The organism is Calothrix sp. CCY 0018 (genome assembly GCF_963920925.1).
GTDB lineage: Bacteria > Cyanobacteriota > Cyanobacteriia > Cyanobacteriales > Nostocaceae > Rivularia.
Window position 1 is genome coordinate 1 of the sequence record NZ_CAWUDI010000053.1, and the last position, 55194, is coordinate 55194.

43 protein-coding genes, 1 tRNA gene and 1 pseudogene are annotated in these 55194 nt (G+C 39.4%); 23 read left to right on the forward strand and 22 right to left on the reverse strand.

The genetic code is table 11. The annotated features are described in order from the left end of the window. Both ACM03V_RS28725 and ACM03V_RS28730 read left to right on the forward strand, forming a co-directional pair. Window positions 1-532: hypothetical protein (locus tag ACM03V_RS28725; RefSeq protein ID WP_414624221.1), on the forward strand; the 532-nt coding region annotated here is incomplete at its 5' end. A 62-nt stretch (window positions 533-594) separates the two neighbouring features. Next, window positions 595-665: transfer RNA gene (locus tag ACM03V_RS28730), tRNA-Gly, on the forward strand. A 112-nt stretch (window positions 666-777) separates the two neighbouring features. On the opposite strand, the gene pstB is transcribed toward ACM03V_RS28730, so the two are convergent. The 4 genes from pstB to pstS all read right to left on the reverse strand — a co-directional run bounded on the left by pstB (window position 778) and on the right by pstS (window position 4866). Then, window positions 778-1584, reverse strand: coding sequence for a phosphate ABC transporter ATP-binding protein PstB (gene pstB / locus ACM03V_RS28735; RefSeq protein WP_414624222.1), 807 nt, complete (start codon window positions 1582-1584; stop codon window positions 778-780). Window positions 1585-1742: 158 nt separating this feature from the next. Then, window positions 1743-2630, reverse strand: coding sequence for a phosphate ABC transporter permease PstA (pstA, locus tag ACM03V_RS28740; protein WP_414624223.1), 888 nt, complete (start codon window positions 2628-2630; stop codon window positions 1743-1745). Window positions 2631-2649: 19 nt separating this feature from the next. Next, a complete protein-coding gene (pstC, locus tag ACM03V_RS28745) occupies window positions 2650-3618 on the reverse strand; it encodes a phosphate ABC transporter permease subunit PstC (RefSeq protein ID WP_414624224.1) in 969 nt (322 codons plus the stop codon). A gap of 111 nt (window positions 3619-3729) precedes the next feature. Further along, the gene (gene pstS, locus ACM03V_RS28750; protein WP_414624225.1) at window positions 3730-4866 is read right to left on the reverse strand and encodes a phosphate ABC transporter substrate-binding protein PstS; all 1137 of its coding nucleotides are present in this window, start codon (window positions 4864-4866) and stop codon (window positions 3730-3732) included. 625 nt (window positions 4867-5491) lie between these two features. Between pstS and ACM03V_RS28755 the strand changes: the two genes are divergently transcribed. Both ACM03V_RS28755 and lspA read left to right on the forward strand, forming a co-directional pair. Further along, window positions 5492-6079: a biotin transporter BioY gene (locus tag ACM03V_RS28755; RefSeq protein WP_414624226.1), complete on the forward strand. Its 588-nt coding sequence runs from the start codon at window positions 5492-5494 to the stop codon at window positions 6077-6079. Between the two features lie 280 nt (window positions 6080-6359). After that, complete coding sequence (lspA, locus tag ACM03V_RS28760; protein WP_414624227.1) at window positions 6360-6839, forward strand: signal peptidase II; 480 nt, start codon at window positions 6360-6362, stop codon at window positions 6837-6839. Between the two features lie 189 nt (window positions 6840-7028). Here the strand turns inward: lspA and ACM03V_RS28765 are convergent, their stop codons facing one another. Further along, window positions 7029-8114, reverse strand: a complete 1086-nt coding sequence (locus tag ACM03V_RS28765; protein ID WP_414624228.1) for a hypothetical protein — start codon at window positions 8112-8114, stop codon at window positions 7029-7031. Window positions 8115-8563: 449 nt separating this feature from the next. Between ACM03V_RS28765 and ACM03V_RS28770 the strand changes: the two genes are divergently transcribed. Continuing rightward, on the forward strand, window positions 8564-10831 hold the full coding sequence (locus ACM03V_RS28770) for a transglycosylase domain-containing protein (RefSeq protein WP_414624229.1): 2268 nt from the start codon (window positions 8564-8566) through the stop codon (window positions 10829-10831). 230 nt (window positions 10832-11061) lie between these two features. Here the strand turns inward: ACM03V_RS28770 and ACM03V_RS28775 are convergent, their stop codons facing one another. Together ACM03V_RS28775 and ACM03V_RS28780 are read right to left on the reverse strand one after the other, a co-directional pair. Further along, window positions 11062-12480 carry a DUF4335 domain-containing protein gene (locus tag ACM03V_RS28775; RefSeq protein WP_414624230.1) on the reverse strand — a complete coding sequence of 473 codons (1419 nt, stop codon included), beginning with the start codon at window positions 12478-12480 and terminating at the stop codon, window positions 11062-11064. Beyond that, on the reverse strand, window positions 12477-13103 hold the full coding sequence (locus ACM03V_RS28780; protein WP_414624231.1) for a DUF3038 domain-containing protein: 627 nt from the start codon (window positions 13101-13103) through the stop codon (window positions 12477-12479). Before ACM03V_RS28780 ends, ACM03V_RS28775 begins: the two co-directional genes overlap by 4 nt. A 916-nt stretch (window positions 13104-14019) precedes the next feature. On the opposite strand from ACM03V_RS28780, the gene ACM03V_RS28785 reads away from it, so the two are divergent. The 6 genes from ACM03V_RS28785 (at window position 14020) to ACM03V_RS28810 (ending at window position 17590) form a co-directional block, all read left to right on the forward strand. Beyond that, window positions 14020-14538 (forward strand): adenine phosphoribosyltransferase, encoded by a 519-nt coding sequence (locus tag ACM03V_RS28785; RefSeq protein WP_414624232.1) that lies wholly within the window; start codon window positions 14020-14022, stop codon window positions 14536-14538. A gap of 112 nt (window positions 14539-14650) precedes the next feature. Beyond that, a complete protein-coding gene (locus tag ACM03V_RS28790; RefSeq protein WP_414624262.1) occupies window positions 14651-15700 on the forward strand; it encodes an ABC transporter permease in 1050 nt (349 codons plus the stop codon). A 159-nt stretch (window positions 15701-15859) separates the two neighbouring features. Then, a complete protein-coding gene (locus ACM03V_RS28795; protein WP_414624233.1) occupies window positions 15860-16144 on the forward strand; it encodes a hypothetical protein in 285 nt (94 codons plus the stop codon). A gap of 38 nt (window positions 16145-16182) precedes the next feature. Beyond that, window positions 16183-16587, forward strand: a complete 405-nt coding sequence (locus tag ACM03V_RS28800; RefSeq protein WP_414624234.1) for a helix-turn-helix domain-containing protein — start codon at window positions 16183-16185, stop codon at window positions 16585-16587. A 35-nt stretch (window positions 16588-16622) separates the two neighbouring features. Then, entirely contained in the window at window positions 16623-16835 is a 213-nt protein-coding gene (locus ACM03V_RS28805; RefSeq protein WP_414624235.1) for a hypothetical protein, read from the forward strand. Further along, window positions 16832-17590, forward strand: coding sequence for a nucleotidyl transferase AbiEii/AbiGii toxin family protein (locus ACM03V_RS28810; RefSeq protein WP_414624236.1), 759 nt, complete (start codon window positions 16832-16834; stop codon window positions 17588-17590). The genes ACM03V_RS28805 and ACM03V_RS28810 overlap by 4 nt, the downstream gene beginning before the upstream one ends. A 55-nt stretch (window positions 17591-17645) precedes the next feature. Here the strand turns inward: ACM03V_RS28810 and ACM03V_RS28815 are convergent, their stop codons facing one another. The 5 genes from ACM03V_RS28815 to ACM03V_RS28835 all read right to left on the reverse strand — a co-directional run bounded on the left by ACM03V_RS28815 (window position 17646) and on the right by ACM03V_RS28835 (window position 26678). Further along, window positions 17646-20081, reverse strand: coding sequence for a tetratricopeptide repeat protein (locus ACM03V_RS28815; protein WP_414624263.1), 2436 nt, complete (start codon window positions 20079-20081; stop codon window positions 17646-17648). Window positions 20082-20183: 102 nt separating this feature from the next. Further along, on the reverse strand, window positions 20184-20603 hold the full coding sequence (locus ACM03V_RS28820) for a hypothetical protein (protein ID WP_414624237.1): 420 nt from the start codon (window positions 20601-20603) through the stop codon (window positions 20184-20186). Between the two features lie 449 nt (window positions 20604-21052). Further along, window positions 21053-22555, reverse strand: a complete 1503-nt coding sequence (gene purF / locus ACM03V_RS28825; RefSeq protein WP_414624238.1) for an amidophosphoribosyltransferase — start codon at window positions 22553-22555, stop codon at window positions 21053-21055. 154 nt (window positions 22556-22709) lie between these two features. Further along, window positions 22710-25160 (reverse strand): phosphoribosylformylglycinamidine synthase subunit PurL, encoded by a 2451-nt coding sequence (gene purL / locus ACM03V_RS28830; RefSeq protein ID WP_414624239.1) that lies wholly within the window; start codon window positions 25158-25160, stop codon window positions 22710-22712. 318 nt (window positions 25161-25478) lie between these two features. Next, window positions 25479-26678 carry a HEAT repeat domain-containing protein gene (locus tag ACM03V_RS28835; RefSeq protein WP_414624240.1) on the reverse strand — a complete coding sequence of 400 codons (1200 nt, stop codon included), beginning with the start codon at window positions 26676-26678 and terminating at the stop codon, window positions 25479-25481. 359 nt (window positions 26679-27037) lie between these two features. On the opposite strand from ACM03V_RS28835, the gene ACM03V_RS28840 reads away from it, so the two are divergent. From ACM03V_RS28840 to ACM03V_RS28860, 5 genes are all read left to right on the forward strand, one after another. Beyond that, complete coding sequence (locus ACM03V_RS28840; RefSeq protein ID WP_414624241.1) at window positions 27038-28585, forward strand: ferredoxin--nitrite reductase; 1548 nt, start codon at window positions 27038-27040, stop codon at window positions 28583-28585. Between the two features lie 212 nt (window positions 28586-28797). Continuing rightward, window positions 28798-30345: an MFS transporter gene (locus ACM03V_RS28845; protein ID WP_414624242.1), complete on the forward strand. Its 1548-nt coding sequence runs from the start codon at window positions 28798-28800 to the stop codon at window positions 30343-30345. Window positions 30346-30826: 481 nt separating this feature from the next. Next, the gene (locus ACM03V_RS28850) at window positions 30827-33118 is read left to right on the forward strand and encodes a molybdopterin oxidoreductase family protein (RefSeq protein ID WP_414624243.1); all 2292 of its coding nucleotides are present in this window, start codon (window positions 30827-30829) and stop codon (window positions 33116-33118) included. A 452-nt stretch (window positions 33119-33570) separates the two neighbouring features. Continuing rightward, window positions 33571-34023 (forward strand): nitrate reductase associated protein, encoded by a 453-nt coding sequence (locus ACM03V_RS28855; RefSeq protein WP_414624244.1) that lies wholly within the window; start codon window positions 33571-33573, stop codon window positions 34021-34023. 46 nt (window positions 34024-34069) lie between these two features. Beyond that, window positions 34070-34675 carry a molybdenum cofactor guanylyltransferase gene (locus tag ACM03V_RS28860; protein ID WP_414624245.1) on the forward strand — a complete coding sequence of 202 codons (606 nt, stop codon included), beginning with the start codon at window positions 34070-34072 and terminating at the stop codon, window positions 34673-34675. A 17-nt stretch (window positions 34676-34692) separates the two neighbouring features. Here ACM03V_RS28860 and ACM03V_RS28865 read toward each other — a convergent pair whose 3' ends face one another. Then, a complete protein-coding gene (locus tag ACM03V_RS28865) occupies window positions 34693-35997 on the reverse strand; it encodes a glycosyltransferase (RefSeq protein ID WP_414624246.1) in 1305 nt (434 codons plus the stop codon). A gap of 154 nt (window positions 35998-36151) precedes the next feature. On the opposite strand from ACM03V_RS28865, the gene ACM03V_RS28870 reads away from it, so the two are divergent. After that, a complete protein-coding gene (locus ACM03V_RS28870) occupies window positions 36152-36802 on the forward strand; it encodes a TetR/AcrR family transcriptional regulator (RefSeq protein WP_414624247.1) in 651 nt (216 codons plus the stop codon). Window positions 36803-36849: 47 nt separating this feature from the next. Here the strand turns inward: ACM03V_RS28870 and ACM03V_RS28875 are convergent. The 4 genes and pseudogenes from ACM03V_RS28875 to ACM03V_RS28890 all read right to left on the reverse strand — a co-directional run bounded on the left by ACM03V_RS28875 (window position 36850) and on the right by ACM03V_RS28890 (window position 39459). Further along, window positions 36850-37194, reverse strand: a pseudogene (locus ACM03V_RS28875) (XisI protein). 474 nt (window positions 37195-37668) lie between these two features. Then, window positions 37669-37965: a hypothetical protein gene (locus ACM03V_RS28880; protein WP_414624248.1), complete on the reverse strand. Its 297-nt coding sequence runs from the start codon at window positions 37963-37965 to the stop codon at window positions 37669-37671. 109 nt (window positions 37966-38074) lie between these two features. Then, window positions 38075-38776, reverse strand: coding sequence for an HAD family hydrolase (locus ACM03V_RS28885; RefSeq protein WP_414624249.1), 702 nt, complete (start codon window positions 38774-38776; stop codon window positions 38075-38077). 146 nt (window positions 38777-38922) lie between these two features. Further along, window positions 38923-39459, reverse strand: coding sequence for an alpha/beta hydrolase (locus ACM03V_RS28890; protein ID WP_414624250.1), 537 nt, complete (start codon window positions 39457-39459; stop codon window positions 38923-38925). Between the two features lie 968 nt (window positions 39460-40427). On the opposite strand from ACM03V_RS28890, the gene ACM03V_RS28895 reads away from it, so the two are divergent. Beyond that, complete coding sequence (locus ACM03V_RS28895) at window positions 40428-41183, forward strand: hypothetical protein (protein WP_414624251.1); 756 nt, start codon at window positions 40428-40430, stop codon at window positions 41181-41183. A gap of 123 nt (window positions 41184-41306) precedes the next feature. On the opposite strand, the gene ACM03V_RS28900 is transcribed toward ACM03V_RS28895, so the two are convergent. After that, on the reverse strand, window positions 41307-42446 hold the full coding sequence (locus ACM03V_RS28900; RefSeq protein WP_414624252.1) for a quinone-dependent dihydroorotate dehydrogenase: 1140 nt from the start codon (window positions 42444-42446) through the stop codon (window positions 41307-41309). 114 nt (window positions 42447-42560) lie between these two features. Here ACM03V_RS28900 and ACM03V_RS28905 point away from each other — a divergent pair, with 114 nt between their 5' ends. The 3 genes from ACM03V_RS28905 to ACM03V_RS28915 all read left to right on the forward strand — a co-directional run bounded on the left by ACM03V_RS28905 (window position 42561) and on the right by ACM03V_RS28915 (window position 46866). Further along, window positions 42561-45422, forward strand: coding sequence for a GAF domain-containing protein (locus ACM03V_RS28905; RefSeq protein ID WP_414624253.1), 2862 nt, complete (start codon window positions 42561-42563; stop codon window positions 45420-45422). Window positions 45423-45588: 166 nt separating this feature from the next. Further along, the gene (locus tag ACM03V_RS28910; protein ID WP_414624254.1) at window positions 45589-45756 is read left to right on the forward strand and encodes a DUF2256 domain-containing protein; all 168 of its coding nucleotides are present in this window, start codon (window positions 45589-45591) and stop codon (window positions 45754-45756) included. A gap of 156 nt (window positions 45757-45912) precedes the next feature. Further along, window positions 45913-46866 (forward strand): isoaspartyl peptidase/L-asparaginase, encoded by a 954-nt coding sequence (locus ACM03V_RS28915; protein ID WP_414624255.1) that lies wholly within the window; start codon window positions 45913-45915, stop codon window positions 46864-46866. Between the two features lie 169 nt (window positions 46867-47035). Here the strand turns inward: ACM03V_RS28915 and glmU are convergent, their stop codons facing one another. The 3 genes from glmU to ACM03V_RS28930 form a co-directional block, all read right to left on the reverse strand. Then, the gene (glmU, locus tag ACM03V_RS28920) at window positions 47036-48388 is read right to left on the reverse strand and encodes a bifunctional UDP-N-acetylglucosamine diphosphorylase/glucosamine-1-phosphate N-acetyltransferase GlmU (protein WP_414624256.1); all 1353 of its coding nucleotides are present in this window, start codon (window positions 48386-48388) and stop codon (window positions 47036-47038) included. Between the two features lie 98 nt (window positions 48389-48486). Beyond that, window positions 48487-49713, reverse strand: a complete 1227-nt coding sequence (locus ACM03V_RS28925; RefSeq protein ID WP_414624257.1) for an HD domain-containing phosphohydrolase — start codon at window positions 49711-49713, stop codon at window positions 48487-48489. Between the two features lie 583 nt (window positions 49714-50296). Continuing rightward, the gene (locus ACM03V_RS28930) at window positions 50297-51208 is read right to left on the reverse strand and encodes a tRNA (5-methylaminomethyl-2-thiouridine)(34)-methyltransferase MnmD (RefSeq protein WP_414624258.1); all 912 of its coding nucleotides are present in this window, start codon (window positions 51206-51208) and stop codon (window positions 50297-50299) included. A 67-nt stretch (window positions 51209-51275) separates the two neighbouring features. On the opposite strand from ACM03V_RS28930, the gene ACM03V_RS28935 reads away from it, so the two are divergent. Further along, complete coding sequence (locus tag ACM03V_RS28935; RefSeq protein ID WP_414624259.1) at window positions 51276-52094, forward strand: sulfurtransferase; 819 nt, start codon at window positions 51276-51278, stop codon at window positions 52092-52094. A gap of 133 nt (window positions 52095-52227) precedes the next feature. Here ACM03V_RS28935 and ACM03V_RS28940 read toward each other — a convergent pair whose 3' ends face one another. Continuing rightward, window positions 52228-53826: a hypothetical protein gene (locus ACM03V_RS28940; RefSeq protein WP_414624260.1), complete on the reverse strand. Its 1599-nt coding sequence runs from the start codon at window positions 53824-53826 to the stop codon at window positions 52228-52230. 353 nt (window positions 53827-54179) lie between these two features. Here ACM03V_RS28940 and ACM03V_RS28945 point away from each other — a divergent pair. Next, window positions 54180-55194 (forward strand): FecR domain-containing protein (locus ACM03V_RS28945; protein WP_414624261.1); only part of this gene is annotated, 1015 nt, incomplete at its 3' end.

Here is a 55194-nt window from a genome sequence, read left to right on the forward strand (position 1 = left end):
AGCAGCCCAAGAATTAGCTGACAGACAAGCAGCCCAAGAATTAGCTGACAGACAACAGCAAAATCCTCTTGATGGCGAGAAAATAGCTGATGCTCCCACTGATGCACAAGGGAAAACCCCACCAGAACAGTTTCAAAAAGCTCCACAAACTCCAATTCAAAATCAACCAAACCAAAGCAGTGGAATATTAACAGCAGATTGGAATATAGAAACTGATACTTTTTTTGATGCTAAACCAGCAAATCTTGCAAAACCTGAAAAAAGAATTAGTAGTGATATCCCGCTTTCTCCTCCGCAAGATGGCAATTTTCAGCCAGGAAGTTTTTTGGTGTGGCTGATAATTGATAATCAAGGTAATGCATCAGTAATGAACATAGAAACCCCCGACTTAGCACGGAAAGAACAATATCGAAAATATGCCGAAGAAATTTTCAACGATCAGAAATTTATTCCGGCAACCGATAGTAACGGTAATAAACTCGATTTCAGTAATTTACCCATACGTGTAAATATCCAACAAAGTTCAAATTAAAGTTTTGAATGGCTTGATTTTTATCTACAGATGTAATATAATATTAGGGTTGGAAAAATTATGCGGGCGTAGTTTAGTGGTAAAACCTTAGCCTTCCAAGCTAATGATGCGGATTCGATTCCCGCCGCCCGCTTTTATCAGTTATTTCACAATAAAAAGCAAAAACAACTCCCAAGTTAAACTTAGGAGTTATCTTTTTATATTCGGCACAGTTGATGGCTACCCGTCACAGAAATATCTCGGATTTAACCAAATTTACCGCTGATATATTCTTTGGTATCTTGTTGTTCGGGATTTTGGAAAATTTTCTCAGTACGGTCATATTCTACTAAATAACCTGTACGACCTCCTGTTTCCCCAGTTTGAACGTTAAAAAAGCCTGTCATATCAGATACTCGCGATGCTTGCTGCATATTATGAGTAACGATAACAACTGTGAATTGCTCTTTAAGTTCTTTAATCAAATCTTCTACTTGTAAAGTAGAAATGGGATCGAGAGCAGAACAAGGTTCATCCATTAAAATTACATCGGGTTGAACTGCGATCGCGCGAGCAATACACAAACGCTGTTGTTGTCCACCAGATATGGATAAACCGCTTTGGTTTAATTTGTCTTTAACTTCAGTCCATAAAGCCGCACCTTTTAGGGAGCTTTCTACCAATTCATCCATGTTGCCTTTAAAGCCATTGATTCTGGCTCCAAAAGCGATATTTTCATAAATTGATTTGGGAAATGGATTTGGTTTTTGGAATACCATCCCAATTCTACGACGCACTTCTACAGGGTCAATTTTAGGAGCATATAAATTTTCCCCGTTGTACAAAACTTTTCCTTCTGCCCTAAATACGTCAATTAAATCGTTAAGACGGTTAAAGCATCTAAGTAAAGTACTTTTACCGCATCCAGAAGGACCGATAAAAGCCGTTACCTGATTTTTAGGGATATCCATATAGATATCTTTAAGTGCTAAAAATTTGCCGTAGTAAACGTTTAGTGCTTCTGTACGTAATACAGTTTGAGTATCTTGCACGGTGGAAATATGTGTAGTCATAATTACGTTAATTGTTTCTCGGAAAGCTTCAAAGTTGTTAAGTAACTCTTGTCAATGCCTTTTCTAATACCCGTCAATTATTTTGGGAAGTTTGTTATTTTGGGAAAAATTATACTGTATTCAATTGAACCCAAGTCTGACTTTCTCCATGCAATTAACTAGGATTTGCTGCGAGTTGTAAAGCGAGCAATAATACTAGCAATCAAAACCATTAGTACCAAAACTAAAGACGCAGCCCAAGCAACGGATTGCTGGTTTTGGTCGAAAGAAGTTGCAAAGTTATAAACCAAAACAGCAAGAGAAGCAGTTGGTTCGGTTAAGCCTCTGATCCAGTAGAAGGAGAATAAAGCCGTAAAAATTAGAGGTGCAGTTTCTCCAGCAGCACGAGCAATAGATAAGGTTACGCCAGTAATAATTGATGGTAAAGCCGCAGGTAACACTACTTGCAAAACTGTTTGATAGTTAGTTGCTCCTATTCCCACAGCAGCTTGCCGCAAATCATTAGAAACTAGTTGTAGAGCTTCGTCTGTAGTTCTAACAATAATTGGCAACATCAAAATTGAGAGAGCTACACCACCGGCGATCGCAGAATATCCGGTAACTTTACTTCCAACTAGAATACCGTAGGTAACAACACCAGCAATAATCGAAGGAACACCGCTCAAAACGTTGGTAGCGAAGCGAATCGAACGAGCTGTTTGTCCTTTGCTAAATTCTGTCAGATAAACTGCTGCTGCAACTCCAATCGGAACGCTAATTACAGCCCCAATTCCCACCATTATCAAAGTTCCGATAATGGCATTACCAAAACCACCACCTGTATCCAAAGGTGCTGGAGGCAATTTGTAAAATAACTCCAAGCTCAAGCTACTGAAACCTTTGATCAGCAAGTAAGAAAGCACCAGCCCCAAAGGCAACAAAGCTAAAAGCCCGCAAAGAAATATGACACCATTCATTACATTGTTAAATAGTGTCCTCTTAGAACTCGAAGAACCTTTTAAGCTACCGCGTGTAAACCCCTGTGGCTGCTCTGAAAAACTAGTCATGATTTAACACACCAATAAATTACAATCGCTGGACTCGCATTACTATTAACTCTGCCAAAATATTGACAATTAAAGTTAATACAAACAGCACAAAAGCCGCGTACATCAAAGCACTGATTTGCAAACCACCAGCTTCTGCGAACTGATTTGCGATTAAAGAAGCAATTGTATTGCTAGGTGCAAATAGGGAAGGACTAATTCTGTTGGAGTTACCAATTAACATGGTCACAGCCATTGTTTCTCCCATAGCACGACCAAGTGCTAGCATTACAGCGCTGACAATACCGGAAAACGCAGCTGGAATAATCACTTTCAAAAGTGTTTCCCAACGGGTACATCCGAGTCCATAAGCAGCTTCGCGCAAGCTTTTAGGTACGGAAGACAGCGCATCGCGAGAAATTGCTGTAATAATTGGCAAAGTCATAATTGCCAGAATAATTCCAGCAGGTAATAACCCAGGGCCACCAATTGCTCCCGATTCGGGAAGTCTAAAAAGCGGTATCCAGCCTAAAAACTGGTTAAGCGGTGTACCGATACTTCCTAAAAAAGGAATTAAAACGAAAATTCCCCACAAACCATAAACAACACTGGGAATCGCTGCTAGAAGTTCTACTAAGAAAACGAATACAGTTCTGACTTGCACAGGCAATATATTTTCGCTTAACAATACTGCTGTACCAATACCAATCGGTACGGCTATCAACAAACCGATAAAAGAACTAGCCAAAGTACCGTAAATTGACGGTAGTATTCCCAATTCAACTCTCGGAGGGTTGGGACTCCACTCGGTTGTGAATAAAAACCCCAGACCAAATTCCTGTAATGCTGGAAGTCCTTGAACTGCAACCTGAAAACCTATCCATAATAAGACCGCAGCAATACCAAAAGCAAAAATTCGCGTTATCCAAATAAAGCTACGATCGAGCGTTCTATCTGTTTCAGAGCGATTTTTACCGTCTGCTTGTCTATTCCGGGCTGGTGTACTCATAAAAAAAACTTTACCCATGTAATAGAGAAAATGTGGGAGCGAACCACATTATTCCTTAACTAAAATCAAATCTCGATCTAGGCAATTGAAAGATTTATTTTCAGCGATCAATCACTTTACAGCAATGTTGTACTCGGGGCTGATTGTGTCAGCAGCAGCAGCAACTTTCTCAACTACATTTGCAGGTAAAGGAACGAAACCTAGTTCAGAAGCAACTTTTTGACCTTCAGTCAAACCATATTCAACCATTGCTTCCACTGCTTTAGCTTCAGCAGGATTGTCATAGTTCTTGTAAGCCAAAAGCCAGGTGTAGGTAACGATAGGATAAGATTCATCTCCTTCTGGATCGCTAATAAAAGCACGGAGATTTTCTGGTAATTCAATAGCTCCCAAAGCTTTAGATGCAGCTTCATCGCTGGGTACAACGTATTGACCCGCTTTATTTTCCAAAGTCGCAGCACTTAAACCTTGATTTTTAGCGTAACCGTACTCTACATAACCTATAGAACCAGCAGTTTGCTTAATTTGAGCGGTAACACCTTCATTACCTTTAGCGCCAATTCCGGTAGGCCAAGATACAGTCTTACCTTCGCCAGGGCCGCTCTTCCACGCTGGGCTAACTTCGCTCAAGTGGCTTGTTAATACAGAAGTTGTACCGCTACCATCGGAACGATGTATAACTGTAATATTTTGGTCGGGAAGATTAACTCCAGGGTTAGCCGCAGCAATTGCGGGGTCATTCCACTTAGTAATCTTACCTAGTAAAATATCGGTATAAACCGCACGTGGTAACTTTAGATTGTCCACTCCAGGTAAGTTATAAGCAAATACAATACTACCAGCAGTCATAGGTAGTAATAATACGCCTCTTTGGACCTGAGCGATTTCATCATCCTTCATTGCTACGTCGCTAGCACCGAAGTCAACTGTACCGGCGATAAATTGTCTAACACCAGCACCACTACCAACTGACTGATAGTTAACGCGGAGATTCGGGTACTTAGCGTTAAGATCCTTGAACCAACGCTCGTAAATTAATCTTGGAAAAGATGCGCCCGCACCATCCAAGGTTACGTCTCCACCTAAATCTAATGGGGCGCTAGCAGCAACATCGGTAGCACCAGGAGTATCTCCACCAGCAGTATCGGTTCCTTCACCGCCACAAGCACCTAAAGTAACAGTAAGTGCTAATACTGAGAACAAGGAGGCAAAACGAGACTTATTAACTACAATTTTATTAGAAAACATGGATGTGCAAGTTGGGTAATTTTGCAGGTGTCGTTTATAATATACTGCTATTCAGTAAAGAGAAGGTTAACAAAGTCTGGTTTTATTGTTTTTCTGTACTCATTTAGACTGAAATTTATATTTATTGTTGAGATACAAATCTTAAACTCCTAACGTCATCAAAAAGAAACAAATCATACATTAGAACATTTGTATTGAAAGTGAAAATGTCATATCTATTGCGTTCAAACTTTAGCGTTCAAACTGATTAACAACTGACTAATAATAGTTATGCCTATTCCGATTAAACTGGTTTTAATGCTGATGAAGGGCTGTAGACATTGAATACGTAGAGCAATGAATTCAAACAGCATATAGGCTTTAAGTTGATTAGACAAGCCTAAATTAAGACCTCTTATCGAGTGCAAGATTGAGCGTAAACGCAATATCAATAAAGTTACAAAAACTTTAGCTTTATGTGCCGCCGATGGTTTTGAATTAGATTTTGGACACTTGCAGTTAGACGCATTAAACTAGGATGCGATATCAATAACTAAGTTTCGCTTATAGGAATGTAAGTATATTTGTGAACCAGTCAACAAATAGCAAAGCATTATTTTTCGCTTTTTGTATGAGTATCTTGTAAATGCTAGCTGCATCCAACCAATTATTATGGTCAATGATTGGCTTACTACTAACTATGGGTGGTACCTTCTTAGAAGCCTATATTGCCGCCCTACCTTGGAGTTGGAGTAACCAAGGAATTCATGCTTTTTCTTTAGGTGTCACCTATCAAATTGGTGGGGTGCTGTTAGTCGGTTGTTTGGGAGGAAAAAATGCTGGTGCGCTTTCACAAATAGCCTATTTAGTTATGGGCTTAACTTTGTTGCCCGTATTTGCTGACGGTGGGGGTATCGGCTATGTAAAGCTTTCTCAGTTTGGTTATTTAATCGGTTTTATTCCAGGGGCTTGGATTTGTGGTTTTTTCGCCTTTAAAGCGAGACCAAAATTAGAAACTCTTGCATTTAGCTGTATTTGTGGCTTGTTAACAGTTCATCTGTGCGGTATTTGTTATTTGATCGTTACTTATGCTTTAGGTTGGCAGGGTACGGAAAGTTTGTCCTTATTGGAAGCAATTGTTAAATATTCATTGCTTGCAATACCGGGGCAATTAGCTGTAGTCTGTGCCGTTACCTTAGTAGCATACGTTCTACGACATTTAATGTTTTATTAGTTGTTAGTTGTTAGTTGCTAGTTGTTGGTTGTTTTTGGAAGGAACTGGCTATTAGTGATGGAGAGCATACATTAAAAAGCTAGAAAACCTTTTATTTGCAATAAACACGAAATAGTAAAATGAAACTTGCTCAAAACCATCGGCATATTATTATTTTTTACCTGTCGCAATACTGGCTTGTATCGCTTGTCCTCTTTTTGGCGTAAAAGTTAGTTACTTTATTAACAGCCAACAGCTAAAAACTAACAACTAACAACTAACAACCAACAAATAATACCTTATGCGTTTAAAAAATCGCTTCTTTTGGATAACTGCTATTACAGGATTTGTATTGGATCAATTGACAAAATTCTGGGTTATGCAAACTTTTAGTCTGGGAGAAACACAACCACTAATAAAAGGAGTATTTCATTTTACCTATGTCCGAAATACTGGGGCTGCTTTTAGTCTATTTGCAGGGAAAGTAGAGTGGTTGCGCTGGCTGTCTTTATTGGTGAGCATAGCATTGATAGCATTAGCTTTATTTACTCCGGTTTTACTTGGTTGGGAGCAATGGGGCTACGGTTTAATTTTAAGTGGAGCAATGGGCAACGGTATTGATCGCTTTATCTTGAGCTACGTTGTAGATTTTCTTGATTTTCGACTAATCAATTTTCCAGTATTTAATTTGGCAGATGTATTTATTAATATTGGTATTGCTTGTTTAATAATTGCTTCTTTTCAAAAAACACCTCCAACTCATTCTTCGCGATCAAAATAAGAAAGCAGAGAATAGGAAAAAATTTTTAGAGAAATCCCAAGCGATCGCTCGGCAAAAAAAAATTCTGGATACTCATTATTGGTATTAGGTATAGCTTTAAACCCAATTGCCAATATACGAGAAACCAGAACTTATTTTTTTTAGCTTTATTTTTTAGTTTTCTACTAAATGAGTATCGAATTTTGACTCTTACTGAGGAGCCAGTATATCTGCTCCGCCTTCACTAGGAGTTGTTTCTTCGGTACTGCTAGGGGTATCGGAATCAGGAAGAGTTGTTCCTCCTGGCTGATTCATGTTGCTGGGAGAATCCGAATCAGGAGTTAAGCCTTCAGGTGCTGGGGTAATATATGTCGGAGTATCAGCATCATCTTCATCTTCGCTTGGTGTTGCTTCTCCCGGCTCAGTTGTATCAGGCATTGGAGTGATGTTTATTGGAGCATCATCTTCGCTTGGTGTTGCTTCTGGAGTTACGCCGTCAGGTGCTGGGGTGATATATGTCGGAGCATCATCTTCACTTGGAGTTACTTCTCCTTCAGGAGTACCAGGCATTGGAGTGATGTTTATTGGAGCATCATCTTCGCTTGGTGTTGCTTCTGGAGTTACGCCGTCAGGTGCTGGGGTGATATATGTCGGAGCATCATCTTCACTTGGAGTTACTTCTCCTTCAGGAGTACCAGGCATTGGAGTGATATTTGTTGGAGCATCATCTTCGCTTGGTGTTGCTTCTTCTTCAGGAGTACCAGGCATTGGAGTGATATTTGTTGGAGCATCATCTTCACTTGGAGTCATTTCTCCTCCTGGCTCAGTTGTACCAGGCATTGGAGTTACGCCTTCAGGAGTTGTACCTGGAAGAGGTGCGCCTGGTGCTGGAATTACTACGCCTTCAGGAGTTGTACCTGGCTCAGTTGTACCAGGCATTGGAGTTATGCCTTCAGGAGTTGTACCTGGAAGAGGTGCGCCTGGTGTAGTTTCAATACTATTATCTGGGGAAGTGCTATCTTCCGCTGGCATACTTTCTTCTGTTGAGTCTTCAGGAGCGCCGGAGCAACGAGAATTAAGTGGAAAACGTTCACACAAAATTTTCATTGCATCTGGCTTCAGCTTTTCTTCCGCAGCTGGAACAAGAGTGTCACCATCAGATTGTGAAACTTTTGTAGGCTCCTCGCGCTCTGGAAAGTCTCGGCTAGGAAATTTAGTCGATTGAGCAACTGTAACAGTGCTACTTAGTGCTAGAGTCAAGGCTGTACCAATAAGGGTTAAAATTTTGCCCTTCATAATTATTCACTCCTCAAAAGTAATACCAAAGCCCATTAAATCAAACAAAGGGATTTATAAAATCTGTCTAAATGAGGATGTGTCTTTTGAAATTTATATTCTGATAATTAAAAATGTAAATATTAGATCGTTTTTTCGCAGTCTATTAGTTGATATATATACTTGTATCCATAGCCAAGATTTATCAGTAGATAAAGCTCTAAAGTAATAACCAACAAATCTTTGAAAACAATTAAGAAATTAACCGTCAATCAATTATCATCATGATGTTGTCATAAAAATAACCGTTAAATTAAGAGAATTAAGTGTAGTTTTTGTATCATATGCGATCGGGAACAATTCAGTATCGCCAAACTTCATATATTCTTGTGAGTAGAATGGTGAAATAACAGCATTTTAGGGCAGCATGTTGCCCGATTCTTAAATAATAACCGTGGTGTGAATAGCCCATGAGTTCCCCTCAACCCCCTAAAAAGCCGCAAACTTTACTTGGTCAACTGACTCAAGCAGTACAGACAATTCAAGCTCAGGTCGATTTTTCTAAGCTGGCACTCAAGCCCAATGCTAGAGTGCCAGAACTTTGGGTTCAAGAAGCTGGAGCAACGAACGCTCAAATGTATCCCTTGCTTGGCGATCGCTATACGATCGGTCGCAGTTCTAAATCCTGCGATATTGTTGTCCGAAATCCGGTAGTCAGCCAAATTCATCTGTCGCTATCGCGAGATTCGTCTCAACGCAAGCCGGTTTTTGTCATTAAGGATGAAAAATCAACTAATGGCATTTATCGAGGCAAACGTAGAGTTGATTCTTTGGAATTGCGTCACGGTGATGTTCTAACTTTAGGACCGCCGGAATTAGCGGCTTCGGTACGTTTACAATATTCAGATCCTCCACCCTTTTACGTTAAAGCTGCGACTTGGGCGGGTTTAGGAGTTGCTGGTGTTAGTGCCTTGCTGATGTTGGTAATTGGCGTAGAGTGGCTGAAATTCTCCGTGCGACCTTTACCCGCAGCGACTCAAGGACCAGTGGTGGTTTACGCTGGTGATGGTGAAACACCTTTACAAGAGCCTCGAACCACCGCTCACGTAGATTTGAAAAAACTGTCCGATTTTGGACCTTATTTAGCTTCAGCTGTAGTAGCTTCGGAAGATAGCCGCTTTAATTGGCATTTCGGTGTTGACCCCTACGGTATTTTGCGAGCCGTGTTAATTAATACCCGTAGCGGTGATGTTCAACAAGGTGCTAGTACGGTGACTCAGCAAGTAGCTCGCAGTTTATTCCGGGATTATGTAGGTAGACAAGATTCTTTAGGACGTAAAGTACGCGAAGCAATTGTATCGTTAAAGCTAGAAACGTTTTACAGTAAAGACGAAATTTTACTTAGCTACCTTAACCGGGTTTATCTAGGAGTAAATACTTCAGGCTTTGAGGATGCTTCAAGGTATTATTTTGATAAATCAGCCAAAGAGTTAACGGCTGCGGAGTCTGCTACTTTGGTCGGAATCTTACCCGCTCCTAACGGTTTTAATTTTTGCGGCGATACTCAAAGCAGGCGCAATATTATCAGTTACCGCAACCGCGTTTTGTTTCGTATGCAGAAGAGCGGCAACCTCAAGCAAGATGAGTATAATCGCGCCAGACGTTCGCCGGTTGAAGTCAGTTCTAAGGTTTGCGAGCGTCAAGCCAAAAGAATTGCTCCTTATTTTTACAGTTATGTATTTAACGAGCTTGAATCTATTTTGGGAAAAGACTTGGCCGCTGAAGGAAATTTTATTATTGAAACTCAGTTAAACCCAAAAATTCAAGCTGAAGCCGAAACTTCATTAAAAAACCATATTAAAACTGCCGGAGCAAGTTTTGGGTTTTCTCAAGGAGCTATGGTTACTCTTGATTCGAGTACGGGCGGTATTTTGGCAATGGTTGGCGGTAGTGATTTTGCCACCAGCCAGTTTAATCGTGCATTTCAAGCTAAAAGACAACCCGGTTCGACCTTTAAAGTTTTCCCATACACCGCCGCGATCGAACAAGGAATTTCGACGGGAAGAACTTATGGATGTACTTCTGTACGTTGGCAGGGTATTAGATATAAACCTTGTAGAAGTGGTACTGCTCCCTTAACTCTTTCTACCGGATTTGCTCTTTCCGAAAACCCCATCGCCTTGCGAGTTGCTCAAGATGTTGGGTTAGATAAGGTAGTCAAAATGGCACAACGTATGGGAGTGCGATCGCAACTTAATCCTGTTCCGGGGTTAATACTAGGTCAAAGCGAAACTACAGTATTAGAAATGACTGGAGCCTTCGCAACTATTAGTAATAGGGGCGTATGGAATCGACCCCATGCCATTAAACGGATTCTTGACAGCAGCGACTGCAAAAACCGCGATGATTTAACAACCTGCCGCGTAATTTATGATTTCAATCAAGATCGAGAAGCCAACAAGCGAGTTTTGAGAGCTGGCGTAGCAAATACTATGACCGATTTGATGCGTCAAGTAATTACAAGGGGTACGGGAGGCGGTGCTGCTATTGGATTTGGAGAAGGTGGAAAAACCGGCACCACAGATAAAAATGTTGACTTATGGTTTATTGGCGTTATCCCCGGTAGGCGACTTGCTACGGGTATTTGGTTAGGAAACGATGATAATTCTCCCACTTCTGGTAGCAGCGCTCAAGCCGCTCAGTTATGGGGAAGCTATATGGGTAAAGTTGTAAGGTGAAAAGTTAGGAGTTAGGAGTTAGGAGTTAGGAGTTAGGAGATTTTATTTTAGATTTTGGATTCTGAGTACACTGCGTTGCGGAGCTTTCCTTCGTTGTAGCAAGTGTACGGGATTTTGGATTGAAAATCTTTAATTAAGAGTTGAAAATATTTTTCTAAAGAGTTAGGTGCTAGAAATTTTTATTTCTCCCCATCTCCCCATCTCCCCATCTCCCCATCTCCCCATCCCAACTACCGATAGCCCTGCCAAGGTGTAACTTCGACTTTCCCACCTGGTTTGAATTCCACCTGAAATTGAGCCAAGGGTTCTTTACTATCTGTATTGGTGGTGTTATCGCCTTGGAATAATTTAGGAATGGGTGTTTGTCGGAAATTATCAAAGGCTGCTTTATTTAGGGGTTCGTAGTCGGCGATAGTTCCATTCTGCTTAACCGCGACTCGATATTTTAAATCTTCCTTATAAGTCGTATTAGTTCCAGCATTTTGGTTTAGAGATGCTGATAGTTTTTGATTTAGATTAGAAAGTACTTTTTGGTCGGGAATATTTGTCCCTAAATTATCGGACTTATTGACGTATCCCAACCAGGGACTAACTTCTAGTACTCCCGTTTGTCTAAAAACTACTTTAAATTGGGCAATTGGTTCGTTGGCGATCGCACTACTGTTTGCAGGGCTGTAAAGTACTTTAGGCAAGGGAGTTTGTTCGATAGCGTCGTTGGCTTTTCCATCTATTGCTTTGTAACCAATTATCGCGCCGTCACCAGCAGTGCCTACGCGATAAACTAGGTCAGATTCCAATCCTTGACGACTTTGCCAAGCTTGATTGAGTTGTCCGTATACTTGAGTGTTTAAAGAGCGCAATCGCGATGCATTCTTAATTTCGGGGGCTGAACCTAGAAGTTTTTCTAAATCCCTTACTTGTTGTTGCGGTGTATTATCTGATGCTGTATTATTCGGGGTTGCGCTTGGTTGAGTTTTATTGCCTTCGGTTTTTGGTTGAACGTTGGAATTATTAGAAGACTCAACGGTTTTTTTTGCTTCGACTGGTTCTCTAAATTCTGGTGCTGGCATTAAATTAAATGCGATCGCAGCAGCAGCTAAAGTGCCAAGTCCAATACTTGCCGGTACTGCTTGTTGGAGTAAAGCACCATTAACGGCACCATGAGGTCTAGCAACAGGTTGTAGTTCTAGCGTTAATTCTGGTAAAGTTTGAGTATCCGCAAAAAATTGATCGACCGCTTCGACCAAATCGAACAATTGTACTGAATTCAAATTAACTTCGACTGTCTGTTTGCCATTGCTACCATTATTTAATTCGACCGCAGCAATGTCGGAGAGTACTTTTAATTTGTGGCTATTGGCATTAATTTTTTCCAACTGCACTAATTCCGATTCGGAGTTATGCGCTTGCGGGTTAGAAACATTACTCAAAAACTCTTGAGCATAGGCACTAACCGCTCTAACCAAACTTTCAAAAAAATCCCTACCACCCGCTAGGCTTTGAGTGTAGCCAGATACAGTACATTCTGCATTTACCAGAATAGACAGTTCCGGGCGCATTTCCTGAAACTGCGTGGTTTTTGAAGCATCGCTTAAACCTTCTAAAAGTAGCGTGCAATTAGGTAAACTATATTTACGTTGAATATTCATTCGACTTCACCATCAAAAAGACTAATCCAGAAGCGCTGCATTCCGGCTGTTCCCGTACAGAAAAGTAACTGTGCTAATAAATTTATCGCCAGTTCGTTTAATTTTTCATCAGAATCAAGTGCCATTAATCCAGAACGTCTTTTATTCATGCGGCTTCTAAAATGCGCTCGAAATCGTTCTAAATAAGTAGAGAGACGCAAATTCTGTTCCAAGGGAATTTGCTTTTCAACCATTTGTTGATTGATCATTAACAATTGACGAATCACAACCGTCAATCGTCTAGCCAAATAGCAAGAAATAACCACTAAAGCTTTTGCTTCCATAATGGTTAAAGGACGACGAATATTAGCTCTACGTAAAGGATTAGTGCTACGCATCCGCCATAAATTGACTCGATCCTTGATAATACCTTTAAGATCCAATTCTTGAGCAAATGCCAAAATGGCTTCAGAACCGCCAAGATCCAAAGCTTCAATTGCGAGTAGAATAAGGTCGATTTGTTGTCTGGTTCTACGAGGACATCCCGAAGCCTCTATTGCTGGATCGGGTAGGGTGTCCAGAATCATTGGTAAATCTTGTTCTGCCGAACTGTTTATCGGCGTTGAGGGAGCGGAAACATTCATTTATCAGTTCCTTGTAGGGCTGCTGTCTTAGAAAAATAAGTAAAATTAATTAAACTATGGTAGCCAAATATTAATATGTTGGCATATGGCAGTAATACAACTGCCTGATATATACATTAATTACTGTTTCATATCCAAGGTTTCCGTATACCGAAAATCGAAGTTTAAAAGCATTATTAATTCACCCGTTTGCAATTTGGGTAGTGCGATAGGCCATCAGTCGCCCTTAGTCTAACGACTCACTGCGCCAACGGGCGATCGCAACCCCGATAGTTCGCGTGGATTCTTATAAATGCGAGCCGTCAGAAGTGCTGCACGTTCAATAGCCTTTGCCTTTCCGGACGCAGTTAGCTCCACTATAGCCTAAACCTTTATGGGTTCTTATTTACAGCTAACGTCAACAATTTGTTGCAATAACCATACATCTGAATGTACTTATTTGTTGTATGGGGAGCGGCGTATTGCGTATTAACTTTAATGGCTACACGGAGTTGTCAATTTCATTATTCTGCCGCGATATGGTGCGTAAAGTCATTTGTAATAATACCGATCTACTAATTTTTCACCTCCATCGCCAAAATTTCCCCGACGTTATATATTAGACCTCATATACTAAAGAAACGTTAAAAATAAACGATTAAAACCGACCAATCATAACCGTTTTCTCTCGATAATTCTTAGCCATAAGATATTTTATCGGATGCAAAAAGTCTTTAATGCTTAATATGCTTACTTAATATATAGTGATTACAAATAAAAAACAGATGGCTCGGAGTGTCCGCTATCTTGCAGGAACTACAGAAATTAATTGGAATGACTATAGTCAATTGATAACTATGCCACTGTTTCGGTTCCCCACCAGTAAGATGTAGGGTAAGGGTTTAATGGCAGTACTAATTGTAGACTTTTCTATATTATGGATTTGAAATCTTTAATTCGCGATATTCCTGATTTCCCTAAACCCGGAATTATGTTTAGAGATATTACTACTTTGCTGCGCGATGCCCAAGGGTTAAGATACACGATTGACTTATTTACGCAAAAATGTATTGATGCTGGGATGACAGCAGATTTTGTAGTAGGAATGGAGTCGCGAGGATTCATTTTTGGGACACCTTTAGCATATAAATTAGAAGCTGGTTTTATTCCCGTCCGTAAAAAAGGCAAATTACCAGCTAAAATTCATGCAATTGAATATGCACTAGAGTATGGTACGGATACTTTGGAAGTCCATCAGGATGCTTTGCAACCCGGTAGCCGAGTTTTAATTGCCGATGATTTAATTGCCACGGGTGGAACAGCTTGCGCTACAGCCGAACTTATTCAAAAGGTAGGCTGCGAATTAGTCGGATTTGCCTTCATCATCGAGCTACAAGAATTACAAGGCCGTAAAAAGTTGCCAGACGTGCCAATTGTTACTCTTATGGAATATTAATAGTTAGTTGTTAGTGGTTAGTGGTTAGTTGTTAGGAGTTAATAGTACTAATTCAAAAATGCTACCCACTCTTCCCCCTCTATCTTTACCTTTAACCTTAAATCATGGTGCTATGACTGCAACAACGTCAAAAAGTTTTTGGGAATCAAGTCGAGATTCTTTGCTTAAAATAGTAAGTAGCGAAACATTTCTTTATATTGTCAAACGAGTATTACAGGCGCTGCTGACAATTTTTTTAGCGTCGATAGTTTCTTTTACAATTATTCAATTTGCTCCAGGGGATTATTTAGACACTTTACGACAAAACCCTAAAATTTCTCCAGAAAGAATTTTAGAGCTTCAACAACAGTTTGGTTTGGATAAACCTTGGCACATTCAGTATTTTTTGTGGCTGTGGCGAATTATTTCCGCAGGTGATTTTGGTGAAAGTTTTGTCTATCAGCGTTCCGTAGCTTCACTGATATGGGAACGAGTACCGGCGACTTTGCTTTTAGCTTTTGCTTCCTTGATTTGCACTTGGGCGATCGCCATTCCTTTGGGTATTTTTGCTGCCGTGAAACAAAACCAGGCAACTGACAGAATTTTACAAGTAATTAGCTATGCCGGACAAGGTTTTCCCAGCTTTATTACAGCTTTGTTGCTGCTGATTTTTGCTCAAATTACTTCCCCTTTGTTCCCAGTTGGAGGTATGACAAGTATTTATCACGCCGAACTTTCACCTTTGGGAAAAATTATTGATATTCTTTGGCACATGATTTTACCCACCGTCGCTTTGAGTATCACTAGTTTTGCTGGTTTGCAGCGGATTACTCGTGGTGAATTATTGGATGTATTGCGTCAAGATTACATTCAAACAGCCCGCGCCAAAGGTTTACCAGAAAATCGCGTTATCTACGTTCACGCGCTTCGTAATGCCATTAACCCGTTAATTACCTTATTGGGTTTTGAATTATCAGCTTTGTTAAGTGGTGCTTTTATTGCGGAATTTTTCTTCAATTGGCCCGGTTTGGGCAGATTGACTTTGCAAGCAGTAAGCTCTCAAGATTTATATGTATTAATGGCTAGCTTGATAATGGGCGCGGTATTGTTAATTGTTGGTAATTTAGTAGCAGACTTATTGCTTAAAATTGCCGATCCTCGGATTACTCTTGGGAAATCTTAAGTTGGGAAATTGGGGATTGGTAGTTGGTAATTGGTAATTGGTAATTGGTAATTTGGAAGAAAGAAAATTACTAACTCCTAACTCTTAACTCCTAACTCCTAACTCCTAACTCCTAACTCCTAACTCATAACTCCTAACTCCTAACTCCTAACTCTTTTTATGTTATCTGAAACGTATTATTTAATTCGATCTAAAGCTGATGGTCGTTATTTGGCAGCACATCCTAATGAAGATGATGCTTCTAGTTTTGTATTGATATTTCGTGAAAATTTTGATGCTTTGAGCTATATCAATACTCATGCTGGCGATTTAGCGAACCGTCTCGGTGTAGAAACTGTTTCAGGTACTCAGCTAAAAACTGTACTTCAAAGATGGAGTTTTAATGGTATCGGTATGGTAACAGATCCGTTGTTACCTAACATTGATTTTTTATTGCAAACTTGAATTTGGTAATTGGTAATTGGTAATTGGTAATTAGAAAAATGACCCTTACTATTAATTCAGAAATTTATAGCCAATTACTGTCTAAATATCAACCTCGAATTATCCAGACAGAACCGGAGAATGAGGAATTTTTAAAGATTGTAGAGGAATTGTTAGCACGTCAAAATCTCACAACAGAAGAAAATACGATTTTAGACTTATTAGTCAAATTAATTGAAGATTTTGAAGATAAACACTATCAGTTAAATAAATCTACACCTTGTTCTCGAATGCTTCATTTGATGGAAGCACAGGATATTAAAAAGGAAAGTTTAGTACAAGTTTTTGGTTTCCTTGAGGTAGTTGATAAAGTTATCAATGGTGAATTAGAAATAACTTCACAACAGGCTCAAGAATTGGGAAATTTATTTCATGTTGATTCGAGTTTATTTTTAAATGAGTAGATTATACAATTAATAGATATCAACAAACAGGTGTAATGATTGCTAATATTCCCTCGTACTTACCTTTTTTAGAATCAATTTGTTGGCAGACTGTTAATGTTTATCAGTTTACTCCAGAAGAAATGCTGGGTTGTTATGAACGTGGTTGGAAATATAAAAATTTATTTAATAATCTTCAGAGTGATGAAATTGAATTTATTAAGAAAATTGCCGAGGTTTATGATTCCTGGTTGAAAGTTGAGTTATGAGCTTTAAATTAGACCACCACAATAAAATTCTGACAATTCTTGAATGTTTAGATTGTGAACTTCTTCAGGAAGGCTCTACTTATTTTGGTGGTGGAACCCTTCTTGCTCTTGATTTTCAAGAGTACCGATATAGTAATGATATTGATTTTTTATCTTCTGTTAGTACGGGAGGTTATAAATATTTACGAACAAAGATTTTTGATAGTGGACATAAGATACTATTTCGGGATTTAAGTAAAATCAAAATCGGACGTTCTACAACCGACCAGTATGGTATTCGGATGATAGTTTCTGTAGATAATGTAGCTATCAAAATGGAAATTATTGCGGAAACTCGTTTTCAATTAGATTTACCAAGATACACACAATGGTCGTCTGTTCCATGTTTAAGTTTAATTGATTGTTTTACTTCTAAATTATTATCAAATTCTGACCGATACATCGATGATAGCGTACAAGCTAGAGATTTAATTGATTTAGCGGTTCTTAGATTAAATTATCCAATTCCTCAATCTTCTATTGATAAAGCTGAAAATGCTTATGAGGTTATACGACCTTTAAAACGAACTATACAAAACTTTCAAAACAGACCGGATTATAGGGAAAAGTGTTTTACTAACTTACAAATTGATCGAGATCAAATACCTAAAATTATTGATGGAGTTGATTTACTTTCAGCAGATTTAGATTTACCTGAAATACAAAGAAGTTTTCAAGAGCAACATGATATTTTTGATGACTTACTTGATTCGTGACAAATTAAAATTATTCATAATTTTATGTTCCTAAAAACCACTTCAAATTTCCTAACTAAGAATCATCCCCACTTGTTTGCTGTTGCTGTACAGATACTTTTAACTGTTGTGCGCGTAAATCTTCAAAATTATTGCGAATAGTCACCGTATTAGGATGATTTGTACCCAAAGTGCGATCGGCAATTTCCAATGCTTGGATATAAAGCGGTTCTGCTGCTTCATATTTTCCTTGGGAGCGGTAGAGTGCAGCTAAATTGTTCAAGCTCCTAGCAACATCGGGATGGTTTTCTCCGAGTAGCTGTTTTATTAATTGCAAAGCTTGGAGATAAAGCGGTTCTGCTGCTTCGTACTTTCCTTGGGAGTAGTAGAGTGAAGCTAAATTGTCCAAGCTAGTTGCAACGTCGGGATGGTTTTCTCCCAGTAACTGTTTTCTTAACTGCAAAGCTTGGAGATAAAGCGGTTCTGCTGCTTCGTACTTTCCTTGGGAGTAGTAGAGTGAAGCTAAATTGTCCAAGCTAGTTGCAACGTCGGGATGGTTTTCTCCCAGTAACTGTTTTCTTAACTGCAAAGCTTGGAGATAAAGAGGTTCTGCGGCTTCGTACTTTCCTTGGGAGTAGTAGAGTCGAGCTAGATTGTTCAAGCTTGTTGCAACATCGGGATGATTTTCTCCGAGTAGCTGTTTTCTTAACTGCAAAGCTTGAATATAAAGAGGTTCTGCTGCTTCGTACCTTCCTTGGGATTTGTAAAGTGCAGCTAAATTGTTCAAGCTCATTGCAGTGTCGGGATGATTTTCTCCGAGTAGCTGTTTATATAACTCTAATGCTTGGATATAAAGCGGTTCTGCTGCTTCATACTTTCCTTGGGAGCGGTAAAGTTCAGCTAAATTGTTCAAGCTCATCGCAACTTGGGGATGGTTTTCTCCGAGTAGCTGTTTTATTAACTGCAAAGCTTGGAGAAAAAGCGGTTCTGCTGCTTCGTACCTACCTTGGGAGTAGTAGAGTAAAGCTAAATTGTTCAAGCTGTTTGCAGTGTGGAGATGGTTTTCTCCGCGTAGCTGTTTTCTTAACTGCAAAGCTTGAAGATAAAGAGGTTCTGCTGCTTCGTACCTTCCTTGAGAAGAGTAGAGTAGAGCTAAATTGTTCAAGCTACTTGCAACATCGGGATGATTTTCTCCTAAACGGGATTTTATTACCGAAACGCATTGCTGATACCAAGGTTCTGCTAACGAATATAAACCTTGTCCTTCGTAAAATCTCCCTAAACCACTAAAAGCCCAACCTAAATATTCATCGCTAACTGCATCAAGATGATTTTCCGCGACTTCTGTTAAATGCGGAATAGCGTTTTTGACTGAATTTATATCCTCTAAGGTTGCTGAATAGGGAATTGTTTGAGCAATTTCAATAAAAGTGCTGGTAAATGCTTGTTTTAAGTCGTTGATTTGTACAGATGCTTGTAACTTAATCTGTAAAAATTCGCGAATCAAGGGATGAATTTTATAATAATATTCGCTTTCTTCTTCTAAACACTGCACCAAATGACGTTGATAAAGTTGCTCGATCGCTATTTTAACTTCAGAATCAGTGTAGCCTTGGTACGAAGTGGAGTTTTTACGCCAAGGTATGAAAAAATTAAGCAACCTTTGAAACTTGAATTTTTGGGCTTTTATTTTATTAAAATACTTAACTGTAGATTCTACCCACTCCCAAACAAAAATATCTGCTGCAAATAGACTTAATAATGCACCAAGCTCCTGTGTTTGCTGATTCAATTCCACCCAACTGATTTCAAATGCTGCTAAAACCCCAAGTTGTGCGGTACTTAAATTTTTTTGCTGGGGATTCATCGCTTCTTGATGCAGTCGCTGCTGTTTCAACTGCTCCAGCATTTTCTTTAAAGTAAAATGGGGAGGTTTTTTAACTAAATACCGTCCGACTAATTCTATCCCTAAAGGTAAATATCCCAACCATTTACATAGTTCTTGGGCTGTTGCTAATTCTTTATTTACTTTCTTTTCACCAACTATATTAATTAATAATTCTAAAGCTTCTTCTGCTGACAATACATCGAGGGATATTTCCTCAATATTGGTGTCGATATTTCGCAATCTAGTTGTGACTAAAACCCGAAAGCGGCTATCTGTGGGTAAGATTTCAGCAAAACCATCTAAATTAATTACATCATCAAAAACTACCAATACTAAATCTTCGGGTGGTTGCCAATTTTGCCAGCACCACTTTACCTGCTCAAGAATACTCAAAGGTTTATCGTCAAAATCTTTCTGAGGAACTTGCAAACCTAAATTTAAAGCAAACCCAATTATCTGTGCTGCAATATTCCCACTTCTGGCATTTATCCAGTAAATACCTCCTGGATAATCATTTTCGTGTCTACGTGCGTACTGCGTCGCTAATTCGGTTTTACCCACACCACCCATTCCCGCAACCGCTGAAATTGCTAGAGTATTGGTTTGGTGTAATTTCTGATGAATTTCTACTAGTTCAACTTGTCTTCCTACAAAGTTTTTAGCACCACGACTCGGTATATGTTTGATGGGATTATACTTTGTCGGTTCCCTTGCCGACGGCTGTAGTCAATTAAATGTAATATTGTGTCCGCTACCACCTTGAATTACTGGTGCATTGGTGTTATTTGCATTATTTTGTTGCGCTTCCCCACCATAAACATTTTGTACGTTTTGCCCTTTAATTCCACCGATATTAATTTCTTGATGAATCTCACGAGCTAGGGTTTGCACTTCTTGAGCAAAGTTTTTATCCCATTCCATTTCACGCTCTAAGTATTGAGCAACTAATTCTAAATCTTGCTGAGAACCAGTTTCAGCCGCAGTTAAGGCTTTTTGCGCTGCTTGATTTCCGCCTAATTTGTGCCAAATCTTCTTTCGTAGCGCGTCGATTTTATTCCAGGTTGCTTCCGTAATTTTTTCAATCGTCTTTTCAAAAGCTTTGGTAAAAGCGAGAGTTGCAATACTTACAGCAGTAATCGGTTCCATAAGTGGTTTTCAAATTACGTAATGTCACTCAATGATACATAGGTGAGTATGTAAATTCCGTAAAGATTGAGGATTTATTAGTTATTAGTTAGGAGTTATATCAATATCTTCTCTTCAATATCAACGAGTTATTGTCAAATCTTCCGCAGCGAAAAAGAACGCGATCGCGATATCTCAGAGGATGTTTTAAAAGTCGTATTTAATACCTTACCTGGCGACTGTAAGTCGCGGCTACACAAGCAAAACCCGCCTGCGCGGGTTAATGATTAATTAGTCCACGCAGGTGGACTTTGCCTGTGTAGTAGCGGTTTCAACCGCCGGATACTTTTAAAACATCCTCTACAACTTTACATAATCAAAAAGACTCCGCAATTGCGAAGTCTCTACATTAGTGATTTATAGTGTTCTGAAAAACAAACCCAATTTAATCTAGCTTTAATCTAAAATTTCTAAACTACTGCTTCTTCTAAAATCAATTTAGAACGCTTGAGCCTTTCGGGTACTGGTACGGGATAATCTCCTGTGAAACAAGCGGAACAAAAACTATTGGTATCTTGTTTGGTTTCTTCTAACATTCCTTTCCAGCTTAGATATGCCAGACTGTCTACTTCTAAGTGTTTGGCAATTTCTTTTACTGATTTGGTGGCAGCAATAAGTTGATCTTGGCTATCGGTATCAATACCGTAAAAGCAAGGATGGGTTACTGGTGGGGAAGAAATTCGCATATGTACTTCGGTTGCACCTGCTTCGTACAAAGATTTTACCAATTTACGACTGGTGGTACCCCGCACGATTGAGTCATCAATGATGATTACTCTTTTCCCGGATAACACGTCTTTGAGAGGATTTAGTTTCATTCTTATACCCGATTCGCGCATTGCTTGGGTAGGTTGAATAAAAGTTCGTCCGACGTAGCGATTTTTGATTAATCCTTCTACATAGGGTATACCGGAAACTTCCGAAAAACCAATTGCAGCCGGGATTCCAGAATCTGGAACGCCAAAAACAATATCCGCATCAACAGCAGATTCTTCTGCTAATCGTCGCCCTAATCTCATCCGATAGCTATACAAACTTTCTTCGTTCATGATACTATCGGGTCGAGCAAAGTAGAACATTTCAAAGATACACAGTTTCCTTTGTTGTTTCTGGCTCCACTGAAAAGACTCTAAACCGTCTTCGGTAATCCAAACCAACTCTCCTGGTTCTACATCTCGCAGGTATTTCGCGCCGATAATATCTAAAGCACAGGTTTCTGATGCCAAAACGTAACGTGTTGGACTACCTTCCAAAGTACCAATTACCAGAGGGCGAATGCCGTTTGGATCGCGCACGCCCATGATGCCTTTACTCGAACCGATTACCAAACTAAAGGCTCCTCGGCAACGATTAAAAGCCCGAATCGCAGCTTCAAATAACGGCGAACCGTCGTTTAATTCTTCGGCGATCGCCAAGGCAATCATTTCTGAATCTGTTGTGGTAGTTAGGTTACAGCTTTTTTCGAGCAGTTCATCGCGCAACTGCTTTGTGTTGACTAAATTACCGTTGTGTGCAAGGGCTATTTCACCTAGTCGAGTTTGGACAAGGGCTGGCTGGGCATTAGCTAGATGGCTTGAACCCGTGGTGGAATAACGGGTATGACCGACAGCGATACTACCTGGTAAGTCATCAAGGATAGGTTCGTTGAAGACTTGGGATACTAAACCCATGTCTTTATGCAGGTGTACTTTTTTGCCTTCAAAAGTGGCAATCCCAGCGGATTCTTGACCTCGATGTTGAAGGGCATACAACCCAAAGTAAGTGAGTCTGGCTACGTCTTCTTCGGGTGCATAAACGCCAAAAACGCCGCAAGCTTCTTCTTGCTTGTCGGGGCGTTCGTCTACATTAATTGGATTAGGATTAATTAGGGCGTGTTGATCCGAAGTGACGGCTTTGGAATTTTGGGGAATCATTCTAACTATGCTCCTGATGATGATGTCAAGCCACTGGGATTACGAAATTAAATAGTTAGCTTAAATTTAATTAATTCTTAACTATCTATTTACCAGAGTACAGTATTTATGCTCAGCGATAGTAATCGCGAGTTGCCAGTTATTTAATTGTCAGTTAGGGGTTTAACTGTTGATGCACGGCTAAACGTCTATTGATTGCATGATGATAGCGATCGCTTACATCTTCCATCGTAACGTTTATTAAAGTTTTATTATCAGAGGTTAAGACCCCCAATCCTGTGTGGGAATTTCCGACATTGCCAATTTGTTGCCAATAGTCGTTTAGTTGTTCCTGTAAATAGGATTCCCAAATTTGTTGCTCTGCTAACGCAACTGAAACAATAATTCTGGCTCCCCCTTCACCAAAAAGTACTTCATCCCATCTTTGAGAATTATTTTCTGGGATGTCTAATTTCACTTCACAGCCAAGGCTACTGTTAATACATGATTCGGCAAGGGTAACGGTAATTCCACCTTCAGCACAATCATGAGCCGAACGCACCCAACCTTGACGAATACCTTCACGACAAGCTTGTTGTACGCGACGTTCCAATTCAAAATCAACCCTGGGTGGTTTTCCAGCAACAGTTTTATGGATGGTAGCTAAATACTCAGAACCTCCTAATTCAATTTTGGATTTTGACATTAGATTTTGAATTGGTAAACCGAGAAGATAAATTATATCGCCTTCTGAGTGCCAAGCTTGGGAGCAAATTTTAGTTAAATCGGGAATTAGTCCTACCATTCCGACAACGGGAGTTGGATAAATTGGTTTGGGATTGCCGTTCGTATCAAAAGTTTCATTGTAAAGAGAGACATTTCCGCCAGTTACCGGCGTAGATAATTCCTGACAACCTTCCGCTAAACCCCGACAAGCTTCTGCTAACTGCCAATAACCAATCGGTTTTTCCGGGCTGCCAAAATTCAAATTATCCGTTACCGCCAAAGGTTCCGCACCCACACAGCTAAGATTACGAGCAGCTTCAGCCACCACAGCTTTTGCACCTTCGTAAGGATCGAGATAAACATAACGAGAATTGCAATCAACCGTTGCAGCAACTCCTTTTTGGGTATGGGGCATAGGGGATTGGGCATTGGAATTTTCTTTTCCCCTTGTCTCCTTGTCCCCTTGTCCCCTTGTTTCCCCATCTCCCCCTCTCCCCATCTCCCCAACCGGGCGCAACCGAACGATCGCCGCATCGGCACCACCGGGTAACATGACGGTGTTATTCTGCACTTGATGGTCGTATTGACGATAAACCCATTGTTTTGAAGCGATGCTGGGAGTATCAAGTAAACTTAATAAAATATCGTTCCAGGTTTGCAGTTTTCCTTGAATTTCAATACCTTCATCGGTGCAAGCTGGTAAATCGTTGGATGTCCATTCCCAAGCTTTGCGGGCATATTCTGGAGGTTCAGTTAATAATTCTCGGTTATAAATTGGGGTATTTTCTGCTAAAGCTGTGGCGGGTATTTCTGCTGCGATTTCTTTTTGATAAAGAATCCTTACTATGGGTTCTTCTATAACTTTCCCTGCGACTACTGCATTCAATCCCCAACGTACAAAAATATCAATTAATTCTTGCTCTCTACCTTTTTTAGCAACGAACAGCATTCTCTCTTGAGATTCGCTGAGTAGATATTCGTAGGGAATCATTCCAGTTTCGCGGTTGGGAATCTTATCTAAATCGAATTCCACACCGACACCACCATTTGCTGCCATTTCGGAAGTGGAACAGGTAATTCCTGCCGCACCCATATCTTGGGCTGCTACTACGGCACCTGTTTTAAAGGCTTCTAAACAAGCTTCAATTAAGGATTTTTCTAAAAAAGGGTCGCCAACCTGCACTGCTGGACGGTTATCAATAGATTCCGAGGTTAATTCCGCGCTGGCAAAACTCGCGCCTCCCATACCGTCACGCCCGGTTGTAGAACCAACATACAACACCGGATTACCAATACCCGATGCCCCGGATTTAACAATTTCTGGCGTTTCCATTAATCCCAACGCCATCACGTTTACCAAAGGATTGCCAGAGTAAGCGCTGTCAAAATAGACTTCACCACCAACGGTAGGAACGCCCACGCAGTTACCGTAATGAGCGATTCCCGATACCACACCGCTAAATAATCTTTGGGTTTTGGCATCTTCTAAATTACCAAAACGCAATGAATTTAACAGCGCAATCGGACGCGCACCCATTGTAAAAATATCTCTGAGAATACCCCCGACTCCCGTTGCTGCACCTTGAAAGGGTTCTACTGCTGAGGGATGATTGTGGGATTCAATTTTAAAAGCGAGTTGTAAACCGTCACCTAAATCTACAACCCCAGCATTTTCGCCAGGGCCTACTAAAACTCGTTTTCCGGTAGTAGGAAACTGTTTTAATAAAGGTCGAGAATTCTTATAACAGCAATGTTCCGACCACATTACGCCAAACATTCCTAATTCGGCTTTATTAGGATGGCGACCTAATCTTTTGACGATTTCTTGGTATTCTTCGGGTTTTATGCCTTCTTTGGCTATTTCTTCGGGAGAAAACGGAGATTGGGATCTAGCGGTCATGGGAGCAATTACACGCCTGGACGAACTATATATTCTAATCTTTATTTGTGCATTTATTACTATTTTAATTAATGAGATTTTGAAATTAGAATTATAGAACAAAGATATATATAATTTCAAAAGGTAGATTTCATGTAGTAATTAACACCGAAAAACAGAATATATGACAAAGAATAAAAGTACGTTTCAACACACTCTTATTTTTTGCCCAGTCTAATTTAACTGGCAACATCCACAAAAGTGTAATCTTAATATCTATGAATAAAATCTTTTAATCTATTAACTGTTAACTGCTCACTGTTAACTGTTAACTGCTCACTATTTACTATTTACCGATTTAATCGCAGCCAAAGCATATAATTTAACCTTAGAATTGTCATCATAAGCAAGTTTTTCTAAATGAATTAGCGCATTTGAATCTCTTAATTCTCCTAAAGATGTTGCGATCGCCTGTTTAATCTGCGACTGATAGGTTATTTCTGGCTGGCTGTTGAGATATTCAATCAAAATCTTGGTAGCGTAAGATTTTAACTCTGCTGATTCTTGTCTTCCTAATACGGTAATAATTTCTTGACTTAGTTTAATATCATCACTGTAAAGAATTTCTTTTAAATAATCTAAGGCAGCAAAAGTTCCGTTCCAATTCAAAGCACGTACTGCTTCTTGTTTAAGAAATAAAGGAGCATTCTTAAAATTCAAAAGATCAAACAACGCTTTCATTGCCGCTTCGTCTTTCATGCAGCCCATTGCTAATACTGCTTGCTGACACACTTCTGAATTAATATCGTAAAGCAAAGGTTTTATACTAGCTACTAAATCAAATTCTTCTTCAAGGTAAGCACGCATTTTTAAAGCGATAATTGCTTCTTTGCGAACTGAAAAGATTGTATCTTGCAAAGCTGTAATAAATACAGGAATTAAATGCTTGTGGTGAAAACTACCGAGGGCTTCAATCGCTATCAGCCTTACTTCTGCTGTCGAATCATCAACAACGCTTAGTAAAGGTTCGATGACTTCGGAGCGGCGAATTTGAGCAAGAGATTTTACTGCTAATAATCTGGATTTTTCGTCTTTGAGTAAATCAATCAACGCCTCCACGGCAGGTTGCCCTATTTTTGCTAGGGTTTGGGCTGACATAATAGCCAATTCTTCTTCTTCTGTCTCTTCAAGCAGTTTTACTAAAGATATGACTATCTGAGGTTCGTTAAATTCTCCCAAAATGCGAAGTGCAAACCAACGAAGCTCTAAATCTGCTTTTTCGTCTTCCAATATTTTAAGTAAGGGAGCAATCGCTGGTTTGCCTATTTTGGGAAATATCTTTGCTATATCCCACCGGGTTTGAAAATCCCCTACTTGTAAAATTTGCATGGCGATGGCAACAGCTTGTTCTAATTCCTTGTCTCCTACAGCCTTTGAATTAACATCCTTCTTGTCTAATAGCTGCTGTAACTGCTGGTTAACCAGTATCCAGTTCGCTTCTGTTACGGCATCGGCAATTATGTCAAGATTTTCTAACATTTTAGATTGCAAAGTAAGAGCGTTAATTTAACGCGGTTCTTATTTTACTTTGTCACGAAATTAAATATTTACCAGCATCTTACAGAACACGTAACCATGTTTTTGAACAATAATATGTACAAGTTGAATAAAAATGATGCATATAACGCAATATCTTCACCATAAAAATAAGAAATAGTTACAGGTGATACAAAACAAACAATCAATTTATCTATTTAATAGGAACTTAACAAGCGTAAATTTTGAAACACTTAGATTGATGATTTTGGGGGACAAAAAATCAATTTAATTGCATGATTGCTTGAATATTCGCAATCATTCTATGTCATTTGACCTTTGATTATTAACGTAAAATAACCGTGCCTACTACCCAATCAAATAAAGCTGCAACTCTGAATAAGTTTGAAAAAATAAAAGCGGAAAAAGATGGACTAGACGTTAAAGACGAACTAGAAAATTTTGCCCAAATCGGTTGGGAAGCGATGGAAAAGTCCGATTTGGAACATCGTCTTAAATGGGTAGGAGTTTTTTATCGTCCCGTCACACCAGGTAAATTCATGTTGCGGATGCGAATCCCCAACGGGATTTTATCTAGCGATCAATTGCGCGTACTTGCTGAAATTGTGCAGCGTTACGGTGCAGATGGTTGTGCCGATATTACTACTCGTCAAAATCTTCAGTTGCGTGGAGTTCGTCTTGAAGATATACCGGATATTTTTCGTCGTCTGGATGAAGTAGAAATGACTTCTATGCAGTCGGGTATGGATAATGTCCGCAATATCACTGGTTCGCCAGTTGCGGGAATTGATGGTTCTGAACTAATTGATACCCGTGAATTGGTGCAGAAAGTTCAAGACATGATTACCAATAATGGTGAAGGTAATTATGCTTTTACCAATCTTCCTCGAAAATTCAATATTGCGATTGAAGGTGGAAGGGATAATTCAGTTCATGCTGAAATTAACGATATTGCCTTCATCCCGGCTTATAAAAATGGCGATTTAGGATTCAACGTTTTAGTTGGTGGTTTTTTCTCAGCCAAACGTTGCGACGGTGCCATACCTTTAAATGCTTGGGTTCCTCCGAAGAACGATGATGTTGTAGATTTATGTCGGGCGATTTTATCTGTTTTTCGGGATAACGGAGCAAGAGCAAATCGTCAAAAATCCAGGTTAATGTGGTTGATTGATGAATTGGGAATCGATCAATTCCGTTCAATGGTAGAACAAGAATTTGGACGTACCTTAGCAACCGCAGCCGAAAAAGACGAAATCGACTGGGAAAAGCGGGATTGCATCGGCATTAACAAGCAAAAGCAACCGGGTTTAAACTATGTTGGCTTGCACGTTCCCGTGGGACGACTTAATGCTCAGGATATGTTTGATTTAGCACGTTTAGCCGAAGTTTACGGTAGCTGTGAAGTTCGTTTAACTGTGGAGCAAAACGCAATTATTCCCAATATTCTTGACGATAATTTGCAAGATTTTCTTACCGAACCTTTGTTAGAGAAATTTTCTATCGAACCCCAACCGTTAGAAAGAGCTTTGGTATCTTGTACTGGTTCTCAATTTTGTAACTTTGCGCTGGTGGAAACCAAAAATCGAGCCTTAGCTTTAACAAAACAACTAGATGCAGAGTTGGAAATGCCCAAATCTGTGAGAATCCACTGGACAGGCTGTCCTAACTCTTGCGGACAACCGCAGGTAGCCGATATCGGACTGATGGGGACTAAAGTGCGTAAAGATGGCAAGACGGTTGAAGGTGTGGACTTGTATATGGGCGGCAAAGTAGGCAAAGATGCCCAATTAGGAACTTGCGTTCAGAAAGGTATTCCCTGTGACGAGGTTAATACTGTCTTAAGGAATATATTGATAGAATCTTTTGGCGCAAAGCCTAAGTCAGATTAGTTTATATGATTAATCGGTGGATATGTTTCAGTGGTATTTATGGTACCGATCGCAGTCTAAACTGATACAGCATTTTTGATAACTAACGAGCATAATTAATTCAATCTTTGTTCTCAAAAGAAGTACTATTTATCTGCATTCAGTTTTAATATGCATCGTTTGTTGTATCTATATGAAAGTAAATCTTACTACTAACTATTAAGGGGATTACAATGCTTGGAGAATTATTATCTTTTCGCGGCAGGTACAAAATCCTGCATATGACTTGGTTCGCATTCTTTCTATCATTCTTTGTTTGGTTTAATCTAGCTCCTTTAGCAACCCAGGTAAAAGCAGACTTTGGTTTAGAAGTAAGTCAAATTAGAACCTTAGCAATTTGTAACGTTGCTTTGACGGTTCCGGCTCGAATCATTATCGGGATGCTATTAGATAAATTCGGCCCAAGAATTACTTATTCGTTGTTGCTGATTTATGCAGCGATTCCCTGTATTGCCTTTGCCAGCGCTCAAAACTTCACTCAATTAGTAATCAGCCGTTTGGCATTGAGTATTGTTGGTGCGGGGTTTGTAATTGGTATCCGCATGGTTGCAGAATGGTTTCCTCCCAAAGAGATTGGTTTAGCTGAAGGAATCTATGGAGGTTGGGGTAACTTTGGTTCTGCTGCTGCGGCTTTTACCCTACCTACAATTGGTGCATTCTTAGCTTTTGGAGCCGGCGGAACCCTTAACTGGCGCTTGTGTATTGCTGGAAGCGGTATCGTTGCGGCTCTATATGGAATTCTGTATTTCTTCAACGTAGAGGATCATCCTCCTGGAAAAGTTTATCAAAAGCCCAAGAATGCTAGAGGTTTGGAAGTTACCAGCACGCGGGATTTCTGGTTCTTGATGTTGATGAATTTACCTCTGACAGGTATTTTGATGGTTCTGGCTTGGCGCTTGAAAAAGGTTGGTTTATACGGTGAGAGTACCCTCTTGCTCGTTTTGGCTGGATTAGCAGGTTTATATTTATTCCAGGCTTATAACTGTTGGGTTGTAAATAAAGATTTGCTTTCGGGGAAGAAAAAATATCCTGCGAAAGATCGTTATAATTTTTCTCAAGTAGCGATTCTGGAACTAACTTATGTGGTGAACTTTGGTTCCGAATTGGCTGTCGTTTCTATGCTTCCGGCGTTTTTTGAAGGAACATTTAGTTTAAATCCGGCAATGGCAGGAATGATTGCTTCTAGCTATGCTTTCATGAACCTGGTATCTCGTCCTGGTGGTGGCTTAATTTCCGACAAATTAGGTAGCCGCAGAATAACTATGGCAGTATTGACTGCTGGTATGGGTATAGGCTACATGATGATGGGATCGGTTGGTGCTGGCTGGTGGTTGCCTTTAGCTATTTTGCTGACTATGGCTTGTTCCTTTTTTGTACAAGCTGGAGAAGGTTCGACATTTGCGATCGTTCCTTTAGTGAAGCGTCGAGTTACTGGTCAAATTGCCGGTAACGTTGGGGCTTATGGAAACGTTGGTGCAGTTGCTTATCTGACTATCTTTAGTTTGTTACCAGAATGGTTAAGCGGTGGTGGAGAGCAGACAGCAGCGATTATTGATCGGTCAAATACAGTGTTTTTCCAGGTGATGGGTATTGCGGCTTTGATAGTTTCCTTCTTGTGCTGGTTCTTTTTGAAAGAGCCTCAAGGTTCATTTGCAGAACATCATGAAGGAGAAGATGATTATTCTGAATTGGTTATTGAACCTAGAGGAATTCGTTCATAGAATTTGAGCTTTTGGTTTGCTGAGGAATCGATGAAAAAAGTATTATTTATCGGTTCCTTTTTTTATATGATTTATGAGTGATAAATTATTAAATCAAAGGTTGAAATATTTTTTTAACGCAAAGTGGCGCAGAGGTTTACGCGGAGGTACGCGGAGTTTTTTCAAGAAAAGAGGTAGGTATTAAAAAAAATAATATTTAGTTTGTAGTAAGTGATTTATCACTTTTATTAAACGAAAAGATAATTTTGTAGAATGTAATAATAATTACATTTCTATGTATGATTTCATTAATATGTTGTTAAATAATCTGTTGTTAAATAATTTTTTAAAATAATTATAGGACTTACCCAACAATAACGGGAAATATAGTGTTCCAGACATTCAATATCCCCCCAACCCCCCTTAAAAAGAGGGGCTTTGCGTAAGTCCTGAATTATTCACTTGATGAATCTTCTAATATTTAATAACCCCTAAATAAAATATGTCCGAATCTGTTAAAACTCTCTGCCCTTATTGCGGTGTTGGGTGCGGTTTAGAAGTATCTCCTCCCGCAGCATCAGGACGTGCAACTCACCGAGATAGTCAAGGTAATCCAATTTGGAAAGTAGTTGGCGATAAAAGTCATCCTTCATCAAAGGGGATGGTTTGCGTTAAAGGTGCTACTGTTGCAGAATCTCTCGATAAAAATCGTTTGAAATACCCAATGATGCGAGATTCTCTGTCAGAATCTTTCCGTGAAGTAAGTTGGGATGAAGCTTTTGATAAAATCGTCGATCGCATTCAAAATATTCGCCACACTCGCGGTGCGGATGCTATTTGTATGTATGGTTCCGGTCAGTTTCAAACTGAAGATTATTATGTTGCTCAAAAGTTAATTAAAGGCTGTTTGGGAACTAATAATTTTGATGCAAATTCTCGTTTGTGTATGTCTTCGGCGGTTGCTGGCTATACGCAAAGCTTTGGTGCTGACGGCCCACCTTGTTGTTATGAAGATTTAGAATTAACAGATTGCGCTTTTCTAATTGGTACCAATACCGCTGAATGTCACCCGATTGTTTTTAACCGTTTGCGAAAGCATCATAAAAAAAATCGCAACGTCAAAATGATTGTTGTAGATCCGCGATGCACTAAGACAGCAGAAGTTGCAGATTTACATTTGGCAATTAACCCAGGGACAGATATTGATTTACTCAACGGTATTGCTCATTTATTAATGCGTTGGGGTGCGTTTGATAGTTTATTTATCGATGAATGCACTCAAGGATTTTCTGATTACGCTGAGGTTATTCAAGATTATCCGCCAGAAGTAGTTTCTCAAAAGTGCGGTATTAGTGCAGATGAACTCGAACAAGCAGCGCGTTACTGGGCTGAATCTAAAAAGGTTTTGTCTTTGTGGTCGATGGGGATAAATCAATCTTCCGAGGGTACCGCAAAAGTGCGTACTTTGATTAATCTGCATTTGATGACGGGAAATATTTGCAAACCAGGTGCAGGACCATTTTCGCTTACCGGACAACCCAACGCAATGGGTGGTAGAGAAGCCGGAGGTTTAGCTCACATTCTCCCCGGATATCGTTCCGTAAAAAATGCCGAACATCGAGCCGAGGTAGAACAACTTTGGAGTTTGAATCCAGGTCAAATTTCTGAACAACCTGGTAGAGATGCATGGAGCATGATTACTGGATTGGAAACTGGTGAAGTAGATATATTATGGATTGCAGCGACGAATCCAGCAGTAAGTATGCCAGATTTGCAGCGAACTAAAGCTGCTTTACTCAAATCTCCCTTCACGATTTATCAAGACGCTTATTATCCCACCGAAACTTCTGCTTACGCTCACCTGTTATTACCCGCAGCCCAGTGGAGCGAAAAAACTGGAACCATGACTAACTCAGAACGAGTTGTTACCTTATGTCCTAAATTCCGAGAGCCGCCAGGTGAAGCTAAAGCCGACTGGGAAATCTTCGCCGAAGTCGGTCGCCGTCTTGGTTTTGAAGATAAATTTGCCTTTACCGACGCAGCCGCAGTTCATGCCGAATTCGTACAGTTAACACGCGATCGCCCTTGTGATATGGGAGAAATTAGTCACAAAAATTTGGCAAGTATCGGTCCTATGCAGTGGTACGACACCCAAAAAGCAGAGATAGAAATAGAAGAAAATGATTCTGGTTTTTGGTCATCTTTATTACAAGGCTTTACTGAAAAAGAACCACTCCAAGGAAAACGTCTCTACACCGATTTACGCTTTCAAACCCCTGATGGGAGGGCAAAATTCGCGGCTTATCATTCTCGCGGTTTAGCAGAACCACCGTCACAAGAGTATCCTTTTGTGCTTACAGTTGGGAGATTATACGGTCACTGGCATACCCAAACCCGCACGGGAAGAATTGAAAAAATCGTCAAAATGCATCCTCATCCTTTTATCGAAATTCATCCCAAGGATGCAGCCAAATTAAAAATTACAGATGGAGATTGGATAGAAATAAAATCCCGTCGCGGAACAGCTAAATTTCCAGCAAAAGTAACTAAGGCGATCGCACCTAAAACTGTTTTCGTTCCCATGCATTGGGGCGCTTTATGGGCAGACGATGCCGAAGCAAACAACATGACTCATCCTTTATCTTGTCCAATTTCCTTACAACCAGAACTGAAAGCTTGTGCGGTGCAACTCGTGCCAATTACCTTTCCCCTACAGCCTTCCAAAGAGTTGCTTCACCAGGAACCGTTACCGTATTCTGACTTGATGCCGGTGTCAACCTCAAACCATAAGTAATCGGAACTATACCCAAGACAAAGGAACCGAATATAACTAAACAAATAGTGCTTATATTATGCTGCGGATGGCGATTAAACTCAGGATTATTTTCTAATTGGCTACCCAAATGTTTGACATTCATCTCAAAAATATTTCCTAAAATACATAACTTGGTAATATCATTATTAAATTAAATTGAAAAAATGTAGTCGCTGTTACCGTTTTTTTTACAAAATGTTACCAGAGTTACAGAATTTACAAAAAACTGCCGTGTTAACTGGTTCCCAGTCTCTGGCTGGGAATCTCCTTCATGTGAGGCTCTGCCTCTTGAACATTGGAGGCAGAGCCTCTTGAAACATATTCCCAGGTAGAACCTGGGAACAAGAAACCTGGGAACAAGAAAATATTGGGGGGCTATACGTAAGCCCTATAAAAATAGAGAATATAAAAGGCCTAATTTTCAACACCAAATGAGCGACTTTTTTAAATTCGAGGCTGATTTTGTTGATAGCTTACGATGCATCCCCATGCAGGTACGCTTCAAACTCGACAACTGCGGAGTCAAACTGAAACTATCACACTGGCATCAATTTACCGAACAAGAACGTCAAACCTTAGTTGAAATGCCATGTACGAGTAATCAAGAATGTCAAAAGTATCGAGAATTCTTGCAAAACTTGATTATTGAAAAAACCGGAACACCTGCAAAAGAACTTTCTATAGAAGAAAATCCCGCTTGGATGAACGAAAAAGAAATTCCTGAAACAATACAAACAAAAGCCGCAGAATCTAACGTTAATATTGCGATCGAGCAATGGAACAAGCTGACACCATTACAACGTTTTGCATTAATAAAACTCAGTCGCGCTAGCCATGAAAACAAGAATTTTTATCCCGCAGTTCAAGAATTTGAGTTAGTGTAATTGACTCAAAGATTAAATAACTCCTAACTCCTAACTATTCCTCCCCTTGTCTCCCCATCTCCCCATCTCCCTATCCCCCCATCCCTCCATCGCCGCCTTAATCCTCGCAGGTGGTAAAAGTTCTCGTATGGGTAGAGATAAAGCACTCGTTCCCTACCAAGGTAAACCAATGTTGCAACGAGTTTATCAAGTTGCTGCTGAATGTACCCAACAAGTTTATGTTTTGACTCCTTGGATTGAGCGTTATCAAAATATTTTGCCGTCAGATTGTAATTATTTAGTTGAAACTCAACCGGGAAAAGGGCCAGTAAATGGTTTATCCGAAGGTTTCGAGCAAATTTCCGCTGATTGGATATTATTACTAGCTTGCGATTTACCTTTATTAGATGTAGAAATTATTAAAAGCTGGATAAATAAACTTCCTCAAATACCAACTTCAACCTTGGCTTTAATTCCTCAACGTTCGGATATTTGGGAACCGATGTGTGGGTTTTATAGAAAAGAAGTGAAAACTGAATTAGATACTTTTTTGAAAAAGGGAAAGCGTTCGTTTCAAGAGTTGCTTTCGGGTATTGAGGTAGAAGTTTTAGAAGTTGATGAGAAGGTAGATTTGATGTTGTTGAATTGTAATTCTCCGGGGGATTTGGGATAGGGAGTGTTTTTAAATTTTTAATACCTCAAAACAGGCTGCTTTGTTGTTGCCAACTTTTCTAATAAACCTACCGCAATCACAGGAGAATTATACGAGCTAATTTCTTTTTTCATTTTCTGTGCGTTTTGTTTATAGCTTGGTGATGCCAAAACTGCTTCAACCGCATCACGAATTTGAGAAGAAGTTGGGGTACTTGTTTTAAGATTGATTCCTACACCCGACCACTCAACCCTGGCACAGATTTCTGGTTTCTCTTCAGTCTGACCTGCTGTGACCATTGGTACACCATTTGCTAAAGCGATTTGAACTCCATTAAATCCGGCATTTGTCACCATGACATCAATATGAGGTAATAAGTGAGTATAAGGAATAAAAGATTCAATGCGCGTATTAACAGGAATCGGATCGAGATTAAGATTTTGAATTGGTTGTCCACCTGTTGTTGCGATTACTAACATCTCTTCGTCTGCTAAAGCCTGAATGGTTGGTAGAAGTAAATTGTTGGCTTCTGTCGCAACCGTTCCTTGAGTCACAAATACAGTAGGTCTATTTTTATCTAAGTCTGACCACCAAGACGGAGGTGTAAAATCTGCCGACGCTGGTGGAATAAATGTACCCGTAAAGTGAATTTGAGATGGTAAATCGCTGCGAGGATATTCAAAGGAAGGTGTTGAACCTTGTAGATACAGAAACGGTGATAAAGCAGCACTAAAAAAATCTTGTTCTTTCGCAGCTAAACCTACACTTTGCCGCATCCGGTCTAAATAAACCGTAACGTCTCTCATCAAAACGTTTTTTGATAGCCAATTTAAGCCTTGTATTCGCAACCGTCCAAAGAGTGAGTTATCTGGTGGTAAACCCAATCCGAAGGGTGCCGTATCTCGACTATTGAAAGGTAAAGCTGACATTCCGAATGCAGCCCAAGGCAATCCTGTTTTTTCATACAGCCAGGACATTCCCAAGAAAAAAACATCACATAAAAGAACATCAGCCGGAAATTCTTTAAGAATGTCAGTCAAATCCTGTAGCTGCGTGACTGCTGCATCGATAAAGCCGTGTTTGAGATAAAATTTGAACTGGCTAACTCCTTTAACTGCATCTCTTTGAGCAATCCAATCAGCAGGAATAGTTTCTGGAATTGAATAGTCAATACCTCGACGAATCGCAACATGATGCGCTCCTGTCTGCTCTACTTTATCTTTGAATCCAATTCCGGTGTACCACCAAACTTTATGTCCCTGCCCGATTAACTGCCGAGCAATTGGTAAGGCAGGATTAACGTGTCCCGCTGCTGCAATTGTACCAATAAGAAATCGTGCCATATTTATGAATTAAACGTTTATTTCATAAGTATTTACTCAAAAAAATCAATCTGTCAAGTATGAATTAAATATTTATTTAATTACTGAGGTCAGTTACGATGAGAGAGCTATTTTGAGCATATGTAATTTGTTGTAGCTAGAAACAGTAAGGCTTATGGGACGTTCCGAAAAAACACCGCGATCGGCTAAATCAAATCGCAGCACTCGCGATCCAGAAGCCACAAAGCTACAAATACTTGATGCTGCTGAGATTGAGTTTGCACAACACGGATTGCACGGTACAAGAGTCGATCCGATCGCAGAACGTGCAGGGGTTGCTCCACGGATGATTTACTATTATTTCGAGAATAAAGACGGCTTGTATCAAACTGTTTTACAGCGTCGTGCAATATTGCTTCATGATATTTTCCAACAACTTGATTTAGATCGAATGCCACCCGAGCAAGCATTAAGTTCGCTGATTCGAGCCGCAATTGAATATGAAACTTCAAACCGATCTAGAGGAATGCTTTTGTTTCAGGAAGCGATTCAAAATCAAGGGAAATATTTTAAACTTATAAGTCAGCAAGAACCTATAGGCTTATTAGCAAACATTTTGGAACGTGGAGTAAAGTTAAAAGTATTTAAAGAAATAGATGTTCAGATGACAACTTTTAACATTATTGGAATTTGCACATTTTATGCTAATGCCTATGAAAACATCAAACAGATCGATCCAGAACAAGATTTATTGAGCCAAGAGATGATTGAACGTTACATAAGTGCAGCAATTCAACTAGTCGTAAGTGGTATTCAAATCAATTGATATTTAGACGTTTTAATTTATATGATATTGCAGAATTTAAACCGAACTCAACCAACAGCATAATCACTAAACTTACACATAAACGGCGTATGAAATCCTATGACAACATCTTCTCTAGGAACACCTTTTTAAACTAATTCAACAGCAATATCATCTTCCGTACCGTTCCACTGAATCCAAATTTTGCTATTTTTAATATCCAAGTGCATTACCGAGCCATAAACTCGTTTTCTTTTATCCCATCCAACATAAATTAGCTGATAATGGTCGCGCACTGTATCAAAAATAGTTTGCATTTCTAATTCGTTGTCGGGATTATACGATGTTTTACTTTCTGCATAATCTGGTAACATAATTTGAACGTATTCTCGATATTTTTCTATCTTTTCCATTGACTTTTGTAACCACTTTCAATTTAAACTTTTGACTCTAATAAAATTTTTGCGTTTTTCGTTCACACAACTTTTATATCGGCAATAATAGCAACATATCTCCCCTCTCCCAAGCTTGGGAGAGGGGCTGGGGGAGAGGGCATTATCTTGAACACCAACAGTCTAGTCACATACCCTACAATAAGTCCTCCACCGAGAAAGTTTACTTAAAAACTATTATTCACTTTCACCAATGAACAATACATCTTTAATACTTCCCCCTAACTGGCAAGATTGGATAACCGTATTCAGCTACGTAGGTTTTACAGTATTTATTCTTGCCTGTATACTCGTCGCACAGAATAAATAAAATCTCATAAATAAAATTACTCATTTCTCATACTGAAACGAGCTATATCTCTCTTTAATCTCTTCCCTCAGCGCCCTCAGCGTCTAGTAAGGTTTTTTTTCTTAAAACACTTTAAACAAAACCAACTACTTCTTAAAATACTGGCATACCAAATTACCCACACCATCTTCCTTAAACTTGACTATTTTTCCATCATTTTGAATTTTGTATTCGCTACGACAGTTATAGACTTCTGTAGGTTGTTTTTCGCCGTCAATACTGATAGTTGTTCTATAATTCCAATATCTTTTAGCACTACGGTTGATATTAAGAACGCAAATTTCATGCCCGTTAAAATCGCGGCAGCTTATCGCAGCATTCGCGGGGAAAGCCAATGAAAACATAATACTTAGCGAAACCAGCACTAAAGCAATTAATTTCATCAATTTTGAATTTTATATTTTATGTAGGTGGTTAGAAATTCAGATAACCCTTTCTTAACCACACTACGATAAAAGTAAATCTATTACAAATGATACAAAAATCAAACAATCATTCCGCAGTCGCTAACGGTGAATTATCGTAATTTTCTACCAAATCTGCCGCATCATTGTAGATGGCGATAAGCCCAGGGCTTGACGCTGAGCGTACCGCATTCTTTAGCTGAGAATCATCAAAGCCACCGCTACGCACCGCAATAACTTCGACTCCAGCTTTGTTTGCTGCTTCAATATCGTAAGGAGTATCGCCTATCATCACAATTTCGTCGGGCTGCATTTCAAACTTTTCTAAAGCAGCTTTGACAATATCTGGTGATGGTTTTGAGTCTTCCGCATCGTCGGAACTTGTAGCGTCATCTTGACTGAGAATATCGTCTACTTTGGCAACTTTGAGTAAAGATGTAAGTACTTTAGAACTTGCTGAAGTCGCAATTACTATACGTTTTCCTTGTTCCTGCAACTTCAATACCAAATCTCTGGCACCATTCGCGGGGGACATTTGTGGTACAAATTTATCAAGAACTAATTTTTTACGGTAACTAGTTATTTCCTTGCCTTTTCCTTCCTCATCAGAAAGCCCCGGTGCGAATTTAGGAATAATTTGGTCGCCACCCATGCCAATTAATGGTCGAACTTCGTCGTATTTTACTTCGTAACCGAATTTTGCAAATGCTTCTACCCAAGCTTGGGCATGAACATCATTGCTGAGAACTAAAGTTCCATCTACGTCTAAAATTACGCCTTTAAATGCCATTGTTTAAGTATTAAAATATTTGTAGAAAATCGTTTGCACAAATAATTTAACAGTTACACATTATTACTAAAATGCTCTCAAGGCAGATATACCAGCATAAATAAATCATCCATAGTAAATAGCTGCACCCGAATAAAAGTTAATAGTTATAGAATACCTAACCATCCTTGTAAACCTTCCGTCAAAATGCTCAATTGATTATAAGTCCGTTCTAAATTATCTGCTTCAACATAAACTTCATTGGTTGGGTAATTTTGAATGATTTCCATCAGTGAAACTTGATTATCTTCACTACTAGATAGTACAATTGCCGAGCGCAAAGCTTTGTTATTTGCTCGACCTGATGAAGTATGAATTGTCTGACTAATTTGGTCTAATAAAAATTCACCAATCTTGCTGTTTAACGTCCTATCTAAAGTTGTAGTACTAATATTTACCTCTTTATTCAATACATCGCGAACTGCTTGAGGGTCTTGATTCGTTTTATTCAAGTAATATTTTAAGGTTGGCGAAACTTCTCCCGTTTCAGTCAATTGTGTTAATTCTTCTACTGGTAAAGACTGACTAAATATTTTATAGTTGAAAACAACTTTTTCGGCTGCATTTACGCTATTAGTTTCTAATAAAAAAATACTAGCTATCAGAACAAATATAGTCTGTAAAAAAGAATATGAGTTTTTCATTTTAATATATCTAAATCGTATTTAAGATTACGATATTTTTTGCAAATTAAACACAATTATTGTCGTTATTAATTGCGTAATTACTCATAGTATATTGTCAAAAAAAAGCCCCGACTTCTAGCTAAAGCTATATATACAAATAAAGGCGGGTACGGGGATCGAACCCGTTCATCCCCTAAATGGTGGAGATTTTATGCCGTTAGCGAAGCGAGACGCGAAGCGTCTTTAATCCACGCCACTTGCTACAACTCGCTTGTTCCAGAGCAACGCAGTAGCTCCTCGATTCATCGTCCCGATATGGGCAAGTTGCGAACCAGGAAACCCCGCCATGAATAAGATAGGGAGATGGTGAGATGGGGAGAAATTTTTAATAGGTACTATATTAATTCCACAATCCCTCTTATTAACGTACTTTGTATATGCAGCCCTGAAATTGATTTCTCTGCGAGAAAGCCTCCGGCTTACAAGGCGGGAATGTAGGCTTAACGAGAATGGTGCAAGATATCAGATTTATAGGACTTTCGCTATTAGACAGAACCCCTGGCGGATTAGATACACACGCAGCAAAACTTATGTGGCGGAATACTAGTAGTTGCGATCGCCCGCGAGCAATATATTATAGGTTGTAATCAAAAACCGGATGTTGGGAAGGGGGCACGTTTAGATTTTTGATCAACTATAAATTGATTTGTGCGCCTTTAACCCAACCTACTAATCAAATAGAAATATTAAAAAACCATAACATTCAAGTATTTAGTTGTATTACTAATCACAACATTTGTTTATTTTGCCTTTATTTCAGAGATATAAAGGGCTTACAGGAGATTATTAACTAATATAAGACTCCACAGTGGGTTATTTTTTCCAAAATATTTTCCAGCAAATCTACAAGCAATACAAATTAATGTCCCAATTTTTGCCAAGATGATAATATTTCCTCAAATAAATCAATTAGCAATAAATTAGGCATGAGCGAAAAAACACTAGAAACCTCGGGCAACGGTTTTTTGCTTTTACTTTTGCCACTTTCGTTTTTAATTATCTTCCTAGTTTCTGCTTGGCGGGTTTTGCTGGGATTATTTGCCGTAGTTGTTGGGTTCAATTTATGGCGAACCTATCGATGGCAACAATGGTGCAGTCAGGTTAATCCGGTTTTTCAAAAGTTAATCCGGGAACACAGCGGCAGAATTACTCCTATGGATTTGGCTTTGCGCGGTAATTTTAATGGAGCAAAGGCAAAGCGCTATTTGGATGCCAAGGCTTCTGAATTTGGCGCTAGTATTGCTGCCGAAGATGATGGTAATATTTACTACTTTATGACTGCTAATACTTTGGGCAGCATTCTTGACAGTAGCGAACCAGAAATTGACTTTAGCAAAGAACCCGTTGCGACTTTAAACAAAGAACTTCTTGAACCTATTCCGGTAAAGGTTAAAGAAGAACCAGTTGTTGAATTAGCAAATGTGGAGGAACAATTACCGGAAGAGACTTTAGAACACGCAGAACACGCAAAGCCTCTGGAAAAACAACTGTTTTTAGGTTCGTTGATTCAATCTGAGCTTGCTAAACGTTTAGGAGTTTATTCCAGTACGGTGTTCAAGCGTAGAGACGATCCAGCATTTCCTGAATGGAGTCGTAATAAAGATCCAGATGGAGTTGCTTGGACTTTTTCTGCGGATACTAAAGAGTTTTTCCCAGTGGAAGACGAAAGCAAATCAAGTTAAAAAAAATTAATTCCAAATTTTTGGGTGCATATTTTGTAGCGGTACTTAATTGAGTAACAGCAGATGCACCCTTTGTTTTATTTACAGTTAACAGTGAGCAGTGAGCAGTTATCAATATTTCAACTAACTATTTTTAACTGCTAATCCCACAGCTTCAGAAATGGAATTCAATCCGTTTTGTTCTAATTTCAAAAGCAAACCTTGGAGAATACGCCGTATCATTCCTGGCCCTTGATAAACCCAACCTGTATAAATTTGAACTAAACACGCACCAGCAGTAATTTTATCCCAAGCGTCTTCTGCTGTAAAAATACCACCAACGCCGATAATGGGAATTTCCCCTTTACTTTTTTGATAAATATAGCGAATTACCTCTGTGGAACGTTCTCTTACTGGTTTTCCGCTGATTCCCCCCGCTTCTTCTGATAGCGATTTACCAGTTTGAGTAAGTATTTGAGTATTTAAGCCTTCACGTTTAATTGTTGTGTTGGTGGCAATAATTCCCGCTAATTTATAACTTTGAGCTAAAGAGACAATTTCTGTAATTGCTTCCCATTCCAAATCCGGGGCAATTTTGACAAAGATTGGTTTGTGTAAGTTATTTTCTGCCTGTAAAGCATCCAAAATAGAACTTAGCATGGCTGCATCTTGCAGTTTTCGCAATCCAGGGGTATTGGGGGAAGAAACATTTACGACAAAGTAATCACCGTAATTTTTCAGTAAGCTGAAGCTGTGACGATAATCATTAGCGGCTTCTTCCAACGGTGTTACTTTAGATTTACCTAAATTTATACCGACAGGAATTAAGGGATTTGGCTTTGAAGTCAGCTTTGCTAAACGCGCTGCCATTGCCTCCGCACCGCAGTTATTAAAACCCATGCGGTTAAGAGCGGCTTCATCTTTAGGTAAGCGAAACAAACGGGGACGGGGATTTCCCGGTTGTGCAAGTGATGTCACAGTTCCAATTTCTGCGAAACCAAAACCCAAACTAGACCACATGGGAGTAGCAACACCATCTTTATCAAATCCGGCTGCTAAACCTACAGGATTGGGAAATTGCAGTCCAAACAAAGATTGTGATAAACGGGAATCTTGCAGACAAAAGGATTGCTGCAAGCGACTTTTGATCGAACTACTGGGATGGCGAGATCCATTGCTTCCCAGCCATTCTAAAGTGCGAATAGTCTTTAAATGTAAGTTTTCGGGGTCTGCTTTGATTAGATTGAACAAAAGCGGACGTAGTGCAGCTTGATAAATATCCAATTTAGTTAAAAAAAAGAACGATTATATTTTGACAAATATTTGATAATAAATAGTTTAAATAATTGAGAGGTAAAGTTAAGCCGGTTTTTTGGGCATCTTATATATTAACAGGCTATGTTTACCAATAATCAGATGAGGCAGCATCAAAATTTTTCAGCCGCAGAGCAGCAAATCTTTTCTTTGGGGCGCATCCTTCAAATTTTGAGGGAAGAGGATAATGCTGAGGTTCTGATTGAAAAGACTATTTCATATTTAAAGGAGCAGTTTGATTATTCTTTAATTTGGATTGCTCTTTATGACCGTCTCAATCATATACTGTTCGGCAAAGGCGGTACTACACCCGATAGTGAAAATATTTATTTGCAACAACGGGTAGTTTTGAGTCCGGGGGATTTGTTAGAACAAGTAGTTATTCAGCAACGTCCGATGGGTGTCGCGGATTTACGAATGGAAAAACGGGCAGAAGCATGGCAAGAAATTGCCACAAAGTTCGATATCCAAGGAACAATTATATTACCCATCCGCTACAAAGACCGCTGTTTGGGTGTGTTAATGCTGGGTTCTAAACGCTGGGGTTATTTAATAGCTAGTGAAGCTAGGTCACAATTAATGATTGTGGTAGGAGAACTCGCGGCGGCACTTTTTCGACTTGAAGTAGATTTGCAACACAAGCAAACTAAGCATCCAGATGAGGTATTGCTGCGACTACTCGAAAAAATCAGAACTCTGGCAACTTTGGAACAAAGGTTAGAGGCTGTAGTCTCTGCTACTCATCAGTTTATCGTACCGACTAGAACAAACGTTTATTGGTTCGATCCTCAAGAACGTCATTTTTGGCGTAGAATCAGCACTCAATATTTGAACTTAGGTAAATCCAATCAAAAGAAAGCACAAATCGGCGTAACGGTGGAAGATTTAAGCGATTTTTATTATGCTTTGTCGGCAAATCAACTTGTTTGGATTGGAGAAGGACGCAGTTCGCTGAAAAGTTATAGTACTAAAAAGCTTCTCAAACAAATTGATGCCAGAAGTCTTCTGATTGCTCCAATTCTTTGGCAAAAGGACTTGTTGGGATTTTTGGCAGTTGAAGGTAAAGAACCTCGCATCTGGACGGAAGCAGATAAAAACTTTGTCAAAGGTGCTGCGGGGTTGATTTCCTTGGTTTCCCTCACCGAAAATATGGAAACTACTATTCAACAAATTCAAGAAGACGCTCAACTTAAAAGCCAGATTGTAGAAAGCATTTATAACGATGAAAATATTGAGCAAGTTTTACATGACTGTGCGGCAAAAGTTTTAAAAAGATTAGCTACCACTAGATTTTTATTATTGTTATGGGATCGAGAAGTATATGAATACAGCTTTTTTTACCAAAGCCAACCGAAAGGCGATCGCAAACCTTTAAACTTTAGTTTGGATGGGTTAAAAGAAGTAGATGCAAACCTTTTAGAGCGTTCGACACAAGCTGTAGGTGTAGAGAACTTAGAGGAAGATTTACGATTTTTTAACTGGCGTTCTTCTTTACTCGAAGCCGGATTGCGTTCGGTTTTGGTTAGCAACTGCACTTCTCAAAATATAAGTAACGCGATTCTAATTATTGGCAGTGAAAACAATCGCTCTTGGACAACCGTAGAAAAGGAGTTAGTACAAGCCGTTGCTCAACAAATCGGAGTAATTATTCGTCAGTGGCAACTGTATCAACAAACCCAGCATCAGCAGCAAATTTGGCATACCTTTGGGCAAAGTTTACGCATTCTCGAACCCGTACAAGATTCCCAAGTAACTGTTGCAGAAAATCTTCCTGAAACTGTAGTACTCGAACAAATAGCTACAATTCTCAATTGTCCCTTAGCTTTACTTTTATCTTGGAATCCCGGCGATGAAAATGCCCAAATTAACAATAGTGTGATCGCCAACAATAATTTTACAGTTGCTGTAGATATCGCTATACCGCTCCAAACCGATTTAGTAATTTACTCCGCACTAGCTAATGAAGGTTTAGTCAGTCTCAATGCCTCGGATTTACCGGAATCTACCAGAGAATGGCTTTGCGGTTCTGGAATTGGGGAAATTTTACTTATGGCTTTACGCACGCGCCACGAATATGAACCTACAGGGGTAATATTAATGGCAGATTACCCCGAACGAAAATGGTCGCCAGAAACTTTGGATGCTGTTGAAACTCTTGTCAACCAATTAGCTTGGGCGCGTCGGCAACAACAAGTTACACAACTTCTTCATTCAGAAAACGAAGAATTACAGCAATTAAATTGGTATAAGCATCGCCGTTTTGAAAATATTCGTCAAAATACGGTGACATTATTAAGTCAAATGCACGACTTGGGTATACCGGATAATCATCTAACTTTGACACGCTATCAGCAATTGCTCAGACAGTTAGATAATACTGTTGCTTCAACAACTGCATTATTAAAGCTCGAACAGTGGCAATTTGTTTTTAATCAAGAAACGGTAGCAATAGCAACTTTAATCAAAGGTGCTTTGAAAGGAATTAACCAATTGCTCAAGCATCATCAACTTTGGGTAGGAGTGCATGGGTTGGGACAAAAGCTAGAGGGTGAGGAGTCATATATTGATGATTCGTTCACATCTAACTCACAACTAACAATAAGCGGCGACATTGTAAAAATTGAGTTAATTTTGAGCGAATTGTTAATTGCAGCTTGTCATCGTTCTCAGTATGGCGGAAGAATCGATATTTGGTGTCGTCGTTCGGAACAGCGAATCTTAGAACTATCTATCACAGACAACGGAACTATCGATCGCCATTTATTAGAAGAGTTACAGCAAGACACTTTCCTTGACGTACTTGCTCCTTCCCAACTCAAGCAAGCCCCGATAAAGCACTTATTAATATGCAAGAAATTGATGCAGCAATTAGAAGGAGAATTAGATTTTTATCAATTACCAGATGATAGGGTGGTTAGTCGTTTGATTTTACCGATTGGGGAATAGGGGTAATGAATTTTGGATTTTAAATTAAGTCTGAGGATTTTGGATTTTGGATTGATTTAGTTAGGAGTTCGGAGTTAGGAATTAATTCTCTACTCCGTCCCCTTGTCTCCCCCTCTCCCCATCCCCCCTCGCTATAATAAATTTTTTCGTAAATCACAAAACTCGCATGGCACGCAACCGTTCTAAATCGGATTTACCATCCAAAATCTGTCCGGTATGTCAGCGTCCTTTCACTTGGCGCAAAAAATGGGCAGATTGTTGGGATGACGTAAAATATTGTTCTGAACGTTGCCGTCGTCATCGTTCGGAAGCAGTTAAAGATAATGAAAATTGAATGCTGGTAAGTGAGAGTATAGTGAGACTATAGGTATTAATTCTCGATATCCCTAACTAAGTAGAAGCAGAAAGCTCTTAATGATCTCTTCTTGCTTTATCAATTGCTAATTGTCAATAAATATCTATAAGACTTACACAAACTATAAAAATAAAAATGAATCTCAAGGTACAACCTAAATTAATTATCCACGGTGGGGCTGGTAGTTCTCTTCAAGGTAAAGGAGGAGTGGAAACGGTACGCCGCTCTCTTTACAAGGTAATTGAGCAAGTTTATTCTCTGCTAATGTCGGGAGGTAGTGCAAGTGAAGCGGTAGTCAAGGGTTGTCAAATGTTAGAAGATGACTCTTGTTTTAATGCCGGTACTGGTTCGGTGCTGCAATCCGATGGGCAAGTTCGCATGAGTGCTGCTTTGATGGATGGCACGAAACAAAGTTTTAGCGGTGTAATTAATATTACGCGAATTCAAAATCCAATTGATTTAGCGCAAGCTTTACAAACTTCTCCAGACCGAGTTCTTTCGGATTATGGTGCTGCTGAATTAGCGCGGGAGCTACAAATTCCTAGTTACAATCCTTTAACTGACCTGCGTTTAGAAGAATGGCTGCAAGAACGTCAAGGCAATTTTAAAAAAACGATGGCTGGAGTAGTAGCCGAGAAAGAACTGGTATCGAACGGCAACGCCCGACGCGGCACTATTGGCGTAGTTGCTTTAGATAGTCAAGGAAATTTATCAGTTGGAACTTCTACAGGTGGTAAAGGTTTCGAGCGCATCGGACGTGTCAGTGATTCTGCTATGCCAGCGGGTAACTATGCTACCAGTGAAGCGGCGGTAAGCTGTACGGGTATTGGCGAAGATATTATCGATGAATGTTTGGCACCCCGAATAGTAATCCGCGTGGGTGATGGAATGACACTTCAAGATGCCATGCAGCGTTCCTTTGCTGAATCGCAACAAAATAAACGAGATTTAGGCGCGATCGCCCTTGATGCCAAAGGAACGATTGCTTGGGGCAAAACCAGCCAAGTATTACTTGCTGCTTACCACGACGGCGAAAACATCGGCGATACATTAGAAGTATCGGGAGAGATGCAGATTGGATGTTGTTAATAATTGGTAATTGGTAATTGGTAATTGGTAATTGGGATGGGGCATTGGGCATGGGGAATTGAGTTAGGAGTTAGGAGTTAGGAGTTAGGAATTTTTCTTCCCCCTCTACCCCCTCTCTCCCTCTTTCCCTCTCTCCCTCTCCCTCTCCCAATCCCCGTCTCCCCATCCCTTACTTCTTCTTCATCTCCCAGCCTTCTTTGATAACTTGACGCTGACGAGCAATAACTAAGCTGTTATCGGGGACGTTATCTGTGATGGTTGAACCGGCTGCTACATATACATCGTTGCCCAAGGTGATTGGTGCAACTAAAACGCTGTTGGAACCAGTTTTGGTGTTGTTGCCAATGATAGTTTTATGTTTGTTTACGCCGTCGTAGTTAGCGGTAATGGTACCGGCACCGATATTTACTTTGGTTCCGGTGGTTGTATCTCCCAAATAAGATAAATGAGCGGTTTTGGTACCGTTGCCTAGTTTGGTATTTTTTAATTCAACGAAATTACCTACACGGCATTTTTCACCAACTTCTACATGACCGCGTAAGTGAGCGTAAGGTCCAATTTGGGTTTCGTTTTGGACTACGCTATGGTCAATGACTGAATATCTAACGGTGACGTTTTCGCCAATTAAACTGTTTTCAATTAAGCTTCCCGGACCGATGCGACTGCCTGCTTTAATTACTGTATTGCCGCGCAGGTGCGTCTGGGGTTCAATAATTACGTCTGGTTCTAATTCTACTGCTTCATCAATGGTGATGCTGGCGGAGTCGATTAAGGTAACACCAGCTTTCATCCATTTTTCTTTGATTCGTGCCTGCAATATGTCGTAAGCACCAGATAATTGTAAGCGATCGTTGATGCCTCCAATTTCTTGAAAATCTTCTACATCTACCGCCATAACTGGGGTGACTTGAGTTACGGCATCGGTCAAATAATATTCTTTTTGAGCGTTGTTTGCTTGTAAGTGAGGTAGTATCTTTTCTAAATCTTGCCAGCGAAAACAGTAAACTCCAGCATTAATACGCTGATTTTCTCTTTGAGGAGCAGTACAGTCTTTGTCTTCAACAATTTGCTGTAATACATTGTTATCATCGCAAAAAACTCGCCCATATCCTTTAGGATTGGGGAGTTTTGCTGTGAGAACAGTGGCTGCATTTTGGTTTTCTTGGTGGATTTGTAAGAAATGTTTTATAGTTTCGCTACGTAGTAATGGTACATCACCATTAAGTACGAGCAAGTCCCCCTTATACCCTTCTAAATGAGGTAGTAATTGCTGGATGGCATGACCTGTTCCCAATTGTACGGTTTGTTCGACAAATTCTAAATCGGGAATAGGCACTAATGCTGTTTTTACCAATGCGGCTTGATACCCGACAATCACCATCTGACGTTCTGGTTGCAGCGGTTCAACACTTTGAATAACTCTTTCGACAAGAGATTTTCCTCCCAAAGAATGTAAAACCTTGGGTAGGTTTGATTTCATTCTTGTACCGCGTCCAGCCGCTAAAATTGCTACTACTACCATAATCAGCCAACAGCTATAAGTAAATACGATTGCATATTTTATTTTCGGCTTAAATATACCCGATTACATAGCCTTCCCGAAATGTTAATCGCTTACAATTAGCTGTTATTTATGGTGCTGATGAATTGAGTGAACTGCTGCATGAGCTTTTTGTCACGCCAGCCTTTATTTGTTTCCTCCTCCATCATTGATAGCGCTTCCGTTGGCGTAAAGGCTTTCTTATAAGGTCTTTCACTTGTTAAAGCATCATAAATATCAATCATTTGAAACACCTGCGCCAAGAAAGGAATTTCATCCTCCTTGAGTCCGTGGGGATAGCCGCTACCGTCCCACCGTTCGTGATGGCTGCGGATAATAGGAATTACTCCTTGCATACTGCGTAATGGCTGACAGATTTTTTCCCCAATCAAAACGTGCTGCCTCATTACTTCCCACTCATCAGAAGTCAATTTCCCTTTTTTGAGCAACACCGAATCAGGAATACCTACCTTACCGATGTCATGAAGATAACCCCCCCACATCAAATCCCGAATTTGATAGCGTGTAAGACCGAGATATTCGCCAAAAGCTTTGCCCAAGTTAACCAAACGTTCGCAATGGTCGCCGGTGTTGGGGTCGCGGCTTTCAATTGCCCTAGCAATGGAAAACAACGCTTTTTCAGCATGATCTAAATCTTCATTCAGACGTTTTTGGCGCACCAAAGACTTAACCCGTGCAGCCAACTCCACTCTGTCAAAGGGTTTGCTGAGAAAATCATCCGCCCCTACTTCAATTCCTCGAATTCGCGATCGCCTATCGTTTAAAGCCGTAATGAAAATCACCGGGATTAACCTTGTTTGTTCGTCCTGCTTGAGCAGTTGACAAACTTCAAAGCCATCCATTTCCGGCATCATTACATCAAGCAAAATCAAATCCGGTCGTTTTTCGCTTACCAAATATACCGCAGCAGAACCGCTTTCGGCTTCAATAACTTCGTAGCCTTCCATTCCTAAAAGGGCTACAGCTGTCATCCGACTGGCAGCATGATCATCAACTACCAAAACTTTGGGAGCATCATTTTCAAAGCTATTTAAGGTATATCCTTTAGCCTTCAAAGTGGTTGAAACTAATAAATCCCGATTCGCTTGTTTCAGCCCATAATTACTAGAATCCTTGTTATAAACTTCTTTTATCTTTAAATCATGATTGGATACTTCCTGGGTATGACGCTCTGTTTCAGTTGTTAAGGCATGATTTTTACCGACTTGATTGTTAATGGTTGTGGGGTTTGACCCACTAACTTTTAGTTCGGTAGAGCCTGTATAATTGGATTTCCATTGAATCACAAAGGTACTCCATTTTTTTATCAACAATGCAATATACTTAAAAACTAGTTTAGTACTTGAATGTATTTTAAAAAGGATTTTTATAGGCTTTTAATTATTTATGCCCAAGTATTTTCCCTCAAAATACAATACTATTTGTTTTAATGTTTTTTAAAGAATGTACAAAAACGATGAGTGACAATTTTGCCTAGTTCTATAATTATAGTATGGTCAATTGAGTTCAACGTTCAATCAGGTTTTACACGGATATTTAGATTTATAACGACGTTTACATAATCTTTAAATAACGGTATTTTTATCAGGAAAGCTAAGTATTTTAACTAAATAAAACTATATTTAGTAAAGAATTTATAGTAGTTTTGCCGAACTAGTTATATATTTATTGACCTGTGCGCGGCACGCTATAACACTAAAATTCATTCTCAAACTAAGTAATAATCTGTACATTCATATAACATTTGATAAATCATGTATTTAGTAAATTTAGTATTAATTCTAACTATACATTTTTCTTAAGTAATGGGAGAAGTTGCGGTTATATGCGAACAGATATGATACAAGCAATTACCGCAGGCATTGTTAACTAATTTACCAGAAACCAGCGTTTGCGCCAACGTGATGTCGGTTCTAAGTCAGAAGCTTGTTGTTCGAGTTTTCGTCGTTTGATAATCGCTTCGGGGGAATCAATTAGTTTTGGATCTCGGTAGGGAACGGCAGCGCGAGTTTGTAGATGTTCTTTTTCTGACTGCGAGAGAGGAGGAAGTAGATGTAGGGGAGAATCTAAATCGATTTCCGTATTTGCGTCAGATGAGGGATTAAACCCAGCGACGGTACCGGGAGCTTTTCTACCCACAGGAGAAGTTGAAGCGATACTTAATTGAGCGTTTAAAAGCGCCGTGCGTACAGCAGCAGCGCAGGAATAAGTAGCTAGCAAACCATCTACCTGCAAACACTGAGAAACTAACTGTAAAAATTCAATAGTCCATAAGTGAGGACACTGAGGTGGTGAAAAAGGATCGAGAAAAATTGCATCAGCCTTAAAACCAGATTGATACACTTGGTTGATTTTATCCCTAGCATCGCCAATTACCAGTGTGGCTTTAAGGAATTCTGTTTGCACCCGATGTTCAAAAGCTAACTTCGTTAAATTGTCTATTAAATTAGCATTCCAATTTTCAAATAATTGATGTTCAATCGCGGCTTGAGGTACTTTTGGATTTAATTCTAGAGCAATTACTTCTATATAACACTTAGGATTGACTTGCCAAATTTTTTCAATTGCTGTTGCTGTGTTGTATCCTAGTCCATAACAAACATCTAATAACCGCAAAACTTTACTGTATCGCTTTTCTATTAACAAAGTAGGAACAACATACTTGAAATAACTTTCTTGTTTGGCTCCAAAATGACTGTGAAATGATTCATTAAATTCTTCAGAAAAGAAAGTTTTAGAACCATCTGCTGTCTCGCGGGGTGTAAAATCTTGATTAGTCATTCGATTTTGGATTTTGGATTTTGGATTGTAATTTTAAGTAAATTCGTGATTGTGATAATTGATAATTATGAAAGATACAGATTTAGTTGTTTCTAATAAGTGGCTTTTTGAAAATTTGAATCATCCCAATATTGCCATATTCGATTGTCGTTTTTCTCTAGCTAATCCACAATTCGGAAAACAACAGTATCAAACCAGTCATATTCCGGGGTCATATTACTTAGACTTAAATCAAGACCTTTCATCGACAGTACAAAAGCATGGAGGAAGACATCCTTTACCAAATATTGAAGAATTTGCCGATAAATTATCAGCAATGGGAGTAAATTCTGGGCAAACTTTTGTTATAGCTTATGATGATTCGCGATTAGCTTTTGCATCTCGCCTGTGGTGGTTATTGCGCTATTTAGGACACGAAAAAGTAGCGGTTTTAGATGGAGGTTTTAGTGGATGGCTTGCATCAGAGTATCCCGTTACAGTAGAGGGTCCCGATCGACGTAAAGGTAAATTTATACCTCAGCCCCAGACACAAATGATAGTAGATAGAGAAACAGTAAAAAATCGCAAAGATTCATTGCAAACAGCTTTGATAGATTCAAGAGAAAATGACCGTTATCAAGGTATTAGAGAACCAATAGATAAAATAGCCGGTCATATTCAGGGTGCTATTAATTATCCTTGGAAAGAAGTCACAGATTCGCATGGTTATTTACTTCCACAACAACAGCAAATTAACCGCTGGTTGCAATTAGAAAAGCAAGAAATCATGGTTTATTGTGGTTCTGGCGTTACAGCTTGCGTCAATTTACTTTCTTTAGAATTAGCAGGTATTAACAAAGCTAAACTTTATCCCGGAAGTTGGAGCGATTGGATTAGTTATGAGTAGGGAGTAGGGAGTAGAGGGGGTAGAAGTGATGGGGGGATGAGGAGAAGACGAAACTAATTAGTTACTTACTACTCCTAACTCCTAACTCCTAACTGGTCACTGTTCACTGTTCACTGCTAACTGATAACTGTCCTCAAAACTGCCCTAAATCCCAATTGTAATTTACGCTAAAAAACCAGCCATCAAAATCAATATTACGGTCTGTGGAACCACCTAGAGCAAAGCCGCTTTGTAGGTTGATGCTGGTGAGGTCGGAGATACTGTATCTTAAGTTAGCGGATATTCGATGATACTGGTCTTCTCTACTTCTTTCTAAAAAGTTGGATAAGCTAAATTGATAGTCAACTCCGACTCGAAATGACTGTTGTAAATTATAGTTTAAAGATAGCCAAACATAGTTGATAACTCGGTTGCGATCTTCTGGTGGGTTTGTCAAACTTAAGCGAAGTTCATAAAAGCTATCTAAATTTAATTTCTTCCCCAAAGGATCTCTTCTTCCTACAGATAAGCGAAAAGAGTTTTCGTTTAAAAATTTGTCTCCCGATGAAAAATTGAAGCGGTCACTATTTTTAGAATAAAATAATTGCTGATTATTCCATCCAATTTCACCGTACATTTTACTAGTTAACTGCTGGTAAATACCTAAGTTAAATCTGATCTGATTATAGTCAAATTCGGATTGATCGCCGTATCTAATAATGTTGCCATCAATTGACCCATTTAAGTAGGTTTTAGGTGCTATTTTAAAAGGTGCTGCTGCAAGGGTAAGTCCAGAAAATATTAAACCGTCATCAACGGGGTTAGTTCTAGAAGAAAAGATATTGCTTGTATGAAAGTATCCAACACGACCTAACAAATAGCCTACAGGTTTAAACTTTTCTTCAGGTTTTTCTATTGGTGGTGGTTCTTTTTTATCTGGAGGTAGAGGTGTTTCTATCGGAACTTCTTGCGCTCTAATACAGCCTAATTCATTGTTGAAACACTGCTGTTGTTTTGCTTCATTTTCTTGATTTTCTTCGAGTAGTTGCAATAACTTTCCTAATCTTATAGAACGTTGGTCTTCAAGAGTATTTAACTTTTGTTCGACTTCTTCAGGAGAAGTTGCAGGAAAATCTGTAGGTTGACTTTCTAAAGGTGGAGGATTTTTTTCGATATTTTCTGGAGTGGGGGCTGGTGGCGGCTCCGGATTTTGCACTATTTTTATTGTTCTGGGAGATAATTCCTTTGTTGAAGTTGAAAGTTCCGAAAATTCCGAGGTTATACTATTTTTATCTGGAGATATAATATTTTTATCTGAAGCACTTCTATCTTTTATCGATAGTAAAAAAATCGCATCTGCGGGTACCCAAATAATCTTATTCTGCACCTCCATAGAAATTGCATCTTCTAGCGGTTCTGAAATAATGGGGGGCGATGCGATCAAGCTAAATATATGTTTTTCCACCGATGCTGGCACTTTTATATCGTTCGTATTAGCGTCATTAATTTTAGTTTGTTTTGTTTTCTGCTTATCCTCTGCTGCAAGGTGATTACTTGCGGTAGAGTTTAGCTTAACGCCATCTAAGGAAGATTTATCTAATGATTTATAAATGAATCCCGAACTTTCTAGAAGCTTGGTTTGCCTGCTGGGATTGCTAGCTTTTACCACTTCTATGTTTGTAAAACACAATGTTGCACTGTTAGACGCGAATATTAGATATAAACACAAGTTTTTCCAATCTTTTGATTTCATATTAAAACAAGTTTTAGCTTAATTAGATTTAATCGGTAGAATTATAGCTGTCCTGTCTGCAATCCGAAATTTCGCACCAAATTAATATCTATAGTTTATTGAAATAATAACGAAATTATTAAATAATTATTTTTAATGAAAGATTAATTAGCAATAAGATTTTCTTTAGTATCGCAAAATAAATTTAAAGTTACTACTATATAGTAGATTCGCTTTTTTTGTATTGAATTTTTAATTTTAATTAAGCAAATTTACGTAAAAAAACTGTTATAACAGTTTACAGGCTCGAATTTTTACTCCGCTGCCCGTGTTGGCCGGTGTGGTAATTGTAAAATTATGCAAGGCACACTTTTATGTTTCGCAAGTTAGTTCCTTTGGCGATCGCCAGTTTATGGGGAGTTGTATTGATACCGCTACCGCAGCGGGCAAGTGCATCAACTCCTTTAACTAGGGCTGTAGTTAAGAAGTTGCATAACTGGGTACAACTTATACCTCAAAATCGACCAAAGCGTCGAGCCAGAAGAAGCGATAGCATGAATCCTGGGGATGGGTTGGCTACAGGTAGAGCTTCTTTAGCTGACTTGCGTTTCAATGATGGTTCTTTAGCGCGGATTGGCGAGCGAGCAGTATTTAGATTTTTGCCTAGAAGTAGAACCTTTAGACTATCGAACGGAACTGTACTGCTGCTTATACCACCAGGGCAGGGACAAACAAGAGTAAGAACTCGTAGTGCTGCTGCAACGATTCGTGGTTCGGCATTATTTGTACGCTATGACGAGCAAACAGATACTACGGTTGTAGGTTCGCTGACTAATAGCGGTATAGAAGTTTTTAATAAAGATGAATCTCGTTCTCAAGTACTTAAAGCGGGACAATTTATAGTAGTAGTTAAAGGCAGAATTGAGGGATTATATAATTTTGATTTAAGAACTTTTTACGATACAAGCGATTTAGTACGAGGACTCGATTTAACTAGGGCTAGCAACGATACAACTTCTTCAGATCCCGCAATGGCTAGCGTTCAAGCAGAAACCTCCGAAGCTTTGACAAAGCAGGTACCGATTGTTGGCGAAAAAGTAGTTGAAAATCCATCTTTTATAGAATTGAGTCCTGTTTCTACAGATCCTCTGGGTGAAGAAGTTGGTCAAACAGATAGATTACCAGTAAATCCTTTAAATACTGAGCAAGTTATTATAAATAATCCAGATAAAAACGAAGATGAGTCACCATCCAATGACAGCAATCCGATAAGCTCGCCAACTCCAGCCACACCAGCGCCAAAACCAGAACCACCAACACCAACAACACCAGCGCCAAAACCAGAACCACCAACACCAACAACACCAGCACCAAAACCAGAACCACCAA

What these genes read in the sequence shown, in the direction of transcription:
- ACM03V_RS28805 (WP_414624235.1), top strand. Translation starts at nt 16,623, where the DNA reads ATGATTGCTAATATTCCCTCGTACTTACCTTTTTTAGAATCAATTTGT.
- ACM03V_RS28835 (WP_414624240.1), bottom strand. Translation starts at nt 26,678, where the DNA reads ATGTTAGAAAATCTTGACATAATTGCCGATGCCGTAACAGAAGCGAAC.
- ACM03V_RS28765 (WP_414624228.1), bottom strand. Translation starts at nt 8,114, where the DNA reads ATGAAGGGCAAAATTTTAACCCTTATTGGTACAGCCTTGACTCTAGCA.
- ACM03V_RS28845 (WP_414624242.1), top strand. Translation starts at nt 28,798, where the DNA reads ATGCTTGGAGAATTATTATCTTTTCGCGGCAGGTACAAAATCCTGCAT.
- ACM03V_RS28880 (WP_414624248.1), bottom strand. Translation starts at nt 37,965, where the DNA reads ATGAAATTAATTGCTTTAGTGCTGGTTTCGCTAAGTATTATGTTTTCA.
- ACM03V_RS28940 (WP_414624260.1), bottom strand. Translation starts at nt 53,826, where the DNA reads ATGAAATCAAAAGATTGGAAAAACTTGTGTTTATATCTAATATTCGCG.
- ACM03V_RS28800 (WP_414624234.1), top strand. Translation starts at nt 16,183, where the DNA reads ATGACCCTTACTATTAATTCAGAAATTTATAGCCAATTACTGTCTAAA.
- pstB (WP_414624222.1), bottom strand. Translation starts at nt 1,584, where the DNA reads ATGACTACACATATTTCCACCGTGCAAGATACTCAAACTGTATTACGT.
- ACM03V_RS28785 (WP_414624232.1), top strand. Translation starts at nt 14,020, where the DNA reads ATGGATTTGAAATCTTTAATTCGCGATATTCCTGATTTCCCTAAACCC.
- ACM03V_RS28930 (WP_414624258.1), bottom strand. Translation starts at nt 51,208, where the DNA reads ATGACTAATCAAGATTTTACACCCCGCGAGACAGCAGATGGTTCTAAA.
- ACM03V_RS28915 (WP_414624255.1), top strand. Translation starts at nt 45,913, where the DNA reads ATGAATCTCAAGGTACAACCTAAATTAATTATCCACGGTGGGGCTGGT.
- ACM03V_RS28775 (WP_414624230.1), bottom strand. Translation starts at nt 12,480, where the DNA reads ATGAATATTCAACGTAAATATAGTTTACCTAATTGCACGCTACTTTTA.
- pstA (WP_414624223.1), bottom strand. Translation starts at nt 2,630, where the DNA reads ATGACTAGTTTTTCAGAGCAGCCACAGGGGTTTACACGCGGTAGCTTA.
- ACM03V_RS28885 (WP_414624249.1), bottom strand. Translation starts at nt 38,776, where the DNA reads ATGGCATTTAAAGGCGTAATTTTAGACGTAGATGGAACTTTAGTTCTC.
- glmU (WP_414624256.1), bottom strand. Translation starts at nt 48,388, where the DNA reads ATGGTAGTAGTAGCAATTTTAGCGGCTGGACGCGGTACAAGAATGAAA.
- pstC (WP_414624224.1), bottom strand. Translation starts at nt 3,618, where the DNA reads ATGAGTACACCAGCCCGGAATAGACAAGCAGACGGTAAAAATCGCTCT.
- ACM03V_RS28935 (WP_414624259.1), top strand. Translation starts at nt 51,276, where the DNA reads ATGAAAGATACAGATTTAGTTGTTTCTAATAAGTGGCTTTTTGAAAAT.
- ACM03V_RS28810 (WP_414624236.1), top strand. Translation starts at nt 16,832, where the DNA reads ATGAGCTTTAAATTAGACCACCACAATAAAATTCTGACAATTCTTGAA.
- ACM03V_RS28865 (WP_414624246.1), bottom strand. Translation starts at nt 35,997, where the DNA reads ATGGCACGATTTCTTATTGGTACAATTGCAGCAGCGGGACACGTTAAT.
- ACM03V_RS28870 (WP_414624247.1), top strand. Translation starts at nt 36,152, where the DNA reads ATGGGACGTTCCGAAAAAACACCGCGATCGGCTAAATCAAATCGCAGC.
- ACM03V_RS28895 (WP_414624251.1), top strand. Translation starts at nt 40,428, where the DNA reads ATGAGCGAAAAAACACTAGAAACCTCGGGCAACGGTTTTTTGCTTTTA.
- pstS (WP_414624225.1), bottom strand. Translation starts at nt 4,866, where the DNA reads ATGTTTTCTAATAAAATTGTAGTTAATAAGTCTCGTTTTGCCTCCTTG.
- lspA (WP_414624227.1), top strand. Translation starts at nt 6,360, where the DNA reads ATGCGTTTAAAAAATCGCTTCTTTTGGATAACTGCTATTACAGGATTT.
- ACM03V_RS28850 (WP_414624243.1), top strand. Translation starts at nt 30,827, where the DNA reads ATGTCCGAATCTGTTAAAACTCTCTGCCCTTATTGCGGTGTTGGGTGC.
- purF (WP_414624238.1), bottom strand. Translation starts at nt 22,555, where the DNA reads ATGATTCCCCAAAATTCCAAAGCCGTCACTTCGGATCAACACGCCCTA.
- ACM03V_RS28910 (WP_414624254.1), top strand. Translation starts at nt 45,589, where the DNA reads ATGGCACGCAACCGTTCTAAATCGGATTTACCATCCAAAATCTGTCCG.
- ACM03V_RS28820 (WP_414624237.1), bottom strand. Translation starts at nt 20,603, where the DNA reads ATGGAACCGATTACTGCTGTAAGTATTGCAACTCTCGCTTTTACCAAA.
- ACM03V_RS28890 (WP_414624250.1), bottom strand. Translation starts at nt 39,459, where the DNA reads ATGAAAAACTCATATTCTTTTTTACAGACTATATTTGTTCTGATAGCT.
- purL (WP_414624239.1), bottom strand. Translation starts at nt 25,160, where the DNA reads ATGACCGCTAGATCCCAATCTCCGTTTTCTCCCGAAGAAATAGCCAAA.
- ACM03V_RS28780 (WP_414624231.1), bottom strand. Translation starts at nt 13,103, where the DNA reads ATGAATGTTTCCGCTCCCTCAACGCCGATAAACAGTTCGGCAGAACAA.
- ACM03V_RS28790 (WP_414624262.1), top strand. Translation starts at nt 14,651, where the DNA reads ATGACTGCAACAACGTCAAAAAGTTTTTGGGAATCAAGTCGAGATTCT.
- ACM03V_RS28905 (WP_414624253.1), top strand. Translation starts at nt 42,561, where the DNA reads ATGTTTACCAATAATCAGATGAGGCAGCATCAAAATTTTTCAGCCGCA.
- ACM03V_RS28795 (WP_414624233.1), top strand. Translation starts at nt 15,860, where the DNA reads ATGTTATCTGAAACGTATTATTTAATTCGATCTAAAGCTGATGGTCGT.
- ACM03V_RS28855 (WP_414624244.1), top strand. Translation starts at nt 33,571, where the DNA reads ATGAGCGACTTTTTTAAATTCGAGGCTGATTTTGTTGATAGCTTACGA.
- ACM03V_RS28755 (WP_414624226.1), top strand. Translation starts at nt 5,492, where the DNA reads ATGCTAGCTGCATCCAACCAATTATTATGGTCAATGATTGGCTTACTA.
- ACM03V_RS28770 (WP_414624229.1), top strand. Translation starts at nt 8,564, where the DNA reads ATGAGTTCCCCTCAACCCCCTAAAAAGCCGCAAACTTTACTTGGTCAA.